Annotated in this window: 67 protein-coding genes and 1 pseudogene (1 of these 68 cut by a window edge); 19 read left to right on the top strand and 49 right to left on the bottom strand. The window is 34.4% G+C overall.

What is annotated here, in order from left to right; genetic code table 11:
* On the bottom strand, positions 1-415 hold the 5' portion of the coding sequence (locus GFJ36_RS09670; RefSeq protein ID WP_242015952.1) for a TRADD-N-associated membrane domain-containing protein. The gene continues 299 nt to the left of window position 1, outside the view; only the first 415 of its 714 coding nucleotides appear in the window; its start codon is at positions 413-415; the stop codon falls past the left edge of the window.
* Between the two features lie 423 nt (positions 416-838).
* On the opposite strand from GFJ36_RS09670, the pseudogene GFJ36_RS09665 reads away from it, so the two are divergent.
* Positions 839-1,066 (top strand): annotated as a pseudogene (locus tag GFJ36_RS09665) (GNAT family N-acetyltransferase); the annotation flags it as partial.
* Between the two features lie 26 nt (positions 1,067-1,092).
* Here the strand turns inward: GFJ36_RS09665 and GFJ36_RS09660 are convergent.
* The 6 genes from GFJ36_RS09660 to GFJ36_RS09635 are packed head-to-tail and all read right to left on the bottom strand — an operon-like array spanning position 1,093 to position 3,900.
* Positions 1,093-1,443, bottom strand: coding sequence for a hypothetical protein (locus tag GFJ36_RS09660; protein WP_088063138.1), 351 nt, complete (start codon positions 1,441-1,443; stop codon positions 1,093-1,095).
* A 32-nt stretch (positions 1,444-1,475) separates the two neighbouring features.
* Positions 1,476-1,904 carry a GNAT family N-acetyltransferase gene (locus GFJ36_RS09655; RefSeq protein WP_097889440.1) on the bottom strand — a complete coding sequence of 143 codons (429 nt, stop codon included), beginning with the start codon at positions 1,902-1,904 and terminating at the stop codon, positions 1,476-1,478.
* Entirely contained in the window at positions 1,901-2,272 is a 372-nt protein-coding gene (locus GFJ36_RS09650; protein ID WP_097889439.1) for a cupin, read from the bottom strand. The genes GFJ36_RS09655 and GFJ36_RS09650 overlap by 4 nt, the downstream gene beginning before the upstream one ends.
* Before the next feature lie 12 nt (positions 2,273-2,284).
* The gene (locus tag GFJ36_RS09645; RefSeq protein ID WP_087982712.1) at positions 2,285-2,770 is read right to left on the bottom strand and encodes a GNAT family N-acetyltransferase; all 486 of its coding nucleotides are present in this window, start codon (positions 2,768-2,770) and stop codon (positions 2,285-2,287) included.
* On the bottom strand, positions 2,767-3,327 hold the full coding sequence (locus GFJ36_RS09640; protein WP_088063135.1) for a 2'-5' RNA ligase family protein: 561 nt from the start codon (positions 3,325-3,327) through the stop codon (positions 2,767-2,769). The genes GFJ36_RS09645 and GFJ36_RS09640 overlap by 4 nt, the downstream gene beginning before the upstream one ends.
* Before the next feature lie 6 nt (positions 3,328-3,333).
* Complete coding sequence (locus GFJ36_RS09635) at positions 3,334-3,900, bottom strand: GNAT family N-acetyltransferase (protein ID WP_087982716.1); 567 nt, start codon at positions 3,898-3,900, stop codon at positions 3,334-3,336.
* 136 nt (positions 3,901-4,036) lie between these two features.
* Between GFJ36_RS09635 and GFJ36_RS09630 the strand changes: the two genes are divergently transcribed.
* Positions 4,037-4,678, top strand: a complete 642-nt coding sequence (locus tag GFJ36_RS09630) for a DUF1648 domain-containing protein (RefSeq protein WP_157349535.1) — start codon at positions 4,037-4,039, stop codon at positions 4,676-4,678.
* 20 nt (positions 4,679-4,698) lie between these two features.
* On the opposite strand, the gene GFJ36_RS09625 is transcribed toward GFJ36_RS09630, so the two are convergent.
* Together GFJ36_RS09625 and GFJ36_RS09620 are read right to left on the bottom strand one after the other, a co-directional pair.
* Positions 4,699-5,826: a metallophosphoesterase gene (locus GFJ36_RS09625; protein ID WP_087982718.1), complete on the bottom strand. Its 1,128-nt coding sequence runs from the start codon at positions 5,824-5,826 to the stop codon at positions 4,699-4,701.
* Between the two features lie 120 nt (positions 5,827-5,946).
* Positions 5,947-6,369 (bottom strand): GNAT family N-acetyltransferase, encoded by a 423-nt coding sequence (locus GFJ36_RS09620; RefSeq protein WP_087982720.1) that lies wholly within the window; start codon positions 6,367-6,369, stop codon positions 5,947-5,949.
* Positions 6,370-6,499: 130 nt separating this feature from the next.
* On the opposite strand from GFJ36_RS09620, the gene pdxR reads away from it, so the two are divergent.
* Positions 6,500-7,900: a MocR-like pyridoxine biosynthesis transcription factor PdxR gene (pdxR, locus tag GFJ36_RS09615; RefSeq protein ID WP_098230710.1), complete on the top strand. Its 1,401-nt coding sequence runs from the start codon at positions 6,500-6,502 to the stop codon at positions 7,898-7,900.
* Between the two features lie 46 nt (positions 7,901-7,946).
* Here pdxR and GFJ36_RS09610 read toward each other — a convergent pair whose 3' ends face one another.
* Both GFJ36_RS09610 and GFJ36_RS09605 read right to left on the bottom strand, forming a co-directional pair.
* Entirely contained in the window at positions 7,947-8,792 is an 846-nt protein-coding gene (locus tag GFJ36_RS09610; RefSeq protein ID WP_000831975.1) for a YitT family protein, read from the bottom strand.
* Between the two features lie 169 nt (positions 8,793-8,961).
* Complete coding sequence (locus GFJ36_RS09605; RefSeq protein WP_098230709.1) at positions 8,962-10,170, bottom strand: macrolide family glycosyltransferase; 1,209 nt, start codon at positions 10,168-10,170, stop codon at positions 8,962-8,964.
* Positions 10,171-10,556: 386 nt separating this feature from the next.
* On the opposite strand from GFJ36_RS09605, the gene GFJ36_RS09600 reads away from it, so the two are divergent.
* The 3 genes from GFJ36_RS09600 to GFJ36_RS09590 are packed head-to-tail and all read left to right on the top strand — an operon-like array spanning position 10,557 to position 13,052.
* Positions 10,557-11,435: a protein kinase family protein gene (locus GFJ36_RS09600; RefSeq protein WP_097906682.1), complete on the top strand. Its 879-nt coding sequence runs from the start codon at positions 10,557-10,559 to the stop codon at positions 11,433-11,435.
* 23 nt (positions 11,436-11,458) lie between these two features.
* The gene (locus GFJ36_RS09595; protein ID WP_097889432.1) at positions 11,459-12,346 is read left to right on the top strand and encodes a GNAT family N-acetyltransferase; all 888 of its coding nucleotides are present in this window, start codon (positions 11,459-11,461) and stop codon (positions 12,344-12,346) included.
* Entirely contained in the window at positions 12,339-13,052 is a 714-nt protein-coding gene (locus GFJ36_RS09590; RefSeq protein WP_097889431.1) for a class I SAM-dependent methyltransferase, read from the top strand. The genes GFJ36_RS09595 and GFJ36_RS09590 overlap by 8 nt, the downstream gene beginning before the upstream one ends.
* Before the next feature lie 20 nt (positions 13,053-13,072).
* Here the strand turns inward: GFJ36_RS09590 and alr are convergent, their stop codons facing one another.
* Positions 13,073-14,248 carry an alanine racemase gene (gene alr / locus GFJ36_RS09585; RefSeq protein ID WP_033662679.1) on the bottom strand — a complete coding sequence of 392 codons (1,176 nt, stop codon included), beginning with the start codon at positions 14,246-14,248 and terminating at the stop codon, positions 13,073-13,075.
* A 171-nt stretch (positions 14,249-14,419) separates the two neighbouring features.
* On the opposite strand from alr, the gene GFJ36_RS09580 reads away from it, so the two are divergent.
* On the top strand, positions 14,420-14,881 hold the full coding sequence (locus tag GFJ36_RS09580) for a DinB family protein (RefSeq protein ID WP_097889430.1): 462 nt from the start codon (positions 14,420-14,422) through the stop codon (positions 14,879-14,881).
* A gap of 7 nt (positions 14,882-14,888) precedes the next feature.
* Here GFJ36_RS09580 and GFJ36_RS09575 read toward each other — a convergent pair whose 3' ends face one another.
* From GFJ36_RS09575 to GFJ36_RS09560, 4 genes are all read right to left on the bottom strand, one after another.
* Positions 14,889-15,665: a Cof-type HAD-IIB family hydrolase gene (locus tag GFJ36_RS09575; protein ID WP_097889429.1), complete on the bottom strand. Its 777-nt coding sequence runs from the start codon at positions 15,663-15,665 to the stop codon at positions 14,889-14,891.
* A 6-nt stretch (positions 15,666-15,671) separates the two neighbouring features.
* Positions 15,672-16,262, bottom strand: coding sequence for a histidine phosphatase family protein (locus GFJ36_RS09570; RefSeq protein WP_033656322.1), 591 nt, complete (start codon positions 16,260-16,262; stop codon positions 15,672-15,674).
* Positions 16,263-16,524: 262 nt separating this feature from the next.
* Positions 16,525-17,496, bottom strand: coding sequence for an SPFH domain-containing protein (locus GFJ36_RS09565; RefSeq protein ID WP_088063126.1), 972 nt, complete (start codon positions 17,494-17,496; stop codon positions 16,525-16,527).
* A gap of 2 nt (positions 17,497-17,498) precedes the next feature.
* Complete coding sequence (locus GFJ36_RS09560) at positions 17,499-17,927, bottom strand: NfeD family protein (protein WP_087982739.1); 429 nt, start codon at positions 17,925-17,927, stop codon at positions 17,499-17,501.
* A gap of 275 nt (positions 17,928-18,202) precedes the next feature.
* Here GFJ36_RS09560 and GFJ36_RS09555 point away from each other — a divergent pair, with 275 nt between their 5' ends.
* On the top strand, positions 18,203-19,420 hold the full coding sequence (locus tag GFJ36_RS09555; RefSeq protein WP_137035284.1) for an MFS transporter: 1,218 nt from the start codon (positions 18,203-18,205) through the stop codon (positions 19,418-19,420).
* Positions 19,421-19,465: 45 nt separating this feature from the next.
* Here the strand turns inward: GFJ36_RS09555 and GFJ36_RS09550 are convergent, their stop codons facing one another.
* The 5 genes from GFJ36_RS09550 to spoIIP all read right to left on the bottom strand — a co-directional run bounded on the left by GFJ36_RS09550 (position 19,466) and on the right by spoIIP (position 24,228).
* Positions 19,466-20,941 carry an amidase family protein gene (locus GFJ36_RS09550; protein WP_098230707.1) on the bottom strand — a complete coding sequence of 492 codons (1,476 nt, stop codon included), beginning with the start codon at positions 20,939-20,941 and terminating at the stop codon, positions 19,466-19,468.
* Positions 20,942-21,127: 186 nt separating this feature from the next.
* A complete protein-coding gene (locus tag GFJ36_RS09545) occupies positions 21,128-21,574 on the bottom strand; it encodes an NUDIX hydrolase (RefSeq protein WP_048543093.1) in 447 nt (148 codons plus the stop codon).
* 23 nt (positions 21,575-21,597) lie between these two features.
* A complete protein-coding gene (locus tag GFJ36_RS09540; protein WP_087982745.1) occupies positions 21,598-22,338 on the bottom strand; it encodes a M15 family metallopeptidase in 741 nt (246 codons plus the stop codon).
* Positions 22,339-22,349: 11 nt separating this feature from the next.
* The gene (locus GFJ36_RS09535) at positions 22,350-22,847 is read right to left on the bottom strand and encodes a GNAT family N-acetyltransferase (protein ID WP_048543098.1); all 498 of its coding nucleotides are present in this window, start codon (positions 22,845-22,847) and stop codon (positions 22,350-22,352) included.
* Positions 22,848-23,073: 226 nt separating this feature from the next.
* Positions 23,074-24,228, bottom strand: coding sequence for a stage II sporulation protein SpoIIP (gene spoIIP, locus GFJ36_RS09530; protein WP_087982747.1), 1,155 nt, complete (start codon positions 24,226-24,228; stop codon positions 23,074-23,076).
* Between the two features lie 89 nt (positions 24,229-24,317).
* Here spoIIP and GFJ36_RS09525 point away from each other — a divergent pair, with 89 nt between their 5' ends.
* Both GFJ36_RS09525 and GFJ36_RS09520 read left to right on the top strand, forming a co-directional pair.
* Positions 24,318-24,614, top strand: coding sequence for a hypothetical protein (locus GFJ36_RS09525; RefSeq protein WP_087982749.1), 297 nt, complete (start codon positions 24,318-24,320; stop codon positions 24,612-24,614).
* Between the two features lie 4 nt (positions 24,615-24,618).
* Complete coding sequence (locus GFJ36_RS09520; RefSeq protein ID WP_137036549.1) at positions 24,619-24,924, top strand: permease; 306 nt, start codon at positions 24,619-24,621, stop codon at positions 24,922-24,924.
* On the opposite strand, the gene GFJ36_RS09515 is transcribed toward GFJ36_RS09520, so the two are convergent.
* The 4 genes from GFJ36_RS09515 to cbpA form a co-directional block, all read right to left on the bottom strand.
* A complete protein-coding gene (locus tag GFJ36_RS09515; RefSeq protein ID WP_087982753.1) occupies positions 24,897-25,424 on the bottom strand; it encodes a DUF1572 domain-containing protein in 528 nt (175 codons plus the stop codon). The genes GFJ36_RS09520 and GFJ36_RS09515 overlap by 28 nt on opposite strands.
* 17 nt (positions 25,425-25,441) lie before the next feature.
* Positions 25,442-25,771 (bottom strand): chaperone CsaA, encoded by a 330-nt coding sequence (gene csaA, locus GFJ36_RS09510; RefSeq protein WP_087982755.1) that lies wholly within the window; start codon positions 25,769-25,771, stop codon positions 25,442-25,444.
* 66 nt (positions 25,772-25,837) lie between these two features.
* The gene (gene brnQ4, locus GFJ36_RS09505; RefSeq protein ID WP_407707389.1) at positions 25,838-27,175 is read right to left on the bottom strand and encodes a branched-chain amino acid transport system II carrier protein BrnQ4; all 1,338 of its coding nucleotides are present in this window, start codon (positions 27,173-27,175) and stop codon (positions 25,838-25,840) included.
* Positions 27,176-27,611: 436 nt separating this feature from the next.
* The gene (cbpA, locus tag GFJ36_RS09500) at positions 27,612-28,259 is read right to left on the bottom strand and encodes a cyclic di-AMP binding protein CbpA (protein WP_087982757.1); all 648 of its coding nucleotides are present in this window, start codon (positions 28,257-28,259) and stop codon (positions 27,612-27,614) included.
* Positions 28,260-28,503: 244 nt separating this feature from the next.
* Here cbpA and GFJ36_RS09495 point away from each other — a divergent pair, with 244 nt between their 5' ends.
* The 3 genes from GFJ36_RS09495 (at position 28,504) to GFJ36_RS09485 (ending at position 31,373) form a co-directional block, all read left to right on the top strand.
* Entirely contained in the window at positions 28,504-29,373 is an 870-nt protein-coding gene (locus tag GFJ36_RS09495; protein ID WP_087982758.1) for a hypothetical protein, read from the top strand.
* A 208-nt stretch (positions 29,374-29,581) separates the two neighbouring features.
* The gene (locus tag GFJ36_RS09490; RefSeq protein WP_000353742.1) at positions 29,582-30,889 is read left to right on the top strand and encodes a hemolysin family protein; all 1,308 of its coding nucleotides are present in this window, start codon (positions 29,582-29,584) and stop codon (positions 30,887-30,889) included.
* A 1-nt stretch (position 30,890) separates the two neighbouring features.
* Entirely contained in the window at positions 30,891-31,373 is a 483-nt protein-coding gene (locus GFJ36_RS09485; protein ID WP_046959211.1) for a DUF456 domain-containing protein, read from the top strand.
* 25 nt (positions 31,374-31,398) lie between these two features.
* Here the strand turns inward: GFJ36_RS09485 and GFJ36_RS09480 are convergent, their stop codons facing one another.
* The 4 genes from GFJ36_RS09480 to cls all read right to left on the bottom strand — a co-directional run bounded on the left by GFJ36_RS09480 (position 31,399) and on the right by cls (position 34,304).
* Positions 31,399-32,019, bottom strand: coding sequence for an NAD(P)-dependent oxidoreductase (locus tag GFJ36_RS09480; RefSeq protein ID WP_000861616.1), 621 nt, complete (start codon positions 32,017-32,019; stop codon positions 31,399-31,401).
* Between the two features lie 243 nt (positions 32,020-32,262).
* Complete coding sequence (locus GFJ36_RS09475) at positions 32,263-32,442, bottom strand: hypothetical protein (protein WP_001045960.1); 180 nt, start codon at positions 32,440-32,442, stop codon at positions 32,263-32,265.
* A gap of 187 nt (positions 32,443-32,629) precedes the next feature.
* Positions 32,630-33,088, bottom strand: coding sequence for a spore coat protein (locus GFJ36_RS09470; RefSeq protein WP_087982761.1), 459 nt, complete (start codon positions 33,086-33,088; stop codon positions 32,630-32,632).
* Positions 33,089-33,119: 31 nt separating this feature from the next.
* Entirely contained in the window at positions 33,120-34,304 is a 1,185-nt protein-coding gene (gene cls, locus GFJ36_RS09465) for a cardiolipin synthase (protein WP_137034957.1), read from the bottom strand.
* A gap of 160 nt (positions 34,305-34,464) precedes the next feature.
* Between cls and GFJ36_RS09460 the strand changes: the two genes are divergently transcribed.
* Positions 34,465-34,551 carry a YjcZ family sporulation protein gene (locus GFJ36_RS09460; RefSeq protein WP_000505094.1) on the top strand — a complete coding sequence of 29 codons (87 nt, stop codon included), beginning with the start codon at positions 34,465-34,467 and terminating at the stop codon, positions 34,549-34,551.
* Positions 34,552-34,677: 126 nt separating this feature from the next.
* On the opposite strand, the gene GFJ36_RS09455 is transcribed toward GFJ36_RS09460, so the two are convergent.
* From GFJ36_RS09455 to cotH, 8 genes are all read right to left on the bottom strand, one after another.
* Positions 34,678-35,184 (bottom strand): acyl-CoA thioesterase, encoded by a 507-nt coding sequence (locus GFJ36_RS09455; protein ID WP_000141166.1) that lies wholly within the window; start codon positions 35,182-35,184, stop codon positions 34,678-34,680.
* Positions 35,185-35,379: 195 nt separating this feature from the next.
* Entirely contained in the window at positions 35,380-36,249 is an 870-nt protein-coding gene (locus tag GFJ36_RS09450) for a TIGR03943 family putative permease subunit (RefSeq protein WP_000488035.1), read from the bottom strand.
* Positions 36,250-36,252: 3 nt separating this feature from the next.
* Positions 36,253-37,149 carry a permease gene (locus GFJ36_RS09445; RefSeq protein ID WP_000418724.1) on the bottom strand — a complete coding sequence of 299 codons (897 nt, stop codon included), beginning with the start codon at positions 37,147-37,149 and terminating at the stop codon, positions 36,253-36,255.
* 198 nt (positions 37,150-37,347) lie between these two features.
* On the bottom strand, positions 37,348-38,289 hold the full coding sequence (locus GFJ36_RS09440) for a magnesium transporter CorA family protein (protein WP_000932392.1): 942 nt from the start codon (positions 38,287-38,289) through the stop codon (positions 37,348-37,350).
* Between the two features lie 184 nt (positions 38,290-38,473).
* On the bottom strand, positions 38,474-39,853 hold the full coding sequence (locus tag GFJ36_RS09435) for a putative polysaccharide biosynthesis protein (RefSeq protein ID WP_002071458.1): 1,380 nt from the start codon (positions 39,851-39,853) through the stop codon (positions 38,474-38,476).
* Positions 39,854-39,949: 96 nt separating this feature from the next.
* Positions 39,950-40,552 (bottom strand): undecaprenyl phosphate transporter UptA, encoded by a 603-nt coding sequence (gene uptA, locus GFJ36_RS09430; RefSeq protein WP_000881202.1) that lies wholly within the window; start codon positions 40,550-40,552, stop codon positions 39,950-39,952.
* A 104-nt stretch (positions 40,553-40,656) separates the two neighbouring features.
* Positions 40,657-41,274, bottom strand: a complete 618-nt coding sequence (locus tag GFJ36_RS09425) for an NUDIX hydrolase N-terminal domain-containing protein (RefSeq protein ID WP_000216930.1) — start codon at positions 41,272-41,274, stop codon at positions 40,657-40,659.
* 105 nt (positions 41,275-41,379) lie between these two features.
* Complete coding sequence (gene cotH, locus GFJ36_RS09420) at positions 41,380-42,456, bottom strand: spore coat protein CotH (protein ID WP_000937987.1); 1,077 nt, start codon at positions 42,454-42,456, stop codon at positions 41,380-41,382.
* Positions 42,457-42,637: 181 nt separating this feature from the next.
* Here cotH and exsB point away from each other — a divergent pair, with 181 nt between their 5' ends.
* Positions 42,638-43,216 (top strand): exosporium protein ExsB, encoded by a 579-nt coding sequence (gene exsB / locus GFJ36_RS09415; RefSeq protein ID WP_000817496.1) that lies wholly within the window; start codon positions 42,638-42,640, stop codon positions 43,214-43,216.
* Between the two features lie 45 nt (positions 43,217-43,261).
* On the opposite strand, the gene GFJ36_RS09410 is transcribed toward exsB, so the two are convergent.
* The 6 genes from GFJ36_RS09410 to GFJ36_RS09385 all read right to left on the bottom strand — a co-directional run bounded on the left by GFJ36_RS09410 (position 43,262) and on the right by GFJ36_RS09385 (position 48,128).
* Positions 43,262-43,873, bottom strand: coding sequence for a phosphoserine phosphatase 1 (locus GFJ36_RS09410; protein WP_097889426.1), 612 nt, complete (start codon positions 43,871-43,873; stop codon positions 43,262-43,264).
* A 12-nt stretch (positions 43,874-43,885) separates the two neighbouring features.
* Positions 43,886-44,431, bottom strand: coding sequence for a short-chain dehydrogenase (locus GFJ36_RS09405; RefSeq protein WP_000543151.1), 546 nt, complete (start codon positions 44,429-44,431; stop codon positions 43,886-43,888).
* A gap of 12 nt (positions 44,432-44,443) precedes the next feature.
* Positions 44,444-44,860 carry a FosBx1 family fosfomycin resistance bacillithiol transferase gene (gene fosB, locus GFJ36_RS09400; protein WP_157349534.1) on the bottom strand — a complete coding sequence of 139 codons (417 nt, stop codon included), beginning with the start codon at positions 44,858-44,860 and terminating at the stop codon, positions 44,444-44,446.
* 57 nt (positions 44,861-44,917) lie between these two features.
* Entirely contained in the window at positions 44,918-46,579 is a 1,662-nt protein-coding gene (locus GFJ36_RS09395) for a peptide ABC transporter substrate-binding protein (RefSeq protein ID WP_000824264.1), read from the bottom strand.
* A gap of 84 nt (positions 46,580-46,663) precedes the next feature.
* Complete coding sequence (locus GFJ36_RS09390; protein WP_087982768.1) at positions 46,664-47,668, bottom strand: DUF2628 domain-containing protein; 1,005 nt, start codon at positions 47,666-47,668, stop codon at positions 46,664-46,666.
* Positions 47,669-47,675: 7 nt separating this feature from the next.
* Positions 47,676-48,128 carry a methylated-DNA--[protein]-cysteine S-methyltransferase gene (locus tag GFJ36_RS09385; RefSeq protein WP_087982770.1) on the bottom strand — a complete coding sequence of 151 codons (453 nt, stop codon included), beginning with the start codon at positions 48,126-48,128 and terminating at the stop codon, positions 47,676-47,678.
* Positions 48,129-48,261: 133 nt separating this feature from the next.
* Between GFJ36_RS09385 and namA the strand changes: the two genes are divergently transcribed.
* A complete protein-coding gene (gene namA / locus GFJ36_RS09380; protein WP_087982772.1) occupies positions 48,262-49,299 on the top strand; it encodes an NADPH dehydrogenase NamA in 1,038 nt (345 codons plus the stop codon).
* A 296-nt stretch (positions 49,300-49,595) separates the two neighbouring features.
* Here namA and GFJ36_RS09375 read toward each other — a convergent pair whose 3' ends face one another.
* The 3 genes from GFJ36_RS09375 to GFJ36_RS29060 form a co-directional block, all read right to left on the bottom strand.
* A complete protein-coding gene (locus GFJ36_RS09375; protein ID WP_087982774.1) occupies positions 49,596-50,087 on the bottom strand; it encodes a DinB family protein in 492 nt (163 codons plus the stop codon).
* Between the two features lie 508 nt (positions 50,088-50,595).
* Positions 50,596-51,255 carry an oxidoreductase gene (locus tag GFJ36_RS09370; protein WP_048559679.1) on the bottom strand — a complete coding sequence of 220 codons (660 nt, stop codon included), beginning with the start codon at positions 51,253-51,255 and terminating at the stop codon, positions 50,596-50,598.
* 115 nt (positions 51,256-51,370) lie between these two features.
* On the bottom strand, positions 51,371-51,520 hold the full coding sequence (locus tag GFJ36_RS29060; RefSeq protein WP_000540925.1) for a hypothetical protein: 150 nt from the start codon (positions 51,518-51,520) through the stop codon (positions 51,371-51,373).
* A 267-nt stretch (positions 51,521-51,787) separates the two neighbouring features.
* Between GFJ36_RS29060 and GFJ36_RS09365 the strand changes: the two genes are divergently transcribed.
* Both GFJ36_RS09365 and GFJ36_RS09360 read left to right on the top strand, forming a co-directional pair.
* Positions 51,788-52,738, top strand: coding sequence for a metal ABC transporter substrate-binding protein (locus GFJ36_RS09365; protein ID WP_087982776.1), 951 nt, complete (start codon positions 51,788-51,790; stop codon positions 52,736-52,738).
* Positions 52,739-52,872: 134 nt separating this feature from the next.
* Complete coding sequence (locus GFJ36_RS09360) at positions 52,873-53,343, top strand: GNAT family N-acetyltransferase (protein ID WP_087982778.1); 471 nt, start codon at positions 52,873-52,875, stop codon at positions 53,341-53,343.
* A gap of 97 nt (positions 53,344-53,440) precedes the next feature.
* On the opposite strand, the gene GFJ36_RS09355 is transcribed toward GFJ36_RS09360, so the two are convergent.
* Entirely contained in the window at positions 53,441-54,391 is a 951-nt protein-coding gene (locus GFJ36_RS09355; protein WP_157349533.1) for a CobW family GTP-binding protein, read from the bottom strand.
* Positions 54,392-54,556: 165 nt separating this feature from the next.
* Between GFJ36_RS09355 and GFJ36_RS09350 the strand changes: the two genes are divergently transcribed.
* Positions 54,557-55,459, top strand: a complete 903-nt coding sequence (locus GFJ36_RS09350; protein WP_087982782.1) for an aldo/keto reductase — start codon at positions 54,557-54,559, stop codon at positions 55,457-55,459.
* 24 nt (positions 55,460-55,483) lie between these two features.
* On the opposite strand, the gene GFJ36_RS09345 is transcribed toward GFJ36_RS09350, so the two are convergent.
* Positions 55,484-56,068, bottom strand: coding sequence for a GNAT family N-acetyltransferase (locus GFJ36_RS09345; RefSeq protein ID WP_001068733.1), 585 nt, complete (start codon positions 56,066-56,068; stop codon positions 55,484-55,486).
* An 84-nt stretch (positions 56,069-56,152) separates the two neighbouring features.
* Complete coding sequence (locus tag GFJ36_RS09340; protein ID WP_097889425.1) at positions 56,153-57,616, bottom strand: flavin monoamine oxidase family protein; 1,464 nt, start codon at positions 57,614-57,616, stop codon at positions 56,153-56,155.
* Positions 57,617-57,671: the final 55 nt, after the last annotated feature.

The raw sequence follows: 57,671 nt of genomic DNA, 5'->3' as shown, positions 1-57,671 counted from the left end.
AGAAGTACAAAGTTATTCCAATTATTGCAAAACCAATTAATATACATGCTATACCAACAACAAATATCCAAGAGCTTTGTTTTAAGTTTTCATCATAATATCTCTTCAATTCAAGATGATGATGCTTAAAGAGCTTCTCCGATCTCTCTTCCAATGATGAATGAGAAATACTTAATAAATCTAACTCATTCTCTATATCTTGAAGTTCTACTATTTGTTCACTCATAGTTCTAGTTAAAGGAATTGCTATTAGTACAATTCCGTAAGAAATAAGAATTATGTATAACATAGAGATAGGTATACCGAACTGCTCCTTAGAATAGTCAGGCGAAATATACGCCAAAAAAAATAGTATCACAAAGCAAGCAATACCTAAAATTGTAGAAAACTTATAAGTACTTTTTTTCCGAGCCATTCTGTAATTTAACTCTTTTTTTCTTTCTTGAAGTAATAATTTACGATTTAACGGTCTATCACTTATTTTAACCCCCTCCTCTCCTCTTAATATCTTTTTATTATATTATAACATACAGACCGTACCAACTAGCACTATACTTGAGTGCCCTGTCTCAAGAGTTTGACTTTTGGTAATACCTTCTCAAAATAAAACAAAAGTGATCGACTACATAGTTATCCTCCTCAGATTAACTACATAATCCAGCTCTCTAGTTACTTTTTCGTACACGAGCTAGGTAAATCTATTAGTTCAACTTTCTTGACTACCTCACAAGTTCCAACTGAATAGTTATTGACTCACAAGTCTGTAACCTCTATAATTTTCCTAAACGAATAACTAAAAGAGTGGTCACTCATAGATAAAACCTCATCAGGATTAACTTCCGCCTCTACATCTGCTGAAAATTCATTATCCGCTATGGTAGTTGGCGTATGTACGCATCCGAACTACCGCGGAAATGGATTTGCTTCACTCATATTGCAAAAAATGATTCAAGACTTTACGAAAGAAGGCCGAACACTTTGCTTGTTTTATAATAATCCGGCTGCTGGACGAATTTATAAACGATTAGGGTTTAAAGATATAGGGATGTGGACGATGTACCGATAATAAAAAGCCGATTTGAAATCGGCTTTTTATACATATTGTGCTAATCCAGCTTCAAAGGCTTTTTTATCATTATTTAGTACACCAAACAATGCTTCTTGAAGCGCAAATGTACTTTTATAAAAATACATTCGTTCCTTTACTGCTTCTAAATTAGGATAATGAGCTGAAAATAGTTGTAAAAACTCCTCTCCATAACTAGCTAATTCTATTCGAAGTTTTTGAATACCTTTTTCATATTTCGGAAAACGGAATACTACATTATCATTTACAATTAATACATCATTATTTTGGCCAATTTCATTTATATAAGCTGATCTTATTTGTAATTCAGGACACACTCTTTGTAAATACGAAACATACTCATTTTCTTTTCTCATTCTTTCCCCTCTCCCGTTCAAGCCTATTGTTCTCACTTCAAAGTCATAATTACCTGTCTTTCAACAAAACCAAACTCTTCGTACATCTCTTTCGCAAAATTCCCGGCAAATACATTTAAGCGAATTTCTGAATACGTCTCCTTCAATTCCTTAATACCAGCTTCCATCAGTTCTTTCGACAGTCCTTTCCCTCGATATTCTGGAAAAACGTATAACTCATATATAAATCCAAGTTTTTCACGAGAAAAATAGTCTGTATTTTCCCCTATTAATACCCATCCTATTACTTTCTTTTCTTCTTTAATAACTAAATAATATGCTCCCTTTTCCACTATTGGCTTTGTAATTTCAATCGCTTTCTCTATACTTAATCGACAATTCCCTCTTGTCCCTTCAAAAAGTGATTGAGCTGCATACTGTAAGATTTCATTCGTTTCTTCTCGATTCGCCTTTTCTATCATTTTTCACAACTCCACTCATTAATAGGCATTACTATCGCTTGTTCAAGTTCCTCCGACTCAATCACAATTGCCAGCAATCCCTTTTCCGTAATCGTTTCATGAAATTCGCCCTTCTCCCAAAACACAGCCTGTCCCGCTTCCACCTTCACATTTTCTTTATCTGCTCCGCATACATATCCTTCTCCATCCACAATAAGAAGCAGCTGTGATACAACTGCTTCATGATATCCAATTATTCCATTCTCTCGTAAATGCATAGCACCAATATGTACATTTCCTTTATGGTTTAATATTTTTGACATTATGAAATTAGATTGAAATGCTGAGATTTTCTTTCCCACTTTTTCACTAAAATCAAAAATTTTCATTACTAATCCTCCCTATACGTATAAAACCATCCTTACTGTCTGCATCATATGTCCTTCAAAATCTTCTTCAAATTCCTCTAATTGTGCAAAACCTTTCGCTTCATAAAAACGTTTTCCTTTTTCATTCGCTGCTTCTACATGAATGTATAGTTTCCGAATTCCTTTTAATTCCGTTAACCCTTTTTGTAATAAAGCACTTCCTACCCCTTTCCCTTGCTGATCTGGTAACAAATAAATCGCTCCTAATTCTGCTTCGTTTTGCAATCTAACAGGTGAAAAATTCGCAAAGCCAATTACTTCTCCCTCTTCTTCCGCAACGAATAAATGTGTATTTTCAAGACGATATTTCATTTTTTCATCAGAATAGGCCTCGTCTAAAAATCTGTCTTGAATCTCTCTCGGAATAATGCTTTCGTATGTATCATGCCAAGCTATTTTCGCTACGGATTGTACAGCGTGAATATCTTCTTGCTTCATTTCTCTAATTACATATGTCATCTCGTTGTCTCCATTCTCTTTAACTTATATTCTGCTAATATACTAGAAGAAATGGCAGAACCATTTTCATAATTCACTTTAATTAATTTTAATTTCTCAATTGAAGCTGTTGCATAATCAAATTTTTCATATATATATTCCATTACACTTAAAAACTGATTTGCATGTAACTTATTTGCAATCGTGCAATGCGGAACCCATTTTCCTGGTACATAATATGAATTTAAATTATCATGAAAAGTTTTAAAATTATCATGATAAGAATGATGAAGTTTTAACAATTCATCTGTAATGGTCGGTGCTAAAAAGATCGTTCCATTAGTAGGAAAAACTCCAACAGAAGGAAAATTTATTGCAGCCATATTTTCTTGAACAGCTACAAACTCCTCTAATTTCTTAGTATATAAGTTAACATCTACCTCATTGTAATCAGCTAATGTAATATGAGGTTCTACTCCGGCTAATTGATTTGTGCCAATGATATTTGTTATTTCATTTTGTAATTCTATAATTTTATTAGTAAACACACGATCAAATGTAGCAATAATAGCGTACATACTTTCTCACCCCTTCGTTACATATAACGCTTCCCATTCTTCACGAATCATTCCCATTCGAATAGAATCATAGTACGTCCCGTTATAATAACGACATTTTCGCATCCTACCTTCTAAGCTCATTCCTATTTTCTCCGCTACTTTCATCATTCGTTCATTGCCAGACCAAGTCGTGATTCCTACTCTGCCAATCTCCATCTTTTCAAATAGTAAATCTCGATATAACGTTAACGCCTCTGTACCATAACCACCATTCCAGTAATTTGGATTATAAATAACAAGCCCTATCTCTAACCAACGCGTCGGTTTATATTCCCAATAAAACCCGATTGTCCCTATAATTTGACCGTTGCTTTCTATAATTAAATTGGATAGAGGTTCCTCTTTTAAACGAGTTTTCATCTTCTCTTTATAAGACGAGTATTCTTGCATTGAAAACGGAAAATACGGTGCATCCCATTTTTTCCATTCTGGATTTTCTTCTTTAAATACGAGATCCCATAATGTTTTTATATCTGATTCTTCAATTGCACGAATTGTAACTTTATCCCCTTTTACTCTTACGTTTTGCATAATTTCCTCCTACACTCCTCTTTATTTCATATATAATTATAATGTTTTTTCAGAAAAATCAAAACAAATATCGTTTATTATATTGTATAATTTTGTTATAAGATACCAATTATTCATGTGGAAAGCTGGTGATTCAATGAATAATCGATTTAGTATTACTTTATTTCTCACTATTATTACAACAAATATTATTCTCTATTTCTTCTTACCATTACGTATTGTTACGAAATGGGACTTCAATGGAACGCCTACATCAACAATGGATAAAAGCACTTTTGTTATCGTAAATATAATTATATGTACCTTCTTATTCTTTTTATTTTTAACTTTATCTAAAGCAGCGAGTAACCAGAAATTTCTCCTTTGGATTGGCAACACAATTTTACTATTTTTATTTTTTGTCGATATTGTCATTGCTCTCATCGCTCTTGGCTTCACTCTTCCTCTTGATCATTTAATATTTTTAGCATTAGGGCTTTTATTTATATTAATAGGCTATTTCAGTTCCAAAATCGATACGAGTAAATCAACGGTTTCATTGGAATGGAATGATAAACATCTTGAAAAAAGAGCTTCAAATATTTGTAGTATTTCAATGATAATAGCAGGTGTTTTCCTAGCCGGGCTTCCATTTATCGTTCCTGTTCCGTATAGAGGTTATGCTATAATCGCAATTATTTTAGGAATGACGCTTGCCATTTTACCGAGTACGATTTACTTACTTATGAAAGACAGCAAGCAAGCAATCTACTCATTTAAAAAGGTAATAAAAAAATAGGAGGTTCTATACCGCCTATTTCAGCTAAACGTTTTCTTTTTCATTTTTTCTATCTCAACTAAAATCCCTTTCTCTATCCAGCCTTCTATTCCATCTCTTTTCACTAAATCATATCCTGAACAGCTTCCATCAATGAGAGAAACAATGTCCCCTTTCCTTACACATATTTGTGCACAAGAAATATCGGTTTTCACTGTGTAATCACCTGACTCAAGCTGCCTAATATATTCATTTTTCACATAAAGTAATGTATTCGTTTCCTTTTGCTTGCATATTGTGTATTCTTGCACCTTCTCCATCGGCTCTATGTAATAATATGGATATGTTACCCCGCCCTGCATTTCTGAATTCGCATTAAAATCTGCTATCACTTCAAACTCTGGAAAATAGTCTACATATGTATAAGAAAACATATCACCTGCTGGTTTCCTTTGAATGATAAATGCGTTTAATTGCCCTGCCTCTTTAATCGCATTTCCCCCATCCATCGCAATAATCTTTTTCTCCTTATCAATAACTGGATTATTAGACGGTGCTTTGTCTGAATAGTTTACAACAGGCCAATGACCGACAACTACATATTTATGTGCTCTATGTGATTTATTGAAAAACTCCGGCATTGCTATCGCATTTTTTCGTTCTGTCTCTTTCCAATCTTCTCTATCTTCAAGGCCAGCATGTACAAAGATATAATCTTCTGTTTCAAGCGCTGTTGGCAATTCTGTCAGCCACTTTATTTCTTTTGAAAAATGGCTCATTAATACTTCCCTTACTTTTTGAATAGGCGTACCTTCATGAATAGAGAAATGCACACACTCTAACCATTCATTAAAAATCGAATGCTTTCTCGTACATAAATAATTGATAAGACCAGGATTTTCATTTAAAAGCGCATCAACTAAAACTTCACAATTCCCTTCAACAACGTGAACATTTGAATTGTTCTTTACAAGATTCATAACGTAGTTTACGACGCCGATGCTGTCTCTTCCTTTCTCACAAAGATCACCATTAATAATTAAATAATCTTCATCTTTAAAGTTAACTTTCTGTAGTAATTCTTTTAAAAGAAGTAATTCTCCATGAATATCAGATATTACGATTACTCTAACATCATTAGGGATTGATAGTTTCTTTATTTTTTCCAAGTGTAAGCGCTCCAATCATTCTCTGTATTATTTACAAAAAAACAATTCAACAACATAAATTATAAACCTTTCTAAATGAAATAGGTTCTATATATTATGTCATATAGAACCTATCCTTCTTTATAATTCTTTATAAAAAGAAAAACTTACCTTATCATAACCTTCTCTTTCATAAAAGCGGTGAGCGTCTAATCTAGGAAACGCTGATGTAAGAACGATGGACTCACATTCGTTTTCTTTTCCCCAGTTTTCTATATAGGAGAGTAATACATTCCCATACCCTTTTGAACGATGTGCTTCTGCTGTTACAAGGTCATATACGAAAACATGTTTCTCATTATAAAAATTCGTACAAATCGCTACACCGGCTAGACTAACTGCTTCATCCTCTTCATTACGTAGCGAAAATAGTTTATAATTCTCTTCTTTCATTTTTTGAAACAAAGAACTTGCTTCTTCTCTTGAAAGTTTCGTTCGTAACTGCTGTAATACGGGAAATACATCATGTAAATCCGCTTCTGTTACTACCTCTCTAATATTCATTTTGATTCTCCCCTTACTATTTATAAAATTTTCTAAATGTTATATCATCATTATAGAAAGCCACTGCCCTTAGCTTAAGTGACAGTTTTATCCTTTTTTATAAGGCCAGTATGAAAAGGAGCGTCTACGAATGGATCTGACTATCCCATTATTATTACAAAGTAAAACACCCCTTTACTTACAAATTTATGAATATATGAAACGAGAAATCTCTCATGGATCACTATGTGCCGGTACACGCCTTCCTTCTCACAGAAATTTAGCAGTACAACTTAATGTGAGCCGTATTACAGTGGAATCCGCTTATCAACAATTACTAGCTGAAGGGTATGTAGAAAGCAAACCGAAACGTGGGATTTTTGTTGCAGAAGTTGATATGGATGTCATTCAAAAGAAACAGCAAATTGCGTCAAACAGTGCTAACAATAAAGAAAACGAACAATATGATTATGATTGTAGTCAAGGACTTATTGATCAAAAAGCTTTTCCGATAACAAACTGGAAAAGAGCAATACACGAAACTTTATTTCAGTATGAAAATGAATTATTTGCTAAGGAAGATCCACAAGGTGAACTCGTTCTACGAGAACATATTTCAAAGTATTTATATCATGCTCGCGGGGTACATTCTTCACCGGATCAAATTATTATTGGAGCAGGTACGCAGCCTCTTCTTTGGCTACTACTTCAACTACTTGGTTCAAAAAAGGAATTCGGAATCGAAAACCCTGGATTTCACCGTATTCCTGCTATGATTCAAAGTTCTGGTCTTACCGTTCACCCCATCCCTTTAGATGATAAAGGAATTCATATTTCCGCTTTACGTGAATCGGGTTGCAATGTAGCTTATGTCACTCCATCTCACCAATTTCCACTTGGAATCATTATGCCATTATCTAGAAGACTCGAGTTATTAAAATGGGCGAATGATTGTAAGGGCTATATTATTGAAGATGATTACGACGGGGAATTCCGTTATATAGGAAAACCTATTCCTTCTTTACAAGGACTAGATGCAAATGAACGTGTTATTTATATGGGAACTTTCTCGAAATCTTTTTTACCTTCTTTACGAATGGGATATATTGTTTTACCACCTCATCTGTTAAGATCCTATGAAGAGCTTGGTGGTATGTTTAAACAAACTGTTTCTACGCTGCAGCAACTTACCTTTGCCACCTTTATTCAAAATGGTGATTGGGAACGTCATATTAACCGAAGTCGGACGTTATATAAAAGAAAACATATTTCTTTAATTAAATCTATTACAAACGAGATGGGAAATAACGTTCATATACTCGGTGAACAATCCGGACTTCACATTGTACTTCACGTTCATAACGGGATGAATGAACAAGAACTTATTCATGCAGCCGCAAAAGAACGTATTAAGTTATACCCTCTCTCCATATACGATTCTGTTCATAATGTAATGGATGAATCGTATGTATTGCTCGGTTTTGGCAGTATTCCAGAGGATTGTATCGAAACTGTAGTTCAATTACTGAAGAAGGCCTGGTTCCTTAAATAAGAATAGCTCCACGCAAGTTATACTTGCGTGGAGCTATTTTCATTCACTATTTTTCTGATCTCGCTGCCCTTCCCGGACGTTTGACACCAGTTGTTTCTGTTGAATAGGAAGCTTCAATGATAGCAGTTGGATCTACAGAGAGAACGAGATCTTTCATTTTTGGATAAATGAAACGGTTTGTAATACAATAAATGATTCTCTTATGTTCTCCTAAAAAACCACCTTCTCCATGTAGATACGTAACGGATAATTGCAATTCTTTCATAAGCAGATCGCCTATTTCTTTATTTTTACCAGAAATAATCATGACGCTCTTTCCTTGGTTAATACCATCTAATATGAAATCAATCATCTTCGTAACAATATAGAAAATTGCTAATGAGAACATCGCTTGTTCGATTGAAAATAAAATCGCTACAAATGTGAAAATAACTGCATTTACAGCAAGTAAAAATGTACTAATCGGTACTTTAAAGTGTTTGTTCATCCAAACCGCTAACATTTCTGATCCATCTATTGCGCCACCCATTTTAACAACAATCCCAACGCCTATTCCAAACAGTACGCCACCATAAAGTACAATTAATAATTCAGAAGTTGTAATCGCCGGAAATGGTTTTAAATAGATTAATCCGAGTGTTGTAACTACATTTGCATAAGATGTACGGATGAAGAACTTCTTCCCCATTACTTTTGCAGTAAATAACAGGATAGGAATATTAAGTCCTAAAAACACTCCGTAAAGCGGTAATCCAGCAACTTTATTTGCCATAATAGCAATGGCCGTTACCCCACCATCTACTAAGCCATTAGGTGCTAAAATAAGCTCTAATGAACCCGCTACAATAATCGATCCAATTGTTAATAATACGTATTCAAATACTCTTTTCATTCATTACCCCCAAAACTTATATATTTTCTTAGTATTATTTTAACGTAATTTTACTACTAATTCAAAGATATGAGTTTATATACACAAAAGTTTCACCTTTACAGTGATTTTTTATGTAATTTATTTACAGAAACACACTTACGTATTACAGTAAGTGTGCTCCAAACATTTATTTAAGTTTTAAGTATGAATTCATTTTCATTTTTAATATTTCATCAACTGCCCTATTATACCCACCAGCATTTCTAAGGGACTCACCAACTTTACGACTATTTTCTTTAAACTTCACATCATCCATTACTTTTTCTACAGTCTCACGTAACAATTCAGAACTTAATTCTTTACGATTAATCCTTATTCCAGCTCCTACTTCACTCACTCGTTGCGCAACTAAAGGCTGATCTCCTGTTACCGGAATTACAACTAACGGGACACCGTAATATAGTGCTTCACTCGAACTATTCATACCACCGTGTGTCACGAATACATCAGCATGCTGTAATATTTCTAATTGCGGTACGTAATTATACAACTTAAAGTTATTCGGAATGTTTTCAAATTGATTTAAATTTATCTTCTTACCAACAACTAATACGACTGTCGCTTCTACATCTTTAAACGCTTCAAAACATTTTTCATATAGTTCAGGTTGTTCATTAAAAACTGTTCCCATAGAAATGAAAATCAATTTTTCATCTTTTAAATCTTCCATAGAAAAGCTGTCTACTTCTTTTCGAGTAGCAATTGATGGGCCGACAAACTTATACGATTCATCGAATACATCTGAACGCGGCTGGTATTCTTTTGAAGTATATACAATAGTAATATCACCAGGATGATTCATAATATCATACATACTATTACATTTCATTCCATACTGCCTATTCCATTTTTCCATTCCCGCTAAACAAGATTGATATAACGGATTCGTTTCATCTACTTGTCTTGATTCTTGTTCATCATTAAAATTAATGTACTGATTAAAAGCAAATGTTGTACAAGAAGAAACGCTAGGTAATTTTAAAATATTGGCTATAATACGTCCTACGGGAAAATGATTATCGTATAGCAAGTAATCGTACTTTTCCCCTTTTGTTTCTTCTACAATTTGAGTCACAATACGCTCTGATGCTTCAATCATATGAGATAGCATCGTCAAAGGACTCCCACCTTCATTTACTCGTTCCATAATATTAATTTGAGAGAGGAAATTCTCAAACACTCGGAATTCTGCACCTGTTGCTTCAATCTTCTTTCTATAATCTCCAATACAATACGAAACAACTGTCTCCCCTCGCCGAATTAACTCACTTACAATAGCTAAAGTCGGATTTATATGACCTTCTCCGGGAAAATTTATTACGAGTACATTTGCCATCATATTCTCTCCTATCTAACAATATTAATAGTTAATTATATTAATTAATTTAAAACTATTATAAAGGAATCTATTCTACTTCTTCATATTTTTCACTTCATTTTATTATTGAGAAATATTTTTCATAACCTACATTATAACTCTTATAAAAGTATGCTTAACCTTTCATTTATTGAAAAATACGGGAGTTACATTCAGGCATTTTTACAGATTTATCATCAGAAACATTTTTTTGATAATTCATACAAAAGTAGAAAAATATAATTTCCACACTGATTTCTCACTATAAATTTATTTAAGTTCTAAGTTGACCTCATCATTATCCACTTGGAACATATTCTGTTATATAATGAATTTATAGAATTTACAGAAAAAGAGGTAACTTCATGCTACAACAACTATTCACTTCACCTATTTTATCTATTCAAGCTTTACACCCAGGTTATGAAGACCATGCAAGCGATGTGTTTCTCGTCCGAACAGAAGATGCAGAAGTCATCGTTCGTTCTTCTAAAATGAATGAAGAGCCAAATAATGATTTTTGGTGGGGATGTAAAAACCTATTTGGAATTGATCCAAGGAACGTACATCATTTAAAAGCTGTACATACATTGCTGCAAGAACATACTAATCTTCCTATCCCAACAATATTAGAAAAACATATTTTAAATGGCCGTGAATTCGTTGTAGCCGAAAAGTTAGTAGGTAACACAGTTCAATCTTTTATCGGGCAACCAGATTCTATTTTATTCAGTCTAGGAAAAGGGCTTGCAGAAATACATACATTTAAAGCCGATTACATAGGAAATGTGTCAGGTTCCTTCCAAATTACACTAGATGAATTCCAATCACACATTTTAAATGTGAGTAAAGAGCTTGTGAATATGTTTTATTCCGATAATGAAAGCATACAAAATGCATTTCCTACTTTTGAATCACAACTTTCTTCCTTACCAGCACCAAAGGAATCAACGCTCGTTTTAATTGATATGGACCCTACTCAGTTTTTATCAGATGGTACAACTATTACGGGATTAGTAGATACAGAAGCCTATGCCGTTGCTCCCCGGGAGTTTGATTTTATAGGCTTAGAATATGTGTTTACAGAAAAAGAGGCACATGCTTTTAAACAAGGTTACGAAACCATTATGCCCCTTCCTCATCTTGCAGAATGTAGACCTCCCTATCGATATTTGTACCGGTTATTATCTGTTCAGGGCAGTGTGGAGTTAAAAAAGTGGCTTAGTCATCCATCCTATTTTTAAATACGAATGAGAGGGGTTTTGAAATGAATATTGAACAAAAGAAATCTTTAATAGCAAACGAAATTCAGCAAATGAAAGATTTAGCTCATATTTGTGGGCAACACGATCAAATTGATTACTCATCAGATTTACATATAAACTTTTTAACTGCTCGCAATAATGAAGAGGTATATGATTTCCTATTTTATGATAATACTCAATTAATCGGTGCATTAAGTATGTATGATTTTGAAAGACCGACAAAACTGGAGTTAATAGGGTTTGTTCATCCGAACTATAGGAAACAACATATAGGCACTACTCTTTTACAAACCGCAATGAAAGAAATACGAATAAGAGCGGCAGATGAAGCTCTTCTTATTATGAATGGGGATTCTGCTTCTGGGAAAGAATTTGCAAGACATATGAAGTTACCTTATTTATATAGTGAATATAGTATGGATTTCAAAGCTAAAGAAGTTCAAAAAACAACAAAGAATTCTATACAGCTTACTCTTGCATCTTCAGGGTCACTTCTTGATCTTATTGAAATTTCCAGTAAAGCTTTTGGAGATTCAGCAAAAAATACCGCTACATGGTTACAAAAAATGATGAATTCCCCTTCCTATCAAGTTTACTGTGCTCTTATCGACGAAAAAGTGATAGGAACGATTACAGTTTCTGAGCAAGAACAATCTACTACACTATCAGGATTCGCCGTTCATCCTTCTTATCAAGGTAAAGGATACGGAAAAGATATTCTTAGTTATATGGTACATACCCTTATTACAAAAGGAATTTCAACAATTGAATTAGACGTCGAAACGAAAAATAACCACGCTTTAAAACTATATACACAATGTGGTTTTGAAATGAAAAAGAAGCATGACTATTATAATGTAATGAATCTTGAGGTGAATACATATGTGTAAAAAACTAATTTATTCTGATTATGATATTTTCGCATCCATTTATAATAAACATTGGGGGCATTATGCTGAACACTCCTATCTACTTTTGGAAAAACTCGTTTTACAATATGCACCACCACATTCTCATATTTTAGATCTTTGCTGCGGGACTGGTCACCTTACTAAGAAATTAATTGATAATACTTTTTTAGTAACTGGTATAGATGGTTCTGCTCAAATGATTGAATACGCACGTCAAAACGCGCCAGACGCAACCTTTATCGTCGATGATGCTCGTTATTTCAATATAAATGAGCAATTTCACTATGTTATCTCTACTGGCGATAGCTTAAACCATATTTTAAAATTAGATGAATTAAAAAATGTTTTTCATAATGTTTACTCCGTATTACATAGCGAAGGTACATTCGTATTTGATATGAATATGGAGAAATGTTTTCTTGAAAATTGGATTGCTTCATTTCATATTTCAGCGGAAGAATATGTATGTACAATTGATTCTACATATGATAAAGAAAATAAAAAAGCAGAAATGAACTTTATACTATTTCAACATGACATAGATAATAATTGGAAAAGAAGTGACTTTTCTTTTGAGGAAGCTTGTTATTCCAATGAAGAAATAATTTCTTCATTGGAATCTGTAGGTTTTAAGAACATTCAATTACACGGTACAAACAGAACATTTTTCATTTGTCAAAAATAAAAAAACTGAATCATAACGATTCAGTTCTTTCTTAGTATATTTACGACAGCAGCCGTTTCATTATTTTCTTTATACACTCGCGGGATTCTTCTGTCTAACATACAAGTAACTTCATAGTTAATTGTACCTAACATATCCGCTACTTCTTCTACCGCAATTTCTTCTTCACCTTGTTTACCGTAGAATACTACTTCATCCCCAACTTGTACTGGCATTGCTTTTGAAACGTCTAACATAAGTTGATCCATACAAACACGGCCAATAACAGGTACTCGAACTCCATTTATTAATGCATGCCCTTTATTAGATAACTGACGATTATATCCATCAGCATAGCCAATCGGTACAGTTGCAATCCATTCTTCACCAGTCGTTACATACGTATTCCCATAACTTACACCGCGATTCTTCTTCGCATGTTTAATATGAGCTACTTTTGATTTTAATGACAACGCAGGCTGTAAAGAAACGACTGCATGATCTACCTCTTTTGAAGGATACATTCCATATATTCCAATACCTACACGAACCATATTTTGAAATGTATTGCTAAGCTCCATTGAACCTGCACTATTTGAACTATGAATATATGGAATATGAATTCCTAATTCTTTTGCTGCATTGACAGCTTTCTCAAATAAACTTGTTTGCATATTCGTATATGATTTATCAATTTCATCTGCCGTAGAGTAATGTGTAAACATTCCTACTACCTCTACATACTCCATACGGTTTAATTCTTCTAAAAATGGTTTAACCTCTTCTTCTTGTAAACCGATACGACTCATTCCTGTATCAATTTTCACTTGAATTTGCGCTTTCTTTTGAAGACGGTTTGCGATTTCATTTATACCTTGTAAATCTTCACTTCTATAAACAGTCATCATAACGTCATATTGAATTGCCTCTTCCGCAGCTGCTACTGATGTATAACCTAAAATTAAAATCGGCACGTTAATTCCTGCTTCTCTTAACTCTATCGCTTCATCTACAAATGCAACTGCAAGCTGATCTATTCCTACTTCAATAGCAGCTTTCGCAACTTCAACCGCCCCGTGACCATACCCATTTGCTTTTACAGCAGCCATCATTGCAATATTTTCATCATTCACACGTTTTTTAAATTCTTTTACATTATGTTTTACTGCATTTAAGTCAACTTCAATAATTGTATCTCTTCCATATTTCAAACTCATTGGTCTAACTCCTAACTCAATAATTGCATTCCATTCTATTTCACGTTTCATATGACCTTTTACAATATAATACTTTTCAATATGCTAGTCAAACTACTAGAATTTTCGGAATTTTGAGTATGATATAATACCCTTAAGAAACTATTATATACGGAGAAGAGGAGAATTACAATGTTTGTACAATCTGCATTGCATCAACTACAAGTTGCTGTTGATACTTCTATTCAAATGCTTAACCAATATAATGAAGATAGTTTAAAAATACAACCAATTCACTCGAAGCGAGCTTTATTTGAAATGTGTGCACACCTTTCTCTGATTTGCCATGCGGATTTACTCATTTTAAATGGTAGTACTGAAAAACAACTACACACTTTCTATAAAGAACAAACACCCGAAACAATTACGCAAATGCAAAAAACGATGCTACAGGGCTACGATGTACTTTCTAAAATTTTTTTATCCTATTCCAATGAAGAATTAGCGGAAATTAAGACTGCTTATTGGGGTATTTCTTATTCCCGTTTTGAATGGTTGCTTGAAATTGTTGCACACTTTTATCATCATCGTGGGCAAATTCATATTTTATTGTGCGAGCACATTAAAGATCCTAACATACCTTTATTCCAATAAAGGTATGTTAGACGACATGAAACTTCTCTAAAGCAAATAAAATACCACCTTCACTCGCCTTCTTTGTAACGAAATCAGCTTTTGTTTTTAGTACTTCTCCGCCATTCCCCATCGCAATTCCTAATCCTACATATTGCAACATCTCAATATCGTTTCCACCGTCACCAAAAGCAATTGCTTCTGATTTACAAATGTTTAAGTGATCCAATACTTTTTGAATTGCGGTGAGCTTCGATACTTTATTATCTTCCAATACATTTATGACATAACCATGAAAACGGTCGAATGTAAACATTGGGTATTTTTCAATAAATTTTTGAGATTCTATTTCATCCGCATACAAACATAAACAATAGATCTCTTCAGACAAATCCTTGCTTTTTTCAGGGTACTCCCCTAAATTTAACGTCTCGCTAAGTGCTTGCATTACACGCTCATTATCTGAGGCTATTCCGTTCATTGTAAAATCCTCAGTAAAATAAGAAACGCCGTGACCATGTAATTCTGCAAACTCTGAGATATCATGAACGATTTCACTTGAAAGTACCGATTTATGTAGAACTGTTTCCCCACACTTAATATGTGCACCATTTGCAGAAATAATTGTATGTATGCCCAGCTCTTTAAATTGTGAACATAAGCTATATGGTCTCCCTGTTGTAACAACTACGTGAATTCCTTTATCTATTAATCTTTGTATCGCTTCTTTTGTACTTTCGTGCATACTTCTATCAATCTCACTTAAAAGCGTACCGTCAACATCAAAAAACACTACTTTGTACACGGGTCTTTACATCCCGTCCAAATGATTCGTATCATTAATGAAATGTACCGTTTTTTGTTCGCCATCAATTTCAATTAAGCTTATTCCCGTATCTCCCATTTTAAAATAATAGTCCATTGAAATGGGCATTTTGAAAAACGCACGTAATAGACTATTTATTACACCACCGTGTGCAACGATTGCTATCCGTTCATACGTATTCTCTGTCACGATTTTAGAAAAGATTCCTTCTATTCTCATTCTAAATTCAATAAATGATTCCCCATTTTCAAAACGGTCATGAAGAAACTTTGGCTCTGGATATTTCTTTGCTTCTTCAAAAGATAAGCCTGCTTGCACTCCGTTATTAAACTCCATTAATTCCTCTTCTAGTTGAATTGGGCATCCAATTCCTTCAGCTAACGTTTCACCAGTTTCACGAGCACGCTTTAATGTACTTGCCCAAATGAAATCTGGTGGAAAATCTGCTTTCACTTTCTGTACAAGCCTTTGCACTTGCTGTCTTCCTTTTTCTGTTAATTCAAAGTCAGCTCGCCCTTCATGTACGTTTAAGATATCAGCTTCTGATTCTCCGTGGCGTATTAGCAGTATTTGCATTTTTTCTCCACTCCCTCGTTTAATATCCACAAAATCCCATTATATCATACTCTGAATTTTCTATTACAAAAATATATTACTGTACAGTTGTTCAACCCGTTTTAATAAACGAGTTATTCCACTTAACAATTACAAGCACTCTAAACTTATAATTCTTTTAAAAGTGAAAAGAAAATCCATCTTCATAGTAGCAAAGAGGCTAATATTTTTTATCTAGATAAAAACAAAAAGAGAAACGGCATTCCATTTCTCTTTTTCACTCTTATTGTTCTTTTTGTGTATCTGAAGAAGGCAATTTCTTCGCTTGTTTTTCTTTAAAGATTTCTCCAATGGCCCCGAGAGTACCAAGCGTCTCAATTGCATTAGATGGAATAAAGACTTTATTTGCTGGCCCTTTTGCAACCTCAATCAATGATTCAAATGATTTATAAGCAAGTACGCGTTCATCTAAATCTGCTGCACGAAGTAATTCAATTCGATTTTGTTCTGCTTTTGCAATTTCCTCAATCGCTCTTGCTTCCCCTTGCGCTTCTAATTCTTTTGCTTCCTTTATACCTTCAGCTTCTCGAATACGTGCTTCTTTATCACCTTCAGCCATTAAGATTTTACTTTGCTTTTCACCTTCAGCACGAAGAACTTTATCTTGTTTTGCAGCTTCAGCTTCTAAAATGATCGCACGTTTATTACGCTCTGCTTTCATTTGTTTTTCCATTGATGCTTGCACATCTTTCGGCGGATTAATATCAACAACTTCAACACGTTCAATACGAACGCCCCATTTTTCTGTTGCTTCATCAAGTGCTAAGCGAATTTCTGTTGAAATTTTTTCACGACCTGATAACGTTTCATCCAGTTCCATATTACCAATGATTTGACGCATCGTTGCAGAAGTAATGTTACGAACACCATATTCATAGTTTGAAATACCATATGTCGCAAGTTCCGGTTCCACAATTTGATAGAAAATAATTGTATCAATCTCTACTTGTACATTATCTTTCGTAATTACCTTTTGCGGTGGTACATTCGTTTGTTGAATACGTAAGTCATGATATACACGAACTCGATCTACAATCGGGATTAATAAATTTAATCCTGGCTGCATAACACGTTGAAACTTACCAAATCTTTCAACGACTCCAACTTTTTGCTGTGGAATAATTTTAATTGTTAACGCGATAAATGTAACAACAATTAGTGCTAAAATAATCGTTAATGTTAATGCTACTGCCATATTTATTCACTCTCCTTTTTAACTTGTAATATAGTACTATTCCTCTTTATAACAATAACTTTTTCTCCAACATCAATTGGATCATCTGCAATAGCTGTCCAAGTATCTCCATCCACCTTCACAATACCATTCGCTTCATTTGTAATCGCTTGCATAACAATGCCTTTTTTACCAACAAGCAAATCTACTGTATCAGTAAAACCTTTTGCTTCTCGAAAGTTTTTTGAAATTCTTTTCGTAAAGAAAGTCAATGTTAAACTTACAATCGCACCAGCAACAACTTGTAACAGTAGTGCTTCAGGGGCAAACAAAGCAATTAGACCTCCGACAACAGCTCCAATTCCAAGCCAAAGCATATAAAACGTAATCGACAACAGTTCCGCAATAAATAAAATACCAGCTATTATAAACCAAATTACCCAAGCAGCCATATGCAACCCTCGCTTTCTTTCTCATTTTCTATATGTATATGAAGAAAAGAATGGTTTATCCGCCCTTTCTTATACCGGGGCATTTACTACAAGCTATTGTACATATTCACTGTTATAAAAAGCATCAATAAAATACTATATTAATATATTCTTCATTATACATGACATTTCCTTTCAAAAAATGACAAAAAATTAAATTCTTTCACAATTCCAACTTTCAAATTATAATTATTCTAAACATTGGAATGTTTTTCCTTAGGAAGGTTGTGTACTTATTGCAAAATCGTTCACTAATTTACTATTTAGGCTCTAAAATATGCATTACTCTCGCTGACATCGTATACATCATGATTATTACAACTCATATGTATATCACAACGAAATCAGCTACATTAACCGCGCTTTTTCCATTAGTACAAGTCATAACTAATCTTATAGCAAATACATCTGCACCACTTATCATGAATCGTTTTTCATCTTATTCCTTACTTTTCACACTACAATGGACAAAAACTGTTCTATTATTTTTATTAATGATATTATTCCCAGCCCTTTCCTCAAACGTTGTAACACTATTCATTTTCATTTTTTTCATTTCTTTATGTAGCGGCTGGAGCGCACCGTTATTATACGGTATCCTTCCTCGCCTTACACGAAAAGAACAATTAGTAAAAGTAAATAGTATTTTTTCCTTTTCCACACAAATTGCGCAAGCCGCTGCTTATTCATTTACAAGTGTTATAGTTCTTCTTATCGGCGGCACTTCTACACTCATGATGAATAACATTTTGATGATTTTTGGGTGTGTTGCACTACACGTTTCATTACGTTCCATACATACCGAACGAGTAATTGAACCTTCTTCTTCAAAAGGCGCTGCTTTACTGGAAGGTTGGAAACTCTTATTTCAGAACCCTTCTCTCCGTACCGTTACATGTATGGACTTAATTGAGACTTTCGCAGGGACGATATGGATCGGCGCTATTACGATGGCTTATGTAACAACTGTCCTTCATAAAGGAGAAGAATGGTGGGGATATATTAACACAAGTTATTATGTGGGGACGTTAATTGGCGGGATATTAGCTTGGAAAATGAGTACATACTTTCAAAACAATTTAATACGCTCCATGGCGATAGGCTCTCTTATGTTTAGTATTCTTACATTTTTATATGGTATGACAAGTAGCGAGTTTATTGCGCTTTTTCTATGCGTTCTAATGGGGCCATGTTATCAAATTAGAGATATTTCTCAAACGACGGTTTTACAATCCAGCGTCGCTCCTTCTTTATTATCCAAAATGTATACAGCACACGGCGCACTTCTTTCAACAGCTTCTGGTCTTTCTATGCTTAGTGTTGGCATTATTACCGATTTGTTCGGTGTTCGTACTATTTATATTCTCGCTTCAATCCTTATATTGTGCTCTGCTTGTTTATCATTTAACTTATTAAAATATGATAAGACAAAGCAAAAAAACATTTCACTTTAATGAACAAAATAAATAGGACAGGATTTCCTGCCCTATTTATTTTATTTATGATAAGTTAGGGATTTTCCGATGCTTTGTCGCTTGTTCAAAAGCGTATGCAAGTTTAATCAAAGTCCCCTCAGAAAAAGCACTGCTTGCAAACGTGATTCCAAATGGTCTCCCGTTATCCATATATCCTGCAGGTATTGCTATAGACGGATAACCTGCTTTCGCACATATAGTCGAGCCGATATAGGAAGGGAATAGAATCGCATCGAGATTATATTTTTCCAGTGCAAAGTCAATACCTTGTTCTTGCGAAAAATATATATCTTCTAATCTTGCATTTAAATATTCTGGATTTCTTAACGTATTAGGAAAATCTTTTCTTCTTTCTAACTTAGTTTGTCCATATTTTAAAGCTCTTTCAGCTATGTTTTCATTAAACGCCATTAACTCTGAAATAGAATGTACTGGCATAGTAGAAGGTAATTTAGAAAGATAGTTATCTAAGCTATGCTTCAATTCATAAAGCGGAACTCCCCAGCTCCATTCTCTATGAAAAGAAGGGATATCAATATTTTCTACTACTGTTGCTCCCTCACTACGCAATACTTCAATCGTTTCCTTAAACAATTTTTCATCATATTCACCAGTTTCATAATAATCTTTTGGTGCATTGCTAAATACACCAATCTTCGCTCCATGTAAGCCATTAACATCAAGATATTTTGTATAATCATGTTCTGCTATACCTTCACTTTTATGAGTAGCTACATCCTTCTCGTCTCCCCCAGTTAAACTCCCTAGCAAAATAGTAGCGTCTGTAACCGTTCTAGCAAATGGACCAGCTGTATCTTGCGAATACGTGAACGGAATAATGCCTCTACGACTAATTAGACCAACAGTCGGTTTAATACCGACTACAGAATTTTGAACAGCCGGGCTTAAAATAGAAGCATCCGTTTCCGTTCCAACAGATACTACTGTAAAGTTAGCAGCAACTGCAATCGCAGACCCCGTACTAGAGCCACCAACAAACATATCATCCTCGCCCGTCCCATATGGATTGATTGTTTGTCCACCTCTTGCACTATATCCAGCCCACATGTCAAAAGACATTGCATTTGCTAATTCTGTCATATTTGTTTTTCCTATTATTACTGCTCCTGCTTCTCGAAGTTTCGTAACGAGAAATGCATCTTCACTACTTATATTTTGTTCCAGGGCAATCGTACCTGCACTTGTATGCATAGAGTCATTCGTTTCAATATTGTCCTTAAGTAAAACAGGTATACCATGTAATGGTCCCCGTCCACCTTTTGTCTTTCTTTCATAATCTAACGCTTCTGCAATAAAAATAGCGTCTGGATTGATTTCTAAAATAGAATTGATTTTTGGTCCTTCTTGATCATATTTCGCGATTCTATGAAGATAATACATAACTAATTCTTTTGAAGTTAATTGCCCAGCTTCCATCGCTACTTGTATATCATGAATTGTTAATTCTTTTTGTAATTGAGCATTGAACTGAATCTCCATCTTCATTCTCCTTCTTTAAAAGCTTTCATTGATAACGTGTATCTATTACTTTTTCATTTTCTCCGCTCCTCGCATATATAACTACAATCCCTTTCAAAGAATTCAACTTACCAATGTAAAAACCTTTTATTTCCTGAAAAATAAAAAAAGTCTGAAACGATTAAATTTCCGCTTCAGACTCTTTTATTACTTTACATATACCTCATCTAACAAATGTAAAAACTCACCTTGTTTCCCAGCTAATGCAGGGCATTTTGCAATATCCATCCATTCGTAGCAAAATACTAATCCTTGATCTTCCTCACCGGCACTTACAATATGTTCCCAATCATCTTTTACATCCGTTAGTAAAGTTACGTGGAAAAAATGCCGCTTTTGATATTCCTTTTTCTCTTTCACAAGTATGATGTAATCGGCTAGGAATCTTTCTATGCATAAATGACGTAATCCAGACTCTTCCTGTACTTCACGTAAAATTGCTGCTTCTAACGTTTCCCCTTCGTCAACTGTTCCCCCTGGTACTTGTATACCAGCTTCAGGTATATCACGATGTTTAAAAACAAGCAGTTGCATAACTCCTTCTTTTTCTCTTGTCACATATGCGTGTACTTTTTTCTTATATAACACCGTCATAATCCTTCTCTCCCCTCAATTGTTCACTGCGTTACTTCTTCAAGCGTCAGTTGATTTTCATATAAATATGTAGCTTGTGGGTTACCCACATACCTTACGTGCCATGGTTCATATCGATAGCCCGTAAGCGATTCTTTCTCTTTTGTATATCGAATTATAAACCCAAATTTATGAGCATTTTCAGAAAGCCACTGCCCTTCTTTCGTTTCACCAAAAACTGTCTCTAACTGAAACTTAGCAGCTTGAGATGTAATATCCATAGCAAGCCCTGTTTGATGTTCACTCGTACCAGGAACCGCACTCGACATCGCTGTTTTTACTTCTCCATCTTGCTTTTTATACATCGTATTTAATGCTTTTTGTCGATCGAAAGATCTAAATCCCGATACTGCAAATAAGAAAATATGCTCCTTATCAGCTTGCTGAAACATTTCCTCTATCGCCCCTGCTGCTTCTTTCCTCATTTTTTTCTTTTCTTGATCACCTTCACTTGAGTAGCGCACTTTCGGAATAACTAAATCTGGCGGTCTGTATCCATCTGGTAAACGTCTACTTTTATTCACAAGCACAAGCATTGAATTCGGATTACTAATTACCGCAATATCACCATCCATATTGGCAATCGTTTCTTTCGCTTTCGGAAATATGTTATTCACATTTACCTCGCGCGCCTGCTTATCCTTATACATTTTATAATTGATTCCTGCTACTCCAACAATGAGTATCATCGCTACGATACCAAGTAGTATCCATCTTTTTTTCATATAACGACCTCTTATTTTAATAATTTGGCCATTTCATACTCATCGATGTTCTCTCCACCGATAATAAGAGCTGCTCTTTTGACACCTTCTTTCTCAAATCCAACTTTTTTATATAGTGCCTGAGCTCTTGTATTGTGGGCCATTACCGTTAATTCTAAACGCCATACATCATGTAATCTTGCCCACTTCTCAGCCTCTTTAAACAATCTCGTCCCAATACCTCGCCCACTATACTCTTGCAAAATACCAATTACAATACTTGCTACATGTCTCTTTCTTTGAATATTATTTCCATTCACTAAAATAAACCCTACTATACTTTCTTCTTCAACTGCTACGAATATTGTTGCATATTCATTTTCTATAAAGCGATGAATCATTTGTTCTTGTTGCTCGGCTGTAAATTTTCTTTCTCCTGGTTCATATAGCATAAATTTCGTTTCTTCATCTAGTTGCTTGCTTAATTGTAAAAATGGTGCTGCATCTTCTATTTTGATCTCCCTAATCACTTTTATCACCCTACCAGTTTTATAATAAAAAGTTTTCCTTGTAAAAAGATTTTCTCTAATTTTCCGAAAATCCCTTTGTAAATCTCCCAGTATAATTTGACAAATTTCGATATTATCATAACAACGGCAAATTATGTCTATTCTGTGACACCTCATCATTACAAAGAAAAAACGCAAGCTTTACACTCACGTTTTTTCAGACTCTCCCACTAATTTATGTTTCATTTTATCCATTCACCTTTTCCGCCTGCCAGAAATATTCACCAAACGCTTTAGCAAGTACATCAATTGATCGATTTAGTTCTTCCTCCGTATTATCTACGCCACCAACTTCAATTAATATCGCTTGTCCTGATAAGTCTTGATTGTAGACACCATTTCCTGTTTGGAATCCTTTTTGAATGACACCACGACTCACTCCTGGATATTTCTTATTAATTTCCTCATGAAGAGCTGTTGCTAATTGTAAGTTCTTTTCATAATTTTTATTGCCTTTCCCTATTACGAAAGCAAGCTTTGCATATGATTTATCTCCAATTGCTTTTGTCGTGACATTTTTCCGAGCACTATCACGATGCAAGTCAAAGAAGTACTGCAGTTCTTTATTACCTGTCATTGCTTCTTGTACAATTTCCCGTGACACTTTGTAAGAACTATTACTATTTAACCCTTTACTAATCAACTTTTGGCCGACATCAGTCTTGTCGTTAGTAGCTCCTATCCCTTCACTTTCTAATTGTTCACGAAATCGATCGCCCACTATTGAAATATTAGTGACGGAACTTGTTGCTTTATTCGGATTTGGATCGTTTGCTAAATTTAGTAACGGCAAATAAGATTCCCAACTATGCGAATGATAAATAAGCGCAACTTGTCTTTTTCCTGTTGTTTGAGCCGGTTGCTTTTTCTCTTTATTCGTATTCGGCTTTTGAGCCTGTCCACCTTCACCAGTTCGTTCTTTTACCACTTCTTCAAGCGGAACGCTCGACTCTATCGGTAAGTTAGAGTAATTTGTCCCTTCACCCGCAATAACAATTTCTGTATCGTACTTTCCAAAACCAGGTAGCTCTTTTCCGACAAAACTGCGTACATCATTAAAACGAATATTCGTAGCCATAGAAAAGAGAAACGAAGAAATTGAAAAATCTTGATTTAAATTTCGATACTCCTGTGTAAAATAATGATTCTCTTTCCCAAGAACGTACATGTAACCATTCATCGATAACTCATTTAACCAATTATATAAATACGTTGACTTTGTCTCTTTCATAGAGGTTACCATCATACTAGTAAGAAAAAAAGTCGCTAGTACTGTAGTAATAATAAATAAAACTAACTTACGTACACTTGTGAACTTCACATAAAAAAAGCCTCGATTCATACTATCACCCTCTCTATTTCAAGTTATGTACAAGCTCTAGAGAATAGACCGTCTAAATTCCGGCTATATTGTTAATGAGGTGAAATGAATTGAAGCTACTAATAGGAACATTACCCATTGTACTATCATTTATTTTTTATTGGCTTGCTAAGAATCCTACAATCCGTGTTGCTTTACATATTTCAGCGTACTTAGCACTTTATGTACTCGGTACAATTATTTCTATTAATATATATGATGTTTTAATACAAGATTTAGTTTTCATGACAAGCATTCATGGAATTTTACTAAATCCATTTTTTCTTATATCAGGAGCATATATAGGGATATACACCTTGCACTTAATCTTGTCTTACGTTATTACGAAAATAAAAAATGGAGCGTAATAAAATGCAACCACCATTCATCTGTCATACATGCAAAAAAAGAATTGTGCGAAAGAAAGATCTTATTATTGCCACATCGTACTTCCGCTTTTATTTATTTCACAGTGATTGCTTTAAACGACAGCAAGTGTTCATCTCACGATTTATCCCTGTAAATACGCTTTTTAATTTCTTTCTTATTATATACGGACTTATTTTTGGCAGCATGCTTATGATTACAGAACCATCTATTATTGGGGTGATTTTCTTATTTCCCATTTTATATCGGTTTCTTTCCTATTATTATGTTGAACGTTTTTTCTCTACATAACGTGCAGACTGTCCTCTAGGAATACTTAGACATTCCCACTCATTTTCTTTTAACATCTTCCCAATGTAAATAATCTGTCCAATATGCAAAGCATAATGAGAAATTTGTCTTTCAATTGCTTGCATGACAGTATGTGCTTCACCGCGAATATATACCGTCTGTAATAAATCTTCTGGCGTTAGCACATTCATCGTTTTCAAAACATATTCCCATCCTTCATTCCATGCTGCGAGAACCTCTTCCTTAGAATGATAACCATCTTCAAATTCAGCGTCTCGGTTACGATCTATTTTTTCACCATCAGATGTTAAAAAATCCGTCCATCTAGAACGCATATTACCTTGCAGATGCTTTATAATAACCGCTATACTATTTGTTGCTTCATGAGAAGACCATTCAATCTGTTCATATGATAATTGAGAAAGCACCCGTTCCCCTTGTTTCTTTGTTGCTTCAAAATTCGAAATGGCACATTGTAAATATTCTCGTCCAATATCCATGTTCCCCCGCCTTTACACTAACTAATTTTCGTTCCATTTGGTAATTCCATATTGGGCTGAAGTAATACGACATCACCGGCTTCAGGTACTCCCCCTAAAGCAAGCACTTCTGATTTAAATCCAGCTACACGTTTTGGCGGAAAATTTACAACAGCAACGATTTGCTGACCGATTAAATCTTCTGGGGTATATCTCTTCGTAATTTGAGCACTTGACTGCTTAATTCCAAGCTCTCCAAAATCAATTTCTAGTTTAATCGCTGGAACTCTTGCTTCTTTAAATTCCTCTGCATGTGTTACAGTTCCAATTCGTAAATCCAAAGCTAAAAAATCTTCAAAATTAGCCATTTTATCATTCCTCCCATTTATTACTTAGACAAAACAATAAAATCCCCTTTAAAAAAAGAAAGGCGCCTAAGCACCTTTCTTTTGTAGTTCACTTGATTCATTTGATTTATAGAAGAAGAAACCAAGAATCCCGCCAATACATGATGGGATTAACCATCCTATTCCTTCATTATATAATGGTAACATTTGTAGTACGTTAGAAATCGCGTCAATTTTAATGTTCGCACTTTCTAAACCGTTAAAGAAACTAATTAACAACGCGCCTAAAATAGCTCCAATATAAATGGTATTACGCTTCCCAATCCATTTATGGAAGTAAGAAAGTACGATTAATACGATTGCAACTGGATAAATGATCATTAACACTGGTAAAGTAACTGTGATTAATTGTGTTAAACCTAGGTTAGATACAATTAAACTAAACACACATACCATCGTTACAATCGCTTTATGCGAAAGTTTAGGGAATAAGTTTGTAAAGAAGCCAGCACAAGCTGATGTTAATCCAACAGAAGTTGTTAAACAAGCAAGTATAATAACGAGCCCTAATAAAATTTTACCACTTGTTCCATATAACTCATTTACAACATTCGTTAAAATAAGTCCACCATTCTCTGATACACCAAGTGATGTACTTGTTGAACCAAGATAAGCAAGTGATAAATAAATTAACGTTAAACCAAGTACTGCAATAATACCTGATACTACTGTTATTTTTGCAACTTGACTACTTTCTTTTATTCCTTTAGAACGGATAACTTGTACAACGACAATTCCAAATACAAGCGCACTAATTGCATCCATCGTTAAATATCCTTGTATAAATCCACCAAAGAAAGCATTTTCTTTGTATGCTGCTAGTGGCGTAGCTGGTTCTCCAATTGGATCAATAATTGCCTTTCCAACAATAACAGCAACAATCAATACTAACAATGGTGTAAGAAATTTTCCGAACCAATCCACTAATTTAGATGGATTTAATGATAAATACCAAGTTATTCCGAAGAAAACTATCGTGAAAAGAAATAGCATGTACCATTCGGAAACCAATGCCTCTGATAAAAATGGCTTCATACCCATTTCAAATGAAACGGCTCCAGTACGCGGAATCGCGAAAAATGGTCCAATTGCTAAATAACTAATCAATGGGAAAATAAACGCGAATATTGGGTGAACTCTAGAAGATAGCGCTTTCAAGTCCCCCTCTACAAACGCGACAGCTGTTACAGCTAATAGGGGTAATCCGACTCCCGTCACAAGGAATCCAATTGTAGCAATCCAAACATTCTCTCCAGCTTGTTGCCCTAAAACTGGTGGGAAAATTAAATTTCCTGCTCCTAAAAATAGTGCAAATAACATTAAACCGATTGCTACCGTATCACCTGGCCTTAAACGTCCCTTCATACTTTTCATTTGCATAGCACTTTTTCATTGTTTATCTCTATTTTCACAATATGCTATGCATCCTCCTCTCTGCTCAAGCTGATAAAATATGCTCCTTACAAAGCAGTGTCTTTCTCCATAATTTCTCCATTCCCCTTATTTTTACTCTAATTATTATTTTTTGATTTTTTTGAATATTTAACTCATTAGAGTGGTATTGCGTGGAGTATAGTCGTCAGACCTCTTTGTTTTTATCACACATATAGTAACATATTTAGTTGAAAAATAAAAACATATTTTCAAATTGATTTTTTTGAAAATCAAAATTATCTACATTTTTTATTCTTTTACACAAATATTGTTACAATCTAGACTTTTATCCTATCATTATTTTTAAATAACTTTATTCAAGTAACATAACAAAAACCATCCAACATAATTAGATGGCTTTTGCATGTTACTCTATCGTTTCAACTTCGCGTGGATTTTTCATCTCTTCCACATACACAACTCTAAATCCGTGATCTTCTAAATCTTTCAGTAACGTCTCTAATTCACCGTCGTTAAACTCTTCTCCTAATGTAAACATAATTCTCCGAACTAATAAGGCGTCATTATCAAAAGTCATTAAACTTTGGATACCTGTATATTTCTTTAATACTGTCGATAATTTTTGAATGGCCCCATTATAATCTTGTGTCCCAATCATGACAGAATATTTACTAGAATGAACGCCCCAAGCATCTTCTAATAACTCGAAAACCTTTTTATGCGTTAAAATTCCCAGAAAGACTCCATTTTCATCAACTACTGATAAATAAGGTAATTTTTTTATTGTAAAAAACACTTTAAAGAACGAAGAATCTTCTCTAACATAACCTTCTTTATCATTTAATAATTGTACTACACTCTCTTGCAGCGAACCTTTATATTCTAAAATATCTACTTTGTATACATTCCCTAAATATTTCTCTTTTTTTTCATCTAAAACTGGTACACAACGATACCCAGTTTTATTTAAATGCTCCAGTGCTTCCCCTATCGTAATTGAACTTGAGCAAAATAAAACTTCCCTTTTCGGCACATAATTCCCTTTAATCCTCATAAACAGCCTCCTTATGTTAAAATACTTTCTGTGCCATAACTATATTATATTTTCAGAAAAAAATAAATAATTTATTTTACTTTTCTGAAAATTATTCATTTTCTTGTCATAATTTATTCACGTTTCATTCACTTATATCCCCTACAATACTAAATTTCTTTAAGAAAAATATATTGTAACTTACGCCGAAAAAAGCTAAAATAAGAATAAGAATTTTCTGAATATTCTAAGAGTAGGTGGTTACATGTCTTTATTGCGCTCACATATATGTAAATTTATCGTTGGTGTTCTCATTATATTTATCATTAGTCCTATTCCTGCATTATTCATTACACATAAATACTCATACATAACTGGCTTTATAAGCATTTTTCATAACTTCGTACAACTTTCTTCTATGACAATTCCAAAGATTGATTGGATGCACGAATCTATCTTTTTCTCAGCAAATCAAATGGTTCATACTTCTAATCATTCAACACCGTTATTCCCTTACATATGGGAAATATATTTTTTATCGATTGTTCGTTTTACCTTTACTCTTGCGATTGGATTCTTTATCAGCTTAGGGATCGGCCATTTATTTTTTAAAGCACCTCAATCGGTTAAGAAGTTCACTTATTTATTAAAATGGATACCGTACTCTTTTTGTACTGTATTATTACAATGTTCGGTCTTATTACTACTCCTATACATTGCAAAATTGATAAAGCTTTCTTACTACTCATCTTTTATCATCGTTTGTAGTACTTCCATGATTATCGTTATGCAAGCAATAAAAAAGTGGGTTCCTTTCTTAAGTAACACCAATGAATATGAAATAAAACAATCTTCTTTCCTTGTAGATACATTGTTTTTAGCGCTTACTTCGAATCATAAATCTATTCTAGGTTCCATTATTCTTTCATTCGTTATTATGGAATGCGTTTTTCATGCAAGCGGACTATTGCAATTTGTCGTTCAATTCGGTGGAAATGCACCTGTTATTGTTACAATTAGCTTATTACTTTTGTATATCCCGTATTGCATACTCTCTTTCCTTCAAACACTATGGACGACAAATCACGTTAAACAACAATCATACGCTTTAACGAGAAGTATTCCAAAACCTTAATTTGAAATAACCCTCTATAATCTGAAAGTAGGGGGTTATTCCTTTTGTATAGCGGACAAAATAACAGCAAATTCAAAAACTATTGCAGAAACATGCCAATATTTACCCTTTTTCTTTGACTATTCTTTTCGTTTGGATTTATTATAAAAGCATAACATAATCGCAGGAGGTGACATCTTTATTCCAAACTACGGAATAGAGAACACACTTGGACATATTAAATATTTTTCTCATCTTTGTGCTCATCCTTATTTCCGGCTTTTTCGTTGCATCAGAATTCGCTGTTGTAAAAGTACGAAAAAGTCGCATTGACCAACTTGCAAATGAAGGCAATAAACAAGCTTTAGCTGCAAGAAGTGTCCTATCTAATTTAGATGTTTATTTATCAGCTTGTCAGCTCGGGATTACAATTACTTCTTTAGGGCTTGGTTGGCTTGGTGAACCGACTGTGGAACATTTACTACGACCGCTCTTTGAAAAGATTAATATTACTGGAACAATGGCGAATACTTTATCCTTTATTATTGCTTTTAGTGTTATTACATTTTTCCATGTTGTATTAGGTGAATTAGTTCCAAAGTCTTTCGCAATTCAAAAAGCTGAAGCAATCACACTTAAGTTTGCACGACCACTTATTTTATTTGATAAAATTATGTATCCATTCATTTGGCTACTTAATAGTACGGCAATCTTTTTCACAAAACTACTCGGTTTAGAGCCTGCGAAAGAAAATGAACTTGCCCATTCTGAAGAGGAACTACGACTCATTTTAGGTGAAAGTTTCAAAAGCGGCGAAATAAACCAAACCGAATATAAATATGTAAATAATATTTTTGAATTTGACGACCGGGTCGCGAAAGAAATTATGGTCCCTCGTACAGAAATGATTTGCTTATCTACTGAAAATACGTTAGAAGAGAATATGGATATCGTCGCAACTGAAAAGTATACACGCTATCCGATCATCGAAAAAGATAAAGATGATATTATCGGTATGATCAATACGAAAGAAGTATTTCACGATCAAACGAAAGGCATTCATAAACCACTTGAATCTTACATACATCCAGTACTAACTGTATTTGAAACTGTTCCAATTCGCAAAACATTAGTACATCTACAAAAGAATCGCGTTCAGATGGCAATCATTATGGATGAATATGGTGGTACTGCTGGACTTTTAACAATGGAAGATATTCTTGAAGAAATCATTGGAGAAATTCAAGATGAGTTTGATGCGGATGAATCACCTATGATTGAAAAACGTACGCCGAAGCTTACTGTTTTAGATGGGAAGGTGCTCATTTCTGAAGTAAATGATATGTTTGGCCTACATATTGATGATAGCGATTTAGATACAATTGGAGGCTGGCTCCTCTCTCAAGCAGTTGATTTAAATATTGAAGCTGGTTATTCCATTGAATTTGCCGGTTTTCAATTTAAAGCACTAGAACTTGATGGACATCAAGTGAAAAAAATTGCGGTACATAAATTAGACACGAAGAAGGAGTTATAAAGTGACAGTACTATTAACAATCTGTATCATTGCCTGTTTCATTGTTTCATTTCTCGCCTTTATTTATCCTATCATTCCAGGCATCCTTGCTGTTTGGGCTGGATATTTCATTTACCATTTTGGTATAAATGGCGGAGAACTAACAACTTCCTTTTGGATTATTCAAGTCATTTTCACACTATTTATTTTCGTGGCTGATTTTATTGCAAATGGATATTTCTTAAAGAAATACGGAAGTTCTAAATGGGGAGAACGTGTCGGTATGATTTCTATCATTGTCGGATCTTTCTTCTTCCCACCATTCGGTTTAATTATCATACCGTTCTTATCGGTATTTATTACAGAACTCATGCATAAAAAAGCGCCAAAAGACGCCTTTCTAGTAGGAGTTGCTACTGTAGTTGGTTTTTTAAGCAGCACAGTAGCGAAAGCTATTCTCCAAATCATTATGATTCTTATATTTGTATGTTATATCATCTTTTAACCATCCCAATTTCGGGATGGTTTTTTTAATATGAAATACCTACTCGACTATTCTCATATTTGTTTTCACTACACAGATTCCACGTAAATTGCGCTGTATCACCAACTGTTATTTTCGCTCCCCCTTCTGGTAATACATCTTTTTCAGTTCGATACACTCCTGTCACATCACCGTCTATTAAATGCGTCGGACAAACGACCGTCCAACATAAATTACTACTACTAAGTATCTTATATGCAGCTAAATGATCTTCTGCTGCTGTTGTCATTTTCCTTTTTGATTCAGCTGATTGAAAACGATATAAATTTAGATTTGTTCTTGCTTGTAAAATACCTGCTGTTCCTATTGTAATAATTTTATGTACCCCTTCTTCTTCCATTTGCTTTATAATTTGTGGCATACTCTTCGCTAACGTTCCATTTCGATCCGTACCAAGTGCACTTATTACTATATCGCTTCCTTCTATCGCTTTCTTTATATCATTTTCATTTAGTACATTACCTTCTATTACTCGTAACCTTTCATGTTGTATTTCTATTCTATTTAAATCACGTGCTAATGCAGTTACTTCAGCTGCATCCTTTAATGCTAATTTTATTATATTTGAACCTACTCGACCTGTTGCTCCTAATATACATACTTTCATTTGTTTTCCCCCTATTTCATTCTCCCTCTATTTTTCAATAATCTCAATCAATTTACAACAAAAAAGCTTCCTCATATATAAGAGGAAGCTCTATTATTATTTTACCCCGCTTTAACGGGCAGTAAGACCCCACCTCAAAATTTAGTAAAAACAAAGAAGTTAGATGGGGATCAACTGCCCGTTAAAGCCCGATTGGTTCAACTAATAATCAGTGGGGGATGCCCCACTGATTAAAGTTTCACTTTATTTCTTTTCTTTAGAATCTGTAGACTTCTCAGTTCCACTTGTTTCTTTATCCTTTTTGTCCTCTTGTTGTGTTGTTGTATCGTCTTCTTTCTTCTTGTCCTCACCTTTACTACAACCTACCATTAATAAAGAACTTGCAAGTGCCATAGCAGTTAATGATTTAACCCATTTGTTCATTTGCGTTTCCTCCTTTAGATAGAATATGTACAACCCCCATATTACTCTCTATTTTTAAAGGAAAGATTGAAAAATAGTAAATAAACGGTAAATATTTGTAAATTTTCTAATAATAGATATGTACACCTAGTCTTTTTTCTCCATGAAAAGTAAAAAACTAAGGCGCCTATCTTTCCGCCTTAGTTTCTTATGCAAACTTCTCATTTTCATATACATGTTTAATCTTATACTCTTTCTTCACAACATATTGCCATACACTATAGGCATAACGATTCATTTTTAGGAAGCAATTTTCTAAGAACGAGCGGAATTCTGGATTCGCAACTTCAACTGCCACTTGAGCGAACTTTAGTGCTAACCGTTTTAAATGCGAAATATAACAAGTTGCAATATGGATATCCCCTGTATATTTACTATCAGTTTCCTTTTCCATTTCATGAAAATAAGATGAAATTGGTTCACAAGTTATATGCTGTACATTCTCTCCTTCTTGAAAATTCACTTGTTCATTATACGCTTGCAACATATATGGTAAATGATGCTGTAATAGCTCTTTTAATTCTTCGTCTCTTACCTCTCCTGTATACTCCCCAACCTTATAAATAAGCATATAACTATACCTCATTAATTCTTTCATACAATCCATGAAAATACCTCCCTTCTCTTTTGTCTATATGTTATAAATATGATGCTATAACATTTGCTATTCTTGCTAAAAACCAATCCCACTTACTAATTTTCTCAAAGTCTTCTTCTGAAAATCTTTTTGATTTATGAAAGTCTTCTTTTAATCGGTTCCATACGTCAGCAACAACTGTTGTATCATATATGATACAGTTAGATTCACAATTTAAATAAAAACTTCTATTATCAAAATTCGCTGTACCTATATCGACAATTTCTCCATCAATGATTGTTACTTTCCCGTGAAAAAAACCATTCCGATATTGATAAATTTCCGCTCCAGCGTCGTTCATATCTTTCAAATACGGATAAGCCGCTTGTTTTAACAATACCGCATCACTTTTAAATGGTACGAGAATTTTCACATTGACACCACGATGTAATGCATCTTTTAACTCATTCATCATTTCTTTACTTGGTACAAAATATGGCGTAGCAATAATTAAAGACTTTTTAGCCTGCTTTAAAAGCGCTCCATATTTCTCCCATAAACCTTTTCCATCTGAAAATAAATATTGATATTTCACATTCCCTATCGCAGGTAAACTTTCATTTACAGGCATTTTTTCTCCTGTATCTTCTTTCCAGTCAGCAGCAAATTTTCTTTCCATATCCATAGCACCATTGCCATTGACTCGTATATGATAATCACGCCACGGACCAAATTTCGGATCTTGTCCAAGATACTCCTTTCCAATATTAAAACCGCCGACGTATGATACCTTCCCATCTATCGTAACAATGCGTCTATGATTCCGTTGATGCAATGAATAGAATACATGTTTCAGTTTAAGCTTTTTACTAAACGTAAACTGGACACCGTTTCTTTTTAGTTGACGAATTATCTTTTTCTTCAGCTTATATCCACCTATTCGATCGACTGACAATTTCACTTCTACTCCGCTCGATGCCTTTTTCTCGAGTAACTGCAAAAATTCTTGGCTTATTTCATCTTTACCTACAATATAAAAATGGATATATATGTACTTTTCTGCATTACGTATATCCTCAAATAAATTCTTATATAACTCTTCGCCGTTTGTATATAGTTGAAAATCACCTAATCGAACTTGTCCTAATTCATATTCACTAGCCATTTTTTTCCCCATTTCCAAATCGATGTTCATCCAAATGAATACACCTACTAAAAAAAGGAGTACAGCGAAAAAGTGTTTCATGGATATTTTCCTTTCTCCATTTACTGTTATTTCTATATCTTCCCTTTTTTAATACATTATCATTCAAGAAAATATGTCATTACATGATATATGTCCATAGCAAACGATAGCTCATTTGCATATTGTATGTTGTATCTTAAAATAAAAGGAGGAAATAACAATGGGCTTCGCACATGGTAATGGATTCGCGCTATTAGTCGTATTATTTATCCTCTTAATCATCGTCGGTGCTGCTTGCTTCTGCTAAGTAGTTATCGTCATATGATATGTGGATGAAAAAACTATAAAAGCGGACACCTATTTTTAGGTGTCCGCTTTTCATATGAAAAACATTTCAGTCCGTTATAATACCGTTAACGACTACATATTCAACTCAAAAAGTTAGTAATGTGGCTACTTTCTTACTCTCCGCCTTACGTATATGACGTTGTTCTGCACGTAACACAGCAATGCGATGTAATTCTTTCTCTTCTTCTGTTTCGGGGATTACTCGAGGAACTGGAACTGGATTATTGTCCTTACTAAGTGCAACGAATGTAACAAATGATGTTGCTGCTATACGTTTCTCACCTGAAATTAAATCTTCTGCTACTACTTTCACAAATACTTCCATAGAAGTTCTACCTGTCCAAATTACAAAGGATTCATAACTAACACAATCTGAAGAGCGAACAGGATGTAAGAAATCTACCCAATCCATAGATGCTGTCACACATTCTTTTCTTGCATGCCTCGTTGCGGAGATAGAAGCAACCATATCCATCTCGGCTAATATCTTTCCACCAAATAGCGTATTATGATCATTTAAATCTGTTGGAAATACTCGGCTCGTTTTAAACACTCTGGATTCATTAGCTGTTTTTCCCTTTACTTCAGTCATTGTTATCACCTCTTTGATTATTTAATCCGCTATTTGCAGACATTAAGACTCCCACCACAAAATTCGGCTGGAGCAAAGAAGTTCGGTAAGAGTTCCATTTCCCATTAACACTAGAACGGTATGAGCTTACTATCACTACACGTTTAATATTAACAACATTCAGAACTCTTAGTCCACAAAAAAGAACCGATGTAATCAATCGGCTCCTCTAAATACATATTGTTCTTTCGGCTGTTCAACTTTATTCCATTTTGTTACTTCTAAAACAGGAATGTTCGCATGGAATGGCTGATAAAATTCCGTTGATATCTCTCCTTCAACTTGAATCCAATCATCATTGTTCCATTCTACCCCTTCTGGTTTTTTCACTAACATACCATATACACCTGAATCCGCTACACAATGTATAATACCGAAACGGAATAAGAAATATTGTTCTTTTTGAGAAGAATCATCTTTGAAAACAAACCCTTTAAAAGATAATTTTTTCCCGGTAAACTCACCAGGATAATTATAAATTGTTTCCATCCCTTTTAGAAAATCTTCATCTTTTAAAGTAATACTATCTTTCGTAACAAACTCTTTTTTCCCTTTCTCCATTACACCACGGTATCCTTCTTTCCCGTAATAAATACTCGTATCAGGTCTTAGAAATTGCCTTGTCATAAATGGATCTTTACTTTCTGCTTGTGCTACTGGAAAATGAAACCCTTTCGCCTTAACAATGTCCGAATCTAATGTTGCAATCGGGAAAAACAATCCTGTGACTATCGGAAAACAAAATAATGTGTACGAAAATGCTTTTTTCCACCAAGTATTTTCATCTTTCGAATGATCATGCCCGCAATGGCTATGATCGCAACCACAATTGTGCTGTTCTTTTTCTTTTTGATGTTCTTTTTGGAAAACGATAATAATTTGAACGACCGTTAAAAAACCTAAAATAATAGCTGCTGTTTTTGATAAATAGGCATACTTCATATTGATATACTTCGTAATATTACCTGAAATATGAAGCTGCGCGATTAAGATTGTAAAACCTAATAATATATATGCTCGAAACATAACCTACCACCCCATCGCATAAATGAGTAGTGAGCTTGCATAAACAACAAGTGTAACTGTAACTGTAACGACAATTACAAATTTCGTTTTAAATGTTGCAAGCATCATAAACATATTTTTAATATCCACCATCGGTCCGTATACGAGGAACGCGACAAGTGATGCTGTTGAAAATGTACTTTGGAATGACGAAGCAATAAATGCATCCGCTTCTGAACAAAGTGATAAAATGTAAGCAAGTCCCATCATAACAGCTGGTGAAGAAAACGGCCCTTGTCCTATAGCAAGAAGTGTTGAAGTTTGTACGAACGTTTGAACTGCCGCTGCAATTAACGCACCTAATACTAAATATTTTCCCATCGAGAAAAATTCCTCAACAGCATGCGTACATACATCCCACATTTTTTTACGTAATGGACGCTTATGATTCACTTCTGGGAAGTGATCATCTCTTAATTGATGTTCTTTAAACATAAATGATAATATAATTCCAACGATAATTGCTACGATGATCGCTACAATAGAACGATACCATACCATGTGCATACTGCTTCCAAAGGCAACGTATGTTGCAAATAATACGACCGGATTAATAATTGGCCCAGTTAACATAAATGCAATCCCGGCATATGGTGGAACCCCTTTTCCGATTAACCGCCTTACAATCGGAACGATTCCACATTCACAACCCGGAAACATCATACCTAAAAAAGTAGCCATTAAAACAGACAGAAATCGGTTTTTCGGCATCCATTTTGCTACCATATCTTCTGTCACAAACATTTGAATGAATCCTGAAATAAATACACCAATGAGCACAAAAGGAAGTGCTTCGATCAAAATAGAGATAAAGATTGTATTCATTTGCAGGAATGCTTTCGGTAATTGAAACAATTCCATGATGTATTTCCTCCAACTTTTCATTAACAATATGTAATTTTAACCCTATTTTATTAATTGGACAAGGCTTATACGGAATTCCTACCTTTCAGATACATTACATTTTATAAGTTATATTCTATTCAAAACTTTGGATTTCATAGCAAAAAAGCTGCTCTAGCGCAGTTACACAACTATGCTAGAGCAGCTTTCTTCTCGTTAAAAGTAACGTTTCTTCCAAAAAACAAACGCTAATGTGAAAGATAGTGTTACACATATTATGAGTACAATTACAAAACCATGTGCTTCCCCTTCAAACGGAACCTTTACGTTCATTCCAAAGAAACTAGAAACCATCGTTGGTAACGATAAAATGATTGTGATAGACGTTAACAGTTTCATAACACTATTTAAATTATTTGATATAACGGAGCTAAAAGTATTCATCATTCCACTTAAAATGTGACTATATATTTCCGCCATTTCAATCGCCTGTTTATTTTCAATTAATACATCTTCTAATAAATCTTGATCGTCTTCATACATTTTTAAAAATGTACTGTTACGCATTAATTTTTGAATTACAATTTTATTCGCCTTTAATGATGTTGTAAAGTAAACTAAACTTTTTTCAAGGCCTAGCAATGTGAAAATCTCTTTATTTTTCATCGACTTATTTAATTGATGCTCTAAATCGATTGTTTTTCTGTTAATTTGCTTTAAGTATCTTAAATAATAAGTAGAAATCGTATATAAGAGCTGAAGTGCAAAGCGTGTCTTTTTAAACGTATAAAATTCTTTAATACGTTGATTAATAAAGCGTTCGAAAATTGGGTTTTCTTCTAAACAAATTGTCACAAAGCAATCTGGCATTACAATCATACCTATTGGAATCGTGTCATAAATCGAATTTCCTTCTTCATCATGTCTAACTGTTGGAATATCCACGATTATTAAGGTATTATTGTCTTCCTTTTCAATACGAGAGCGTTCTTCATCATCTAAAGGGTCTTTAATGAAATCTAAGTCTACATTTAAAGTTTGTACTAGATATTGAATTTCTTCTTCCGTTGGATGAAGTACATTAATCCAGCAACCCTTTTGCATTTCCTCAACCTCTTGTAGTTTTCCGTTTCGGTCTGTTAAATAAATATTTAACATACTATCACCCCGATTCTTTTTACATGTAGGAATCTACCTCTCTTACAGAACAGTTTTTGAACCGCCATTCTCAGCATATGAAACATACGTTTAAATTTCAATAGAAAAATTATTTTGAAAACGTTTTTATAAGAAAAATATTCTAAACAAAGAAAAAGACAGAGTGCTCTCTGCCTTAAAAAGCTTATGTTGCCTTTATAACATATTTAGAAAGCATCCACAAGTTAAAGCCAACTGAAATCGTATAACCAGCGTATGTTGAAATAATAAAACTTACATAATCGAAATACGGAAGCAATACGATATTTAAAACTATCTTTACAATAATGCCAATTACTAATCCTAGCACTGTTTTCTGTTGTTGGTTAATTCCTTGTAACATCGCAGCTGTTACTGTAAAAAGCGAAAATAGTATACAGGCAGGAGCATAATACTGTAAAATAACTCTCCCCATCTCCGGATCATTTCCGGCACCAAATAAAAGAGTATATACTGGTTTTGCTAACAACATCATTCCAATCGCCGCTGGTACCGTAATACCTACTACTAATACATTCGTTCTCGTAAAATGTTTGTACAGTAACTTCACATTCCCTGCTGTATAGGCTTTTGTCATCTCAGGTACGAGAGACATACTAAAAGCAGTCGCAACGGAAACTGGGATGAGTACAACCATCTGAACAAGACCAATTATTGCATTTATCTTCTCCGCTTCTCCTTGCATATACCCTATTTGTATAAGTAGTTTATTAATTGTAAATGTATCAATCGTCTGATACAACGGAATTGCTAAACCAACCACAACAAACGGTATTGAATATGTAAAGAGCTCCTTATACAGTGAGAAGAAAGATTTCGTTGTTTGCGGTATACTTGCCATCTCTTTTTTCTTTAAGTGCTTTCTCCTTCTTATGTAATACGCACTTAAAACAGTTAATCCACCTATCGCTCCCATAAAGGCACCGAACGTTGAAATACCAACTGCTAGCGAGATAGAAGCTTTTAAAATATATAAAACGACAAAGCTTCCTATTAAAATGGTTAAGACCCTAAAAAACTGCTCAACAACTACACTTAAAGCAGAAGGCCCCATCGATTGAAACCCTTGAAAGAATCCCCTTAATAAACTCATTACCGGTACAAGTATTAACGCAAAACTTACAATTTGGATATTAGTAGTGACCGCTGCTACACTATTCCCCGTTTGATCATTTCCATCGATTACAAGTTTAGCTAAATGTGGAGCTAATATATATAGCGTAAAACATGAGATTACTCCCATTATTAACATAAAAAAGATACCGCTCTTTAGCACTCTCTTAACCGTATGATAATCATTCAGTTGATCATATTTTGATACCATTTTTGAAACGGCAAGTGGTAGTCCCATCGTCGCAATGCTGAGCATAATCGTATATGGACGATATGCATACGTGTATAAAACGTACCCACTCGTACCGACCATTGCTGTAAATGGTATAACATATATAAACCCTAACATTTTAGATATCATCGTTGCCATCGTTAAAAATATCGTTCCACGTATAAACGGTGACCCTTTCATCACATTCCTCCGCTACGCTTTATTATTACACATTATGGACAACTCCTTTTTTTTAGAACCGAAACAAATAAAAAAGCCAATGAAAAATCATTGACTTTAACGCGCTGCTTTCTTCTTTTTGAAATACTTCAAACCGAAGTATAAAGCAACAAAAAGAACAGCTCCTATAATTATGTAATGTGTGTAATCAGATGCATACTCTTTAATGTGTCGCCAATTCCCGCCAAGCTTTTCACCTAAGTATATAAATAGTATTGACCATGGAATAATCGCAACTACTGTATACAGTGTAAATAGTTTTAATGGCATTTTAGCTAATCCTGCTGGAATAGAGATTGCATGACGTACGACTGGAATAAAGCGTGCAGAAAAGATTACTCCTGCTCCGTAACGCTTAAACCAACCTTCCGCTATGTCTAAATGGTGTTTATTAATAAGTAGATATTTCCCATATTTCTCTACAACTGGACGCCCTCCGTAATATCCAAGCCAGTATAAAAAGATTTGGGCTAAAGTACCACCAATAGTTCCGGCGATAACTGCACCGACAAAACTAATTTTACCATCCGCTACTAAAAATCCAGCATACGAAAGTACAATTTCACTCGGGATAATTTCAATCATTAAAGCTAGCGCTACTCCAAAGTAACCTAAGCTTGCAAAAAATTGCAATAACTGATCTATTATGCTTGCTAACATTTTATTTTCTATCTCCTTTTTTCTTCACATACCATCCCATTATTACATAAAGGTTGCATTCTGCCAATATCTTCATTTCAACAATATGATTGGCATAAGCATGATTAATCTATTAATATTTCTTTCTGAGGTTCTTTCATAAAGGCAAACATTTCTTTAATTTGTTCTTCGGTATTTCTAGCAATCGATAAATTAGGCAATTCATTTTCACCAAAGAACTCCACATCTTCTGTTTCAATACTCGTTTTCTTTTCGCCACCAATAATCTTACAGCCAATAAAAATTTTATATACGTGTGTTGCTGAAGGCGATGGTTGATGTTTTTCTTTATCAAATATAGCGAATAGTTTAAAATCATCCACTTCATAACCCGTCTCCTCTATAACTTCTTTTGCTGCTACTTCTGTTGGCGTATAGCCGATATCAGCCCATCCACCTGGCAATGCCCATTTCCCATCACTTTTTTCTTTCACAAATAATAACTTTTCATTTTGAAAAACGACTGCTCTAATATCAACTTTTGGTGTTTGATAGCCTGTCTCATTTGCAAATAACTTCTCTACAACTTCCCAATCTGTCTTTGTGTAATGTGACATCATGGAAATGGAAATATCCCGTAATTGTTGGAAACGCTCTATATCATACACATCTTTAGAATACGTTAAACCCGCTTGGGCTATAGCTTGTATTTGTTTTACCCAATCAACCCACTTAACTGTCATGTTTCCACATCTCCATTCTTTATTAAGTAAATATTACTTCAATTCAATTGATACATCTTTATTATACAAAAAAAGAGATTGATAATGTTCCAATCTCTTTCAAAATTAATCCAATTCATGTAAGTGGTCTTGTATATACTTTCTTCTTTTATTTATATATTCATCGATCATATCAGCTTCTTGATCAAATGTTTCTAATTTTTCTTTCATATATGGATCTTGTAGTAAATATGGACGAATCGTTTCACACAAACTTTCAACTTTCGGCATCATAAACGAAACGGTAAATTGTTCTTCTAGTATTTCTTCCAAAATACTTCGGTATTGTTTTCTAAATACAGGTATATCTAACAATCTTGCACTTAACGTGTTATAGCCTTGAATGCGAATATACTCATGATTAAGTGGTCTCCCTTGTACATCTCGCCCCCAAGTCGCATCATAATCCCACGGTATCACTTCAAATAAATTTGTTTCATCGTTATGATATAGTGCATAGTTATGAACGAAACCATCAAAGTTTTGTGTAAAAATAACGCCAGCTAACCATCGTAAATATTTATCAACATGCAAAAACTTTCCAATTTCTTTTTCATAAGCTTCCCTCGACAAAGCATTTGCTTGAAATACAAATTCACTCAGCTGTTCTTCACTATTTTTATTCGAATATTTAAATTCATAACCCGCAAAGAGCTCAGTCTTAACATCTTTATCTCTCTCACTCATTAAAGAAAAATTCGCATCATCATCTATCGCATAATAAATAGAACCACTCGGTAATCCTCTATTTTTCAAAAAGTTTTCATCAACTGATTCTAACTGTAAATATACACCTTGAATTTGACCATTAATTTTTATAAATACATGTTGTGATTTTGGTGAAAGTACACCAATATCATGAAAAAAATCTAAAGATAATTTATTTCGTATGAGAGACGGATCCATAAACTCAGAATTTAAATGAATCTCTTTCGCACCTTGAAATTTTTTCGGTTTATAAAACATAACATGATAAGACTTTTTCTCAAATTCACGAATATGAGCACCTCGGTATACGATATCAATGTCATACTTCTTTTTTCCATAAGTTAATTTTGCTGGCACTGGACTGTCTGACCAAATGTCTTTTTTTAATTCCACTAAGTACATTGGATGAATAAAAAAATCATATGAAGGTAGCATGTTTTCTCATCCCTTCTCAGTTCTCTTCATTCAATGTATGCGCCTTGTCTTGTCCATACATCCGCTATCATCCATTTATATAAAATTACACTCTTGTCTTGTTCAGAAAGACGTCATATCTCATATCATGTTAAGGAAAAAGAATACCTTTTCACCTGAATACATGATAAGGAGGATTTCTATGAAACGTGATATTAGAAAAGCTGTTGAAGAAATCAAAAGTGCTGGGATGGAGGATTTCTTACACCAAGATCCAAGTACCTTTGAGTGCGATGATGATAAATTCTCTCATCATCGATGTACAACAGGTTGTAAATGTACAACTGGGGGTAAATGTCCAAGAACAAGATGTACTCGCGTGAAACATTGTACTTTCGTTACAAAATGTACGCACGTAAAAAAATGGACATTTGTTACAAAATGTACTCGTGTGCGCGTTCAAAAATGGACATTCGTTACGAAAGTGACTCGTAGAAAAGAATGCGTTTTAGTTACAAAACGTACTCGCAGAAAACATTGTACTTTCGTTACAAAATGCATACGCTTTGAAAAGAAATTTTTCTGGACAAAACGAAGTTTCTGTAAAAAATGCGAATTCTTCCCTAACAGACACGGTCACTCTTGCGATGATTCATGGGATCATGGTAAAGACTGTCACGATGGCGGACACAAGTGGGACGATTGCAAAGGCGGACATAAATTCCCATCTTGCAAAAATAAGAAATTCGATCACTTCTGGTATAAAAAACGTAATTGCTAGTTTTTATACCAACCAAAAAAGGCCGTTTTGCGGCCTTTTTTACATTTATTGAAAATGACTTATATCTGCAAATTGCTTCACTTCACCTTTCCCTTCTTCAAATTCTATTATACTTAGACTAGCACTATGCATAAATGGATCATCCCATACATTTTCTATTTCAATACCCGCAAAATGTCCTACAAGTAGTTTTGCCGCTGCCGCATGGGAAACAATTAATATACTTTCTCCTTTATGCTTTTCTAAAAGAAGTTGTATCCCATCCATTACCCTTTTATGAACAGCCTCAAAATTTTCTCCCGATGTTGACTGGAAAAGATGTGGCTCATACCAAAATAACTGTATTTCGTCTGGGTACTGCCTTTCTATATCATCGACTGTCTGTCCTTCCCATATACCCATGTTAATTTCATAGAAATGCTCATCCGCGATTATCGGTATATCACGTTCGCCCTTTATTAACTCTGCAGTATGAAGGGTTCTTTCACTCGGACTACTATAGATCGCATCGATAGATAAATCTTTCATTCGATCTCCTAATTGCTTAGCTTGTAACATACCATTTTCAGTTAAAGCAGAATTTTTCCGGCCTTGCATTCGTTTCTCTACATTCCATTCCGTTTCACCATGCCTTGTTACATATACCGTTGTCTTCACTTCAATTCCCCCTTACCATGTCGGCCGCAATTCCCACGGTTCTACTCGTCCTACAATCCATTCATCACATTTACTTTCAATTCCTTTTATTACTCCATCCGATATTTCTTCATGGGTAAGCCATCTTCCGTATGTATCTTCTAATATAAAACCTAATATTATTCTATGATAGCTACATCGCGTACCGCCTATTTTTTGTGCGGCTATTCTCGACGCTTTACTGCCTAAAATATGAAAAACGTTGTATGTTTCAGACGACAAGTCTAATTCTCTACAAATGAGTGATAATGCATCCTTTGCACTTGCGTGTATCCATGCGACAACCAATGTTATTGGGCCATTCCTCTCAATTGTGTTTTTAATAGCTAACTTTACATCGTCATCATGATGATAATCTAACGGAAGGCATGTGATACTTTCAGGTGTGGTACTCTCCCGTTTAACATTTTCTAATTTCACTTCATCTCTTCCAATAATAGAAACATGAAACCCTTGCTCACAAAGCCACATAGACACCCTCTTTAGCATTCCCGTTCCACCAATTACTAACGCATGCAACTTCTTCCCCCCTTAGTAAAATGTCATATGAGGTTTATCTTCCCTATAATAATTAATTCGGTCTTGCAATGTCCCTGAATGAAACTCAAACTTATGTCCATCAGGATCAACAAAATATATAGACTCACAATCTCTTACATCCCGTTCTCTTCCTTGTAAAATATAAACATCGTTTTCTTCTAATCGTTGCAGTAGACGTTCAAAGTCTTTCTGTTCAACAGAAAACGCAATATGCGTATAAGATTGATGAATCTCATTTCTCGGAATATGTGTTTCTTCATTAAGTGCTATCCATACTCCACATATGTTAAAATATGCCAATTTTCTCCCTTTAACTAATAATTCTCCCCCTAATACTTTTTCATAAAACATAATAGAATTTTCTAAATTAGATACCGAAAAACAAATATGATTGATTCCCCTTAACAACTATAATTCCTCCTTATACAAAAAAGATGAGCGAAAATTCACTCACCTTTTATTGTACTATTTTTTTGTAATATATGCCCATTTATAACTGAAGTCCCCGCCAAACGTATGATTCGCAATACCTTTTACAAACGGCTTCTCTAAATAAGCTGTGCTTTGTTGATACGTAGGAGAAATTGCTGCATCTTGACCAATTAAGATTTTTTCAGCTTCCGCAAGTGCATCCCAGCGTGCTTTATCATCTTTTAATAGCTCTCCTTTTGATTTCGCTACTAAATCATCATACTTCGGATTAGAATAATCCATTTCATTAAATGAGCTTCCAGTAACAAACATATCAATATAAGTCATTGGATCTGGATAGTCAGGGCTCCATGCAGATAATGAGAATTCATATTCGAATTTCTTTTCTAAATCTAGCTTCTGCTTGTATGGTTGCTGTTTCAAATTCACTTTAATACCAGGTAAGTTTTTCTCTAATTCTTCTTTAATAAAGTCGCCTACTTTTTTACGGCTACCATTATCATCATTTAGTAATTCAACCGTAATTGTATCTTGACCAAGCTCTTTCTTCGCTTCTTCCCATAATTTTTTTGCTTTCGCTGCGTTATCTTTACTATCACGGAAGTTTTTATTTACAGAGCGGAAGTCTTTTCCATCCGGACCTGTCGTGAATTTTTCAGGTACTAAGAAATATGCTGGCAAAGAACCGTCATTTAAAATGACATCAGCAATTCCTTTTTTATCGTATGCCAAATCAATTGCTTCACGAACTTTTTGATTTTTAAACGTTGCATTTTTTTGGTTAAAACGTAAGAAATACATACGTGGATCTAACTTCGTTTTAAATTCATCTGGCTTATTCTTTTTATATTTATCAACGAATTCAGAACTTAAAATAACTCGATCCGCTTGATCACTATCATATAAATTTACTCCTGTGCTCGTTTCCTTCACAATATTTACATTAATTTCTTCTAACTTCACAGTATCTTTATCCCAATAATTAGGGTTTTTCTTTAGCTGATAACTTCGTTCATGTTTCCATTCACTCATCGTAAATGGTCCATTATATAATAATTTATCTGCTTCTAATCCGTATTTATCTCCTTGCTCTTTCACATATTTTTCATTTAATGGGAAAAATGTAGGGAACGACGTAAGCTCAAGAAAATAAGGTGCTGGTTGCTCTAATTCTACTACCAACGTTTTATCATCCTTCGCTTTAACACCCAATTGATCTGATGGTAATTCTCCTTTATTTACTTTCTGTGCATTTTTCACATCAAATAAAATGAATGCATATTCTGCCGCTATTGCTTTATCTAATGTACGTTGCCATGCATATACAAAATCTTGTGCTCGAACTGGATCACCATTTGACCATTTCGCATCACGTAATTCAAATGTATATGTCTTTTTATCTTCACTAATCTTCACATCTTTTGCCATGCCTGGTGTTGGTTTATTATCTTTATCTAGACGATATAAACCTTCCATTGCATTTACAAATACACGGAAAGATACAGAATCCGTTGATTTAGATGTATCCATTGAAGGAATTTCAGCTGTTTCTAGCAAATTTAAAACTTGTTTATCTGCCATTTCCTTATTCGATTCTTTCTTCGTTGTCGAAGCCTTCTCACCATTCCCACATCCTGCAACCAATACACTCGTCGTTAACGCAAGTGCAGCAATTGTTGTTGTCTTTCTCTTCATTCTTCCTTCCCCCAATCTATATGTATAAGTTAAATCTCGTATAATATATTTCATTATACAAAAGATTCTGATTATTTTAAATATTTATTTTAACAAACATAGAAAAAAGCGGTCGGAAGTTTCTTTCCAGCCGCTTTTTTGAATCGCATTTACTTGTAATCCATCCTCTATATCAAATGGATTTTGAACCTTAAATATTTCGTCCATCATCTTCAAAAACTCTTCTTCATTTTTAGATTCACCATTAACCGTAAGCGAGTACGGTTCCACTTCACCCAATTTATAATCGACAACAAATTGAATCGTCACCTTTTGTTTTGGTGCTCCCGCGTTATATCCTTGGAATTCTACTAATTCTAACCCTTCCGTTCCACGATAATATATCCAATCTGAATTTTGAAAATAATTTTCGAAAGATTCACCTATTGAAAAGAAAGGATATTCATAAAGCGAGCTTGTACGAACCTTTTGTATAACGTCTCGATTAGTCGGAAAAAAGAAATGACTAAAAAATATGCTAGCAACTGCTAAAATAGTAACAATTGTCGCTCCCATTTTGCTCGTTCCGCCACTATCATGGATAAGATAGTTTTCAACTGATTTATCTTTTATTTCTCTTGCTTTTATTCGGTATATACGTCTTTCCGCAAATTGATAGTATAATCCATTTGCAAAAATCCCCATTCCAAACAGAATAAAAATGAGTAATAAAAACGTAAGAGGCCCCATATTAATGATTGGCAGTGCTACATTGAAACCCATATAATAAGAAAACGCATCACACGCTACTAATAACAATACAAATAATGCTGCCGGTAAATAGTACTTACGATATCCAAGCCAACCTATATTGAAAATAGTTGCCCAACCATTCCAGCTCCACCTAGCAATCCGCTTATTCTCAAGCTCCCATTTCCTTTTGTAATACGGATATTGTCTCCCTACATATACTTCTAGTTCTTTATCTATTAACGAGCTACTTTCACCTTGTTCATTATCCAACTTTCGCTGACAACTTGCACAATTTAACTGTTCCTCCTCGCAAGGTTGACCACAATTTATACATTTCAAAACAATCCCTCTTCCCATCCATACGTCATTTCATAATACCTTCGTGTTTTAATAACCACTCTTTCCTCCATAAACCACCAGCATATCCAACAAGCTTTCCACTCTTTCCTATTACACGGTGACATGGAACGATTATTGAAATTGGATTCCGACTATTTGCCCCTCCTATCGCCCGTACAGCTTTCGTATTTCCAACCTTCTCTGCAATATCTAAATATGAAGCACTTACGCCATAAGGGATAGTATAAAGCGCATCCCATACATTTTTTTGAAATACTGTTCCCTCAGCAGATAGCGGGACTGTGAACTCTTTTCTTTTCCCCTTAAAATATTCATCTAGCTCATTTATACATTGATCTATTATTTCATTTTTATGTTCTTCTTGTCTCTCATCAACAAATATAACAGACGTAATTCCTTTATCGTTCGCTGTAATTTCCAGCAAGCCTAATTCACTTTCATAATAAGCCTGGTACATATGTCATCCTCCAATTCAATTCATATTAATTATTGTAACACGAATAGACAAAATTTTTCGTATAAGCGTTTTATTAGGGAAACAAAAACAAGAATGATACAATGTAAGAAAATTCAATCTAGGAGGCTATTGGATGAATTCTGAACTTTTTTCACCTTATACAATTAAGGACGTTACATTAAAAAACCGTATCGTTATGTCACCTATGTGCATGTATTCATCAGAAAACGAGGATGGCCAAGTAACTAATTTCCATCACGTTCATTACGGAACAAGAGCTGCTGGTCAAGTTGGTTTAGTTATGATCGAAGCAACAGCCGTGTTACCTGAAGGAAGAATTTCTAATAAAGACCTAGGTATATGGGATGATAGCCTAATTGAAGGCTTACATAAAACGACAACTTTTATACATGATAACGGCGCAAAAGCCGCCATTCAACTTGCTCACGCCGGAAGAAAAGCTGAATTAGAAACGGATGCTCTCGCTCCATCCGCAATTCCGTTTAATGAAACTATGAAAATCCCAGTAGAAATGAGTATACAGCAAATAAAAAAGACCATATTAGCTTTTCAAGAGGCTGCAATACGATCCAAACAAGCTGGATTTGACGTTATTGAAATACACGGCGCTCACGGTTATCTTATTAATGAATTTCTTTCTCCACTTTCTAATAAACGGACCGATGAATATGGAGGTTCACCTGAAAATCGCTATCGTTTCTTACGTGAAATCATTGACTCAATAAATGAAGTTTGGAACGGACCGTTATTTGTTCGTATTTCAGCAAACGATTATCATCCTGACGGTTTAACGGTTCAAGATTACGTTCCATATACAAACTGGATGAAAGAACAAGGAGTAGATTTAATTGATTGTAGTTCTGGAGCTGTTGTTCCGGCACACATCGATGTATATCCCGGGTATCAAGTGCAATATGCTAAACATATTAAAGAACATGCTAACATTGCAACTGGGGCTGTTGGTTTGATTACGAATGGAGTACAGGCAGAACAAATTTTAAATAATAACGAAGCAGATTTAATTTTTATCGGACGTGAGTTACTTCGCAATCCTTACTTTCCAAGAATAGCCGCCAATGAACTTAGTTTTGAGTTAGAAGAACCGTATCAATACAAACGAGCACCGGGGAAACTCCATACAAATAAATAAAACCGAGAATAATATGTACTACTGAATCTAGAGGAATAAAAAGTATACTATAAGATAACGTATGTTATTTCATAATATCGTTTTAAGGTGGATCAACATTTTGCTTGATACACCTATTTTTTTATGTATTTATCTCCCTTTCTGAATATGTGACAGGGTTAAAAATCGAATTCCACAATCATGATTACGAAAAAAACAATTCCTCAGATTAAGTGAGAAATTGTTTTTTCATATAGTAGTATTCTACATATTGATTCGTTTGTTTCGTTTATAACTCCAACAATTTTAAGTATCATTTACAAATAAGAACGATGCGCTGGCCATGAACCTTGAAGCTTGCGAAGTTGCACAATTTGCCCGGTATGATAAGCATCGTGCAAAAGGATGTTCATATATTGTTGCCAAATTGGTAGAGAAGGAGTTAATTGATTTAGTTCTGCTTCTTGAAGGGATATTAATGCAGATTGTAAGGCATCATGCACTTGAATTGTTCGCAACACTGTTTGTTGCCAAGCATCCTCATCATTACGTCCACCTTGGACAAACGTTTCATCATTATTTTGTGGCGCCACAAATGTTTCATCTTGATGCAAGCGGGCAAGTAAGCGTTCTTTAAAGATAAGTAAATGGTTTACATTTTCCCAAATCGTATTACTAGCCTCTCCTTCTGGTTGCCAACATGCTTGTGCAGCAGTAAGGTCCTTTAACGCGTCTGATAAAGGTGGATACCATTCTTCTTCGTAAAACACTTGCTTAATTCCATTTTGCAACATTTCTTTTTTACTCATTCTTATATCCTCCTTTTGCAAATCTCCAAAAAATACGGAGTAGTACATATGGGACTTTTATATCTTCGGAACCCAATTCCCTTCAGATTTTACTCAAACAGATATAAAAACAGATTATTTCCAAATAGAAAGTATATTCTATTTGATTTATTGGCATTACAAACAATGGATATATGATAGTAGTATATTTTCAAATGAGGTGAAACATTCTTATAACACGAAATCATCAGTTAGTATAATACGACTCTAAAAATAGCATTGCAATAAACGAGATCACTTGTCGTACAAGATCAAGAGTGTTGGAGATGTATAAAGTGAAACTTTAATCCGCGGGGATTTTGCTGTCCACAAATAGAGGGATAAAAATGCGATTTGCATAATAAATTATCGTAAAAAAAGAGTGGGCTCCCCACTCCTTTTTTACTTTCTTATAATTGCTAAACTACATGTATTTACTATTCATTCAAGATTCAAACTTTTTTTAAATACATGTCATTCTTTTCGTTTTTTATTCTATCGTTGTAATTTCATTTGAGTTATAAATATAAATACCCGTTTCTTCTCGCAATGCAGTTATATACATCCCTTTCGCCACATCTTTCGCTGAAATTGGTTTATACTTTTTGAAAGCCCCTTTAAATATAAAAGGAATGATACGAGATAATTTTTCAGCCATTCGTTCACCGAAACGAAATTCTTGTCGATTTCCTACTAATAAAGATGGCCTAAAAATGTGAATACCACCAATGACTAACTTTTGTAATTCCTCTTCCATTCTCCCTTTAACTTGCGAATAAAAGAAAAACGATTTAGGTTTTGCTCCCATTGAAGACACAACAAGGAAATTTTGTACCCCTTGTTTTTCAGCTAAACAAGCAGCTCGTAACGTATATTCATAATCTACCTTTTTGAAATTTGCCTTTGTTTTTGCTTTTTTGATTGTTGTTCCTAGACAACTAAATACGTCATCTACAGCAAAAAACTCTTTATATTCCTCTAACATCGAAAAATCTATTTGCTTTTGCTGTAACTTTTCATGTTGCCATTGCATTGGTTCCCTTACAAAAATAGTAACCGAATCGTAGTAATCTGATTCAAGTAATAGACGCGTTATCTCTTGTCCAACTAAACCACTTGCACCAAGTACTAACGCTGTTCGCTTATTCATATATGCATATACCTCTTATTTTACTTTTCTCTCCTTCAGTAAAATACAACTTTTAGGAGTTTCCTGCTCTCATTTTACCACAAGTAAAGCACTATGCGTACGCATAGTGCTTTACTCACTCTTTTTTCTCATCTTTCTCTCGCAATTTTGTTACTGTTGATGCATCTCCTAAATTACTTATTAATCTTCTTAAAAAAATTAAGACTAATGCTAATGGTAATACTACCGCTAATATCAATAAAATAGCTTCCATTAAGTAACCCAAACACTCATCCCCCTCTACACCCTCCTTTCAAATATATGAACGTAGCGTTGTCACATATGCATGCATTCCTAAAAATAATACATCCAAATTTGACAACTTTATAACAAAAACAAATCGGAATGATTATTATTTATTGCAACTTTATAAAAGATGTATTATACTAAGTTCGCAAACTAAAACGTAATTATTCCGTTTTGTATTAAAATGATATTTTTCTTCTATAATTGGGGAAAATATATCCGTAAAAAAAGAAAAGAGGAGAACTTCATGCCTAAAAGATTGACTATATTTTCATTCTTACTTATTTTCACTTTAATTTTTACTGGCTGCTCAAATAAAAAAGAAGGTAATGCCAAGAAAGATGGAAAGCTAACTGTTTATACAACTATTTTTCCTCTTGCAGATTTCGCAAAAAAAATTGGTGGCGACTATGTAACGGTTGAAGCAATTTATCCACCTGGTGCAGATTCTCATACATTTGAACCAAGTCAAAAACAAACAGTAAAAGTTGCAAAAGCCGATTTATTCGTTTATAACGGGGCTGAATTAGAACCATTTGCTGAAAAAATGGAAAAAACATTACAAAAAGAAAATGTTAAAATTGTAAATGCTTCAAAAGGTATTGAACTGCGTACTTCTACTGAAGAAGAGCATCATGATCACGGAGACGACCATAAAGAAGAGGAACATCATCACGATAAAGACCCACACATTTGGTTAGACCCTACCCTGGCAATGAAACAGGCTGAAAAAATTAAAAATGCACTTGTAGAATTACAACCTGACCATAAACAAGAGTTCGAAAAAAACTTTGCAGCACTTCAAACAAAATTTACTGATTTAGATGATCAATTTAAAGCAGCTATTGCGAATGCAAAAACGAAAGATATTTTAGTTTCTCATGCGGCTTATGGATACTGGGAACAACGCTATGGCCTGAAACAAATTGCTATCGCTGGTATTTCAGCTTCTGATGAACCATCTCAAAAACAGCTTGCTGACATTACAAAAACAGTAAAAGAACATAATCTAAAATATATTTTATTTGAAACATTCTCTACTCCAAAAGTAGCATCTGTTATTCAAAAAGAAACGGGCACAAAAATTTTACGCTTAAATCATCTTGCTACTATTTCTGAAGATGACGCGAAGAGCAATAAAGATTACTTCACTTTAATGGAAGAAAACGTAAACACATTGAAAGAAGCTACTAACTAATCAATTTTTTTAAGAAGCTGAACGAGTCATTCAGCTTCTTTTTTATTCGCTCTTACTTGACTTGACCAAAATAACAAGTAAAATTATCCATATTAGCTTTTAAGCTATATTAATTTAGAAGGTGAGTTGGAATTATGACTCTTCACATTTGTGAAGTAACAGAAACAAATTGGCGTTCGGTAGCTGCTTTAAACGTCGCAAAAGACCAGCAGCAATTTATTGAAAGCAATGCGTTTTCTCTAGCAGAATCATTATATGAGAAAAACGGAACGTCAGTAGGTTTATATGATGGCGAAACACTTGTAGGATATGCAATGTATGGATGGTATTGGGAAAAACGTAAAAGCGTATGGTTAGACCGCTTTATGATTGACCAACGCTATCAAGGAAAAGGATACGCAAAACGCTTTCTTCGCATACTCATTCAATTCTTACAAGATAAATTTGAATGTAAAATAATTTATTTAAGTTTACATCCAGACAACAAACTTGCAATGGGACTATATGAATCATTTGGCTTCCGTTTAAATGGCGATATTGATGATGAAGGACCAGTTGTAGGTGTTGTAATGGAGTTACTAGTAAATGAACATACAAGCCTGTGAAAACAGGCTTTTTATTATCCTTCGTTTTTTGCAATCTAGCATTTTTCTACAAAATACTTAGTTAAGTCAAAAAAATAAGCCTGCAATATATGCAGACTTATTTCACACACTCCCCGAAATGTTCTTGGAACCATTCTTTATTAATATCTTTTCCGATAAACACAACTTCACTTACTCGTTCTTCGCCCTCTTGCCACTCTCTATCATATGATGCAGCAAACAGTGTATGCACACCTTGGAAAACGATACGTTTATCTACTCCATCAATCGATAAAATTCCTTTGTAGCGATATAAATACTCCCCTAGCTCTTGAACGACAGCTGACATCCACTCATTTAGTTTTTGTAAATCTAACGGTCGCTCTTCGCGTAGTACAAACGACTTTACCCCTTCTAGATGATTATGCTCTTTATGAGGATAAATTTGTAACGTATCTTTCGTTTTAAACGTTTGAATTTGTAGTAACGATGGAATATCTACATCACAGTTAGTCGCCTCGATTAACTTTGCAGTTGGGTTAATACCTTGCAGTTCCTGCAATAGATTTTCCTTTTCACTTTCATCCACTAAATCTAATTTATTTACTAAAACGACATCAGCAAATGCAATTTGTTCCTTTGCTTCTAGTCCTTTTTCAAAATGTTTATGTATATGATAACTATCTACTACTGTTACAACGCCGTTAATTTGGTATGCAGATTGAATCACAGGATCTAAAAAGAATGTTTGAATAATCGGACCTGGATTTGCAAGACCAGTCGTTTCAATTTCTAATCCATCAAATTCCATTTTACCTTCTGCTTTTACGTCCAGTAATTGTTTTAAAGCGACTAGTAAATCTTCACGTACAGTACAACATAAACATCCATTCGTCATCTCCATAATCTCTTCTTCGACATTCATAATCAGCTGATTATCAATACCAATTTGTCCTATTTCATTTACAATCACTGCTAATTTATGACCGTGATTTTCTGATAAAATGCGATTTAATAATGTCGTTTTCCCTGATCCAAGAAAACCAGTTAATATTGTTACTGGAATCATTTCGTACATCTCCTTATAGCTATATGTTTTTACATTATAGCATATAGAGAAAATCGTTTTTGTAGCAAAACATATTTATTGTATGTACGACACTGTAACTATATAATAATATGTAGCAAGAAAGCCTTTTCAAAAAATGATTCATTCATCAAGGAGGTACTTATAATGGAAAGAGTTCAAATGGCCGAAACACTAGAATTTTCTCGTATTATTCAAGGTTTTTGGCGTTTAGCAGAATGGAATATGCCAAAGCAAGAGTTACTTTCTTTTATGGAAGCTTGTATGGATATGGGAATTACTACTTTCGATCATGCTGATATTTATGGCGGATATACGTGTGAAGGATTATTTGGAGAAGCGTTACAACTCAAGCCTTCCTTACGCGAAGACATGCAAATTATCACAAAATGTGGAATCGCTCCCCCATCACCAAAATTTCCAGAGAGATATGTTGCGCACTACAATACGAGTGCTGAACATATAATAAAAAGCGCGGAAGACTCATTACAAAACTTACATACAGATTATATTGATGTACTGCTCATTCATCGCCCTGATCCATTTATGGATCCAAATGAAGTAGCAGAAGCGTTCTCACGCTTAAAGCAAGAAGGAAAAGTCCGTCACTTCGGTGTATCTAACTTTTTACCTTCACAGTTTAATATGTTAAGTTCTTATTTAAATTTCCCGCTCATTACAAATCAAATTGAAGTATCTGCGATGCAGCTTGAACATTTCGAAAAAGGGACAATTGATTTATGCCAAGAAAAGCGAATCAATCCTATGATTTGGTCGCCTCTTGCTGGCGGAGAAATCTTTACTGGTCAATCAGAACGTGCTGTACGTTTACGTGAAACTTTACAGAAGGTTGCTACTGAACTAGATGTTACTAGCATCGATACAGTTATGTATGCATGGCTGCTTGCTCATCCAGCTAACATGATGCCAATCGTTGGATCTGGTAAATTAGATCGTGTTAAAACAGCCGCCCTTGCTACAAAAGTTAATTTAGATCGTCAACAATGGTTTACAATTTTCGAAAGCTCTAATGGACATCCTGTACCATAATACACAAAAAGAAGAGCTGTTTCTTTACAGCTCTTCTTTTTCATATGTATTTCTAGTCATGGCAAATACACACATATCCCTTAATCCATTTCCATCTACCGCTACACTCGCACTTTCCAATGTACCTTCTAACTTAAATCCTAATTTCTCAGGTATCGCTCTACTCTTCTTATTTAAAGAATCACATCGAATTTCTACGCGGTTTGCTTTCAGCTCAGAAAAAGCATAATCCGTTATACCCTTTGCAGCCTCTACCATATAACCCTTTCCACTAAACCTTGAATCAATCCAATACCCAATTTCAAATTGAGGTATATCCCAATTAATACGATGCAATCCAGCTGATGCAATAAATTCACCTGTTTCTTTCGAAAAAACTAGTAATCTTAAATCCTCACGCTGCAAAAATTGAATATGTGATTTTCTAATGCTCACCTCTACTTCTTCCTCTGTTTGCTCTTTTTGTGCAAAAACCATCCATGGTTTTAATTCTTTCATAGAAGCTTGAATTGCATCGTATACAGCTTTACCGTCACCTGGTTTCGGCATTCGAATAAATAGCCTATCAGTATAAAATTCAGAAGGAAAATCAAATAATAACGGATTCACTTTCAACACTCCTTTTAATTCTTTTATATATAATAATATCCATCTCAAACTATACAGTAAAGAAATTTCTGAATTTTACACATTTTAACCATTTACCTCTACCGCTACACGAACTCCAGATTCAATTGCACCTTGTATCCATCCGTGATATAACGTTGTATGATCACCTGCAAAGTATAATCTCCCCTCTGGTTTTATAATCGCTGGTTGTAGCTCAGATTCTTGCCCTGCCTGAAATAGTGCAAACCCTCCCAGTGCATATGGATCCAATGTCCAACTTTTGGATATGCCAGACATGAACTCATCATATACTTGATCGCCTAATATTGTCGCTAAATTTTGTAGTGTGTAATAAATACGATCACCTTTTGATAACCCATCCCATAACAACGCATCATAAGACCATGTATAGCTTCCTAACATCATAGCAGGTCCTTTTTCTCCAATTCCGTGACTTGGATAATAGGCGTAACGAATTGGCAAATCCGTTATAATCCTGCCACCTAATTGTCCTTGTTCTTCCCAAAATCGACTTTTAAATTGAATTCCTATTTTCGTCGCTGGCATATAATGCAATTCGCGAATTGCTTTCCATTTTTCATGAGATATAGAATTAAATGGATCTACTTCCACAAAACGCATTGTCGAGAATGGGATTGTAATAATAACTAAATCCCCATTAATACTACTATATTCAAAAGTTTCCTCGTTTCGATAGAAAGCTGTCACACCATTATCATGTTGTTGTAGCTTCATTAATTTTTGATTATATATAATATTTTCTTCTAATTGTGGTAAAAAGGACTTTGGTAATCTATCATTCCCGCCTACTATTTCACAAAATCCACTCTCCACTTGCATAATATATAAAAAGCGTAACGTCTCAACAAATGACCTTTCCAAAAAACCTTCTAAATCTAATAAAACACCAATCATCTCTATTGTTACTGGTGAAAAGTAAGTATTATATTGATAAGGGTAATACTTTAAAAATTGTCCTGTAGAGTATCTCCCAAAATCCTTTACTACAATATCCCAATTTTTCTCTGGGTTCTTTTTTATAAAATTTATAATGGGCTGCACCGCTAACATTAATAGCTCCTCAGACGTTTTCCCAACTTCATTCATTTCCACAGGATACTTTAATATACTTGGATCTTTTTCGTATTGTTTTAATGTCGTTTTTCGGCCATTTACGTAAACGATATCTGTCTCATTCCTATTAATAAAAGGGCTTACCTGTAGCCCGAATTTTCTTATATATGCCATCGTTAATGTGTGCGAATACGGAATTCTCATTGCCCCAACATCTAAATATAATCCGGTATCTTCCATTCTAACCGTCTCTATGCGGCCACCTACCCGGTTGTTTGCTTCAAAAATCTTTACATCATGTCCTGCAGCTTTTAATAAAGATGCCGAAACCAACCCAGCCATACCGGCCCCTACTACTATAATTCGCTTCGGACGAGTCGTCTTCTTTAAGCCTTTATTTATAACTTTTAACGTTTCATCCATCTCAGTGTTATACATTATATCTTTCTGCACAATTCCACCCCTTACTTCATAAAGTGAAACTATAATCAGTGGGGGGTCTTCCCCT

Source organism: Bacillus sp. EE-W1 (genome assembly GCF_009760835.1).
Taxonomy (GTDB): Bacteria; Bacillota; Bacilli; order Bacillales; family Bacillaceae_G; genus Bacillus_A; species Bacillus_A wiedmannii.
The sequence above is the reverse complement of the archived record's forward strand: the minus strand, read 5'-3'. Positions and strand labels throughout refer to the sequence as shown.

Coding starts and splice junctions, on each gene's coding strand:
- GFJ36_RS09660 (WP_088063138.1), bottom strand. CDS start 1,443: ATGAGAAAAGAAAATGAGTATGTTTCGTATTTACAAAGAGTGTGTCCT.
- GFJ36_RS09655 (WP_097889440.1), bottom strand. CDS start 1,904: ATGATAGAAAAGGCGAATCGAGAAGAAACGAATGAAATCTTACAGTAT.
- GFJ36_RS09650 (WP_097889439.1), bottom strand. CDS start 2,272: ATGAAAATTTTTGATTTTAGTGAAAAAGTGGGAAAGAAAATCTCAGCA.
- GFJ36_RS09645 (WP_087982712.1), bottom strand. CDS start 2,770: ATGACATATGTAATTAGAGAAATGAAGCAAGAAGATATTCACGCTGTA.
- GFJ36_RS09640 (WP_088063135.1), bottom strand. CDS start 3,327: ATGTACGCTATTATTGCTACATTTGATCGTGTGTTTACTAATAAAATT.
- GFJ36_RS09635 (WP_087982716.1), bottom strand. CDS start 3,900: ATGCAAAACGTAAGAGTAAAAGGGGATAAAGTTACAATTCGTGCAATT.
- GFJ36_RS09630 (WP_157349535.1), top strand. CDS start 4,037: ATGAATAATCGATTTAGTATTACTTTATTTCTCACTATTATTACAACA.
- GFJ36_RS09620 (WP_087982720.1), bottom strand. CDS start 6,369: ATGAATATTAGAGAGGTAGTAACAGAAGCGGATTTACATGATGTATTT.
- pdxR (WP_098230710.1), top strand. CDS start 6,500: ATGGATCTGACTATCCCATTATTATTACAAAGTAAAACACCCCTTTAC.
- GFJ36_RS09610 (WP_000831975.1), bottom strand. CDS start 8,792: ATGAAAAGAGTATTTGAATACGTATTATTAACAATTGGATCGATTATT.
- GFJ36_RS09605 (WP_098230709.1), bottom strand. CDS start 10,170: ATGGCAAATGTACTCGTAATAAATTTTCCCGGAGAAGGTCATATAAAT.
- GFJ36_RS09600 (WP_097906682.1), top strand. CDS start 10,557: ATGCTACAACAACTATTCACTTCACCTATTTTATCTATTCAAGCTTTA.
- GFJ36_RS09595 (WP_097889432.1), top strand. CDS start 11,459: ATGAATATTGAACAAAAGAAATCTTTAATAGCAAACGAAATTCAGCAA.
- GFJ36_RS09590 (WP_097889431.1), top strand. CDS start 12,339: ATGTGTAAAAAACTAATTTATTCTGATTATGATATTTTCGCATCCATT.
- alr (WP_033662679.1), bottom strand. CDS start 14,248: ATGAGTTTGAAATATGGAAGAGATACAATTATTGAAGTTGACTTAAAT.
- GFJ36_RS09580 (WP_097889430.1), top strand. CDS start 14,420: ATGTTTGTACAATCTGCATTGCATCAACTACAAGTTGCTGTTGATACT.
- GFJ36_RS09570 (WP_033656322.1), bottom strand. CDS start 16,262: ATGCAAATACTGCTAATACGCCACGGAGAATCAGAAGCTGATATCTTA.
- GFJ36_RS09565 (WP_088063126.1), bottom strand. CDS start 17,496: ATGGCAGTAGCATTAACATTAACGATTATTTTAGCACTAATTGTTGTT.
- GFJ36_RS09560 (WP_087982739.1), bottom strand. CDS start 17,927: ATGGCTGCTTGGGTAATTTGGTTTATAATAGCTGGTATTTTATTTATT.
- GFJ36_RS09550 (WP_098230707.1), bottom strand. CDS start 20,941: ATGGAGATTCAGTTCAATGCTCAATTACAAAAAGAATTAACAATTCAT.
- GFJ36_RS09545 (WP_048543093.1), bottom strand. CDS start 21,574: ATGACGGTGTTATATAAGAAAAAAGTACACGCATATGTGACAAGAGAA.
- GFJ36_RS09540 (WP_087982745.1), bottom strand. CDS start 22,338: ATGAAAAAAAGATGGATACTACTTGGTATCGTAGCGATGATACTCATT.
- spoIIP (WP_087982747.1), bottom strand. CDS start 24,228: ATGAATCGAGGCTTTTTTTATGTGAAGTTCACAAGTGTACGTAAGTTA.
- GFJ36_RS09520 (WP_137036549.1), top strand. CDS start 24,619: ATGCAACCACCATTCATCTGTCATACATGCAAAAAAAGAATTGTGCGA.
- GFJ36_RS09515 (WP_087982753.1), bottom strand. CDS start 25,424: ATGGATATTGGACGAGAATATTTACAATGTGCCATTTCGAATTTTGAA.
- csaA (WP_087982755.1), bottom strand. CDS start 25,771: ATGGCTAATTTTGAAGATTTTTTAGCTTTGGATTTACGAATTGGAACT.
- brnQ4 (WP_407707389.1), bottom strand. CDS start 27,175: ATGAAGGGACGTTTAAGGCCAGGTGATACGGTAGCAATCGGTTTAATG.
- cbpA (WP_087982757.1), bottom strand. CDS start 28,259: ATGAGGATTAAAGGGAATTATGTGCCGAAAAGGGAAGTTTTATTTTGC.
- GFJ36_RS09495 (WP_087982758.1), top strand. CDS start 28,504: ATGTCTTTATTGCGCTCACATATATGTAAATTTATCGTTGGTGTTCTC.
- GFJ36_RS09480 (WP_000861616.1), bottom strand. CDS start 32,019: ATGAAAGTATGTATATTAGGAGCAACAGGTCGAGTAGGTTCAAATATA.
- GFJ36_RS09475 (WP_001045960.1), bottom strand. CDS start 32,442: ATGAACAAATGGGTTAAATCATTAACTGCTATGGCACTTGCAAGTTCT.
- GFJ36_RS09470 (WP_087982761.1), bottom strand. CDS start 33,088: ATGGATTGTATGAAAGAATTAATGAGGTATAGTTATATGCTTATTTAT.
- cls (WP_137034957.1), bottom strand. CDS start 34,304: ATGAAACACTTTTTCGCTGTACTCCTTTTTTTAGTAGGTGTATTCATT.
- GFJ36_RS09460 (WP_000505094.1), top strand. CDS start 34,465: ATGGGCTTCGCACATGGTAATGGATTCGCGCTATTAGTCGTATTATTT.
- GFJ36_RS09455 (WP_000141166.1), bottom strand. CDS start 35,184: ATGACTGAAGTAAAGGGAAAAACAGCTAATGAATCCAGAGTGTTTAAA.
- GFJ36_RS09450 (WP_000488035.1), bottom strand. CDS start 36,249: ATGTTTCGAGCATATATATTATTAGGTTTTACAATCTTAATCGCGCAG.
- GFJ36_RS09445 (WP_000418724.1), bottom strand. CDS start 37,149: ATGGAATTGTTTCAATTACCGAAAGCATTCCTGCAAATGAATACAATC.
- GFJ36_RS09440 (WP_000932392.1), bottom strand. CDS start 38,289: ATGTTAAATATTTATTTAACAGACCGAAACGGAAAACTACAAGAGGTT.
- GFJ36_RS09435 (WP_002071458.1), bottom strand. CDS start 39,853: ATGAAAGGGTCACCGTTTATACGTGGAACGATATTTTTAACGATGGCA.
- uptA (WP_000881202.1), bottom strand. CDS start 40,552: ATGTTAGCAAGCATAATAGATCAGTTATTGCAATTTTTTGCAAGCTTA.
- GFJ36_RS09425 (WP_000216930.1), bottom strand. CDS start 41,274: ATGACAGTTAAGTGGGTTGATTGGGTAAAACAAATACAAGCTATAGCC.
- cotH (WP_000937987.1), bottom strand. CDS start 42,456: ATGCTACCTTCATATGATTTTTTTATTCATCCAATGTACTTAGTGGAA.
- exsB (WP_000817496.1), top strand. CDS start 42,638: ATGAAACGTGATATTAGAAAAGCTGTTGAAGAAATCAAAAGTGCTGGG.
- GFJ36_RS09395 (WP_000824264.1), bottom strand. CDS start 46,579: ATGAAGAGAAAGACAACAACAATTGCTGCACTTGCGTTAACGACGAGT.
- GFJ36_RS09390 (WP_087982768.1), bottom strand. CDS start 47,668: ATGGGAAGAGGGATTGTTTTGAAATGTATAAATTGTGGTCAACCTTGC.
- GFJ36_RS09385 (WP_087982770.1), bottom strand. CDS start 48,128: ATGTACCAGGCTTATTATGAAAGTGAATTAGGCTTGCTGGAAATTACA.
- namA (WP_087982772.1), top strand. CDS start 48,262: ATGAATTCTGAACTTTTTTCACCTTATACAATTAAGGACGTTACATTA.
- GFJ36_RS09375 (WP_087982774.1), bottom strand. CDS start 50,087: ATGAGTAAAAAAGAAATGTTGCAAAATGGAATTAAGCAAGTGTTTTAC.
- GFJ36_RS09370 (WP_048559679.1), bottom strand. CDS start 51,255: ATGAATAAGCGAACAGCGTTAGTACTTGGTGCAAGTGGTTTAGTTGGA.
- GFJ36_RS09365 (WP_087982776.1), top strand. CDS start 51,788: ATGCCTAAAAGATTGACTATATTTTCATTCTTACTTATTTTCACTTTA.
- GFJ36_RS09360 (WP_087982778.1), top strand. CDS start 52,873: ATGACTCTTCACATTTGTGAAGTAACAGAAACAAATTGGCGTTCGGTA.
- GFJ36_RS09355 (WP_157349533.1), bottom strand. CDS start 54,391: ATGATTCCAGTAACAATATTAACTGGTTTTCTTGGATCAGGGAAAACG.
- GFJ36_RS09350 (WP_087982782.1), top strand. CDS start 54,557: ATGGAAAGAGTTCAAATGGCCGAAACACTAGAATTTTCTCGTATTATT.